This window comes from Nocardia anaemiae NBRC 100462 (assembly GCF_001612725.1).
GTDB lineage: Bacteria > Actinomycetota > Actinomycetes > Mycobacteriales > Mycobacteriaceae > Nocardia > Nocardia anaemiae.
In genome coordinates this window covers 1-57,671 of sequence record NZ_BDAZ01000047.1, presented here as the reverse complement: position 1 = coordinate 57,671, position 57,671 = coordinate 1, and the positions used below count along the sequence as shown (strand labels likewise).

21 protein-coding genes and 3 pseudogenes (1 of these 24 running past the window's edge) are annotated in these 57,671 nt (G+C 67.3%); 7 read left to right on the top strand and 17 right to left on the bottom strand.

Features of this window, described 5'->3' with window-relative positions; genetic code table 11:
* A protein-coding gene (locus tag NA5_RS25970; protein ID WP_371856461.1) for a HAMP domain-containing sensor histidine kinase crosses the window boundary here: on the bottom strand, window positions 1-304 show its 5' portion. The gene continues 629 nt to the left of window position 1, outside the view; only the first 304 of its 933 coding nucleotides appear in the window; the start codon lies at window positions 302-304; its stop codon lies off the left edge, out of view.
* 140 nt (window positions 305-444) lie between these two features.
* Window positions 445-1,146: a response regulator gene (locus NA5_RS25965; protein WP_084484416.1), complete on the bottom strand. Its 702-nt coding sequence runs from the start codon at window positions 1,144-1,146 to the stop codon at window positions 445-447.
* A gap of 165 nt (window positions 1,147-1,311) precedes the next feature.
* Here NA5_RS25965 and NA5_RS25960 point away from each other — a divergent pair, with 165 nt between their 5' ends.
* Window positions 1,312-2,007 carry a S1 family peptidase gene (locus NA5_RS25960; RefSeq protein ID WP_063813579.1) on the top strand — a complete coding sequence of 232 codons (696 nt, stop codon included), beginning with the start codon at window positions 1,312-1,314 and terminating at the stop codon, window positions 2,005-2,007.
* A 143-nt stretch (window positions 2,008-2,150) separates the two neighbouring features.
* Here NA5_RS25960 and NA5_RS25955 read toward each other — a convergent pair whose 3' ends face one another.
* Window positions 2,151-3,032 carry an alpha/beta hydrolase gene (locus tag NA5_RS25955; protein WP_062990538.1) on the bottom strand — a complete coding sequence of 294 codons (882 nt, stop codon included), beginning with the start codon at window positions 3,030-3,032 and terminating at the stop codon, window positions 2,151-2,153.
* A 95-nt stretch (window positions 3,033-3,127) separates the two neighbouring features.
* Here NA5_RS25955 and NA5_RS25950 point away from each other — a divergent pair, with 95 nt between their 5' ends.
* A complete protein-coding gene (locus NA5_RS25950) occupies window positions 3,128-3,517 on the top strand; it encodes a VOC family protein (RefSeq protein ID WP_157110634.1) in 390 nt (129 codons plus the stop codon).
* A gap of 62 nt (window positions 3,518-3,579) precedes the next feature.
* Here the strand turns inward: NA5_RS25950 and NA5_RS25945 are convergent, their stop codons facing one another.
* Window positions 3,580-4,158 (bottom strand): HdeD family acid-resistance protein, encoded by a 579-nt coding sequence (locus NA5_RS25945; RefSeq protein WP_062990535.1) that lies wholly within the window; start codon window positions 4,156-4,158, stop codon window positions 3,580-3,582.
* A 67-nt stretch (window positions 4,159-4,225) separates the two neighbouring features.
* Window positions 4,226-4,636 (bottom strand): VOC family protein, encoded by a 411-nt coding sequence (locus tag NA5_RS25940; RefSeq protein ID WP_062990533.1) that lies wholly within the window; start codon window positions 4,634-4,636, stop codon window positions 4,226-4,228.
* Window positions 4,637-4,839: 203 nt separating this feature from the next.
* On the opposite strand from NA5_RS25940, the gene NA5_RS25935 reads away from it, so the two are divergent.
* A complete protein-coding gene (locus NA5_RS25935) occupies window positions 4,840-5,826 on the top strand; it encodes a glycosyltransferase family 9 protein (RefSeq protein ID WP_062990531.1) in 987 nt (328 codons plus the stop codon).
* A gap of 4 nt (window positions 5,827-5,830) precedes the next feature.
* Here the strand turns inward: NA5_RS25935 and NA5_RS25930 are convergent, their stop codons facing one another.
* Window positions 5,831-6,154, bottom strand: a complete 324-nt coding sequence (locus NA5_RS25930) for an ArsR/SmtB family transcription factor (RefSeq protein ID WP_062990633.1) — start codon at window positions 6,152-6,154, stop codon at window positions 5,831-5,833.
* A gap of 183 nt (window positions 6,155-6,337) precedes the next feature.
* On the opposite strand from NA5_RS25930, the gene NA5_RS43280 reads away from it, so the two are divergent.
* From NA5_RS43280 to NA5_RS25915, 3 genes are all read left to right on the top strand, one after another.
* Window positions 6,338-7,021: a M23 family metallopeptidase gene (locus NA5_RS43280; protein WP_084484423.1), complete on the top strand. Its 684-nt coding sequence runs from the start codon at window positions 6,338-6,340 to the stop codon at window positions 7,019-7,021.
* A 148-nt stretch (window positions 7,022-7,169) separates the two neighbouring features.
* Window positions 7,170-8,255, top strand: a complete 1,086-nt coding sequence (locus NA5_RS25920) for a hypothetical protein (RefSeq protein WP_062990529.1) — start codon at window positions 7,170-7,172, stop codon at window positions 8,253-8,255.
* Between the two features lie 118 nt (window positions 8,256-8,373).
* Window positions 8,374-8,838, top strand: a complete 465-nt coding sequence (locus tag NA5_RS25915; RefSeq protein WP_062990527.1) for a hypothetical protein — start codon at window positions 8,374-8,376, stop codon at window positions 8,836-8,838.
* A gap of 2 nt (window positions 8,839-8,840) precedes the next feature.
* On the opposite strand, the gene NA5_RS25910 is transcribed toward NA5_RS25915, so the two are convergent.
* Window positions 8,841-9,116 (bottom strand): MoaD/ThiS family protein, encoded by a 276-nt coding sequence (locus NA5_RS25910; RefSeq protein ID WP_062990629.1) that lies wholly within the window; start codon window positions 9,114-9,116, stop codon window positions 8,841-8,843.
* A gap of 102 nt (window positions 9,117-9,218) precedes the next feature.
* Here NA5_RS25910 and NA5_RS25905 point away from each other — a divergent pair, with 102 nt between their 5' ends.
* On the top strand, window positions 9,219-10,538 hold the full coding sequence (locus NA5_RS25905; RefSeq protein WP_062990525.1) for an NAD(P)/FAD-dependent oxidoreductase: 1,320 nt from the start codon (window positions 9,219-9,221) through the stop codon (window positions 10,536-10,538).
* Here the strand turns inward: NA5_RS25905 and NA5_RS25900 are convergent.
* The 10 genes and pseudogenes from NA5_RS25900 to NA5_RS25855 form a co-directional block, all read right to left on the bottom strand.
* Complete coding sequence (locus NA5_RS25900; RefSeq protein WP_062990523.1) at window positions 10,500-19,304, bottom strand: type I polyketide synthase; 8,805 nt, start codon at window positions 19,302-19,304, stop codon at window positions 10,500-10,502. The two genes, NA5_RS25905 and NA5_RS25900, sit on opposite strands and share 39 nt — an antisense overlap.
* A complete protein-coding gene (locus tag NA5_RS25895) occupies window positions 19,301-23,290 on the bottom strand; it encodes a type I polyketide synthase (RefSeq protein ID WP_062990521.1) in 3,990 nt (1,329 codons plus the stop codon). Before NA5_RS25895 ends, NA5_RS25900 begins: the two co-directional genes overlap by 4 nt.
* A gap of 72 nt (window positions 23,291-23,362) precedes the next feature.
* Window positions 23,363-24,589 carry a crotonyl-CoA carboxylase/reductase gene (ccrA, locus tag NA5_RS25890; RefSeq protein ID WP_062990519.1) on the bottom strand — a complete coding sequence of 409 codons (1,227 nt, stop codon included), beginning with the start codon at window positions 24,587-24,589 and terminating at the stop codon, window positions 23,363-23,365.
* A gap of 79 nt (window positions 24,590-24,668) precedes the next feature.
* A pseudogene (locus tag NA5_RS25885) lies at window positions 24,669-29,171 on the bottom strand (type I polyketide synthase); the annotation flags it as partial.
* A 154-nt stretch (window positions 29,172-29,325) separates the two neighbouring features.
* Window positions 29,326-34,899 carry a type I polyketide synthase gene (locus tag NA5_RS25880; protein WP_063813581.1) on the bottom strand — a complete coding sequence of 1,858 codons (5,574 nt, stop codon included), beginning with the start codon at window positions 34,897-34,899 and terminating at the stop codon, window positions 29,326-29,328.
* A gap of 5 nt (window positions 34,900-34,904) precedes the next feature.
* Window positions 34,905-40,337 (bottom strand): annotated as a pseudogene (locus tag NA5_RS25875) (type I polyketide synthase); the annotation flags it as partial.
* 30 nt (window positions 40,338-40,367) lie between these two features.
* Window positions 40,368-45,839, bottom strand: coding sequence for a type I polyketide synthase (locus tag NA5_RS25870; protein ID WP_062990511.1), 5,472 nt, complete (start codon window positions 45,837-45,839; stop codon window positions 40,368-40,370).
* Window positions 45,836-51,103, bottom strand: a pseudogene (locus NA5_RS41875) (type I polyketide synthase); the annotation flags it as partial. The gene NA5_RS25870 and the pseudogene NA5_RS41875, both read right to left, overlap by 4 nt.
* 29 nt (window positions 51,104-51,132) lie before the next feature.
* A complete protein-coding gene (locus tag NA5_RS25860) occupies window positions 51,133-56,346 on the bottom strand; it encodes a type I polyketide synthase (RefSeq protein WP_062990507.1) in 5,214 nt (1,737 codons plus the stop codon).
* A gap of 150 nt (window positions 56,347-56,496) precedes the next feature.
* Window positions 56,497-57,671 (bottom strand): type I polyketide synthase (locus NA5_RS25855; protein WP_157110630.1); only part of this gene is annotated, 1,175 nt, incomplete at its 5' end.

The window sequence follows — 57,671 nt, the reverse complement described above, 5'->3', positions numbered from 1 at the left end:
AGACATTGGCGATCAGGTCGCGGCGCTGCTGGTCGGCGGCGGCCAGGTCGGCGGCCATCTGATTGAAGGCCGCCGCCAGTTGCCCGACCTCGTCACGGGAGCTGGCCCGCACCCGGCGGGTGTAATCGCCCTGCGCCATCCGCTTGGCCGCCGCCGTCATCTCGCGCAGCGGCCGCGTGGTGCCGTGCGCGAGGATCTGCGAGGTGATCAGCGCGATCACCGTGGCCGCGATCGTCGTCTTCGGCGGCAGCCACCCGATCCGCAGCCGAAAGAACCCGAATGCCACCCCGGCCGAGCCGAGCATCAGAATCGCGAACTTCAACTTGATCGAGGTGACGGGATCCAACGGCCGCGGCAGCACCTCCGCGACCGCGTCCGATATGCCACGCAGCTTTCGTGAAACCGTCGAGCGCCACCGCGGGTCCACGCTCGCGATCTCCTCGCTCATCGCGCGTCCAGCGCATAGCCGACACCGTGCACCGTTCGGATCACATCCGCGCCGAGCTTGCGGCGCAATGCCTTGATATGACTGTCGACCGCGCGGGTGCCCGCGGCATCGGCCCAGTCCCACACCTCCTCGAGCAAACGTTCCCGGGCCAGCACCACACGGGGACGTCGTGCCAGCCGAGCCAGCAGATCGAATTCGAGCGGGGTGAGTTGGGCCTCGATATCGGCGCGCCATACGCGACGCTGGTCCACGTCGATGCGGAGGTCGCCGACGATGATGGTGGCGCCATCGCGTTCGACTGCGCGGTCCATCCGGCGCAGCAGGGCATGCACTCGGGCGGTGAGGACACGAAGCGAGAACGGTTTGGTCAAGTAGTCGTCCGCGCCGACGCCGAGGCCGATGAGCTGATCGGTTTCGTCGGTGCGCGCGGTGAGCATGAGGACCGGAATCGGGCGCGCGGCCTGTATGCGGCGGCACACCTCGAGACCGTCGAAGCCGGGCAGCATCACATCCAGCACCACCAGATCGGGCACGACCGCCTCGGCCGCCGCGACCGCCCCGGGACCGTCATGCGCCAGATCGACGGTGAACCCCTCGGACCGCAGCCGCGCCGCCACCGATTCCGCGATGGTCACCTCATCGTCGACCACCAGAATTCGTCGCGCCGCCTGCCCATTGCCCGCCGCGTGCTGTTCCATGAACCGAAACCCTAGCCACCCGCTGTGGAGAGAACCCGCACCAATTGTGGAGATTCCGTGTGGGACGGCGGCGGCTCTACGGTCGAGTCGACGACATCGAACCGTGTCCCACCTGCAACGAAAGTGAATACCGAGAAGCGGTGGTCACGGCGGACAGTTAGCGACATGGTTGCCATCGGAAGGATCGGGATACGCGTGCTGGTGGCCGCGGTCATCGTGGTCATCGCTCCCTGTGGTAACGCGACGGCCGCCCAGATGGCGACAATGGGCGGCGGCTCGGGCATTGTGCTCGACGGCCGAGCGGTATGCACCCTCACCACGGTCGGCTACGACAGCGCCGACCGGATGGTCGGACTCACCGCCGGACACTGCGCCGAGCTCGGTATGCCTGTCCAGTCCGAGACACAACAGGCAGGTGTCATCGGCACCGTCGCCGCGGTCGACCACGACAACGACTTCGCCGTCATCGAATTCGACCGCACCAAGGTCACGCCGGTTCGCCAAGTGGCGCAGACCTTTATCAGCGGCATCGGCGTACCGCCGCGACCGGGCGATATCGTCTGCAAGAACGGCCGCACCTCCGGCTTCGACTGCGGCGTGGTGTGGGATACGCACGAGTGGTGGTTCCAGAGCCAGCTCTGCTCCAAGCCAGGCGATTCGGGCGGTCCGGTCACGCTCGGCGACCGCCTGGTCGGGATGAATATCGGGCATATCGGCGTCGTGGTGCTCGGCGTGACCGTCGTCGACGCTGCCTGCGGCACGGCGGTGGTGCACGATCCGGCCGTGGCGATCGAGATCGGCGTAATCCTGGGTTTGCTGGAACGGTCGGGTGGCGTCGGCGCCGGTTTCCGGCCGCTGTGAGATCACGGCTCACATTCGGGGCCGCCCGTTCGTGCACTCGATGCCGAAATGCGCCGACTGTCAAGCGAATACGGCGTCACCCTGCTCGACTCGAACCCATTGCCGCCACCACACCCGCTCGCGTATCGGCAGGCGCTACCCGTTCAGCTCGGCAAGTAAGAAGTCGCGGGCAACACGGATGCTCGTTCGAACTGCTCCTCGTAGACGGCGAAATGGGGGCCCGGAATAAGCGCCAACTGTTTGGGCTCCAGAGCCTCGGCATAGCTCTGCAGCGCGATATCGGTGGGCGTCAGAGTGTCTTGATCGGCGATCACCATCAGCAGTGGTGTCGGAGAAACCCGGCGCAGGAAGGCTTCCGGGGCGTAGGACTGGAATTTGTCGACGCTGGAGAGGGTGACCTCGTTGCGCCATGTGGGGATCCGCGGGCCATTGGCCATCAACCAGTTGTAGACCTCGACACCCGGCATGGCGACGAGTTCGGTGGGATCATCGGAGGCCGCCTTGATCATCTGATGCGGTTTGCCCGAGGCGCGGGCCTGCCGGTCCGCGGCGATGGCCGCGTGGACCGCGGGCAGCATGATCGAGGGGACCAAACTGCGGAAGTTGGCCCAGCCGTTGGTCAGTGGCACCTGCGACACGACCGCGCGCACGCGTCGATCGGTCGCCGCGACGACCAGCACGTGGCCGCCCGCGAAACTGGTTCCCCAGATGCCGATGCGTTCCGGATCGATGCCCTCCAGTGTCTGGGCGAAGGTGATCGCATCGCGGTAGCCCTCGATCTGGGCGACCGGGTCGACTTCGTAGCGGGGTTCACCATCGGAGGTCCCGAACCGGGGGTGGTCGTACACCAGACACGCCAGTCCTGCCTTGCTGAACACTTCGGCAAATGGGGCCACCCATTCCTTGACGCCCGCGAAGCCGTGCGTCATCACCACCAAAGGCACAGGGCCCGACGCCGCTTCCGGCCGGAAGAGCCAGCCACGTAATGTCACTGCGCCACTGGTGAATTCGATATCGACCGGCATTCGATGCCCTCCATTACTTCCGTCCTGTAACGAAGGTACGGCGCGGGTGGCGCGATGTCGAAGGGCGGTGCGGCGGGCTGGCTACCATGACGAGAATGCTGAGCAACGCACACATCGAAGCCCGCATACCCACCAAGGACCTCGCCCGAGCCCGCCGCTGGTACGCCGAGAAACTCGGTCTCGAACCGGTCGAGGAACGCGAGGGCGGCCTGCGTTACGAAGGTGCCTCGGGTGTCTTCTGCCTGTTCGCCTCCGCCGGTGCGTCCGATGGCTCGTTCACCCAGATGGGTTTCTACGTCGACGACATCGAGGCCACCGTCGCGGGTCTACGGTCCCGCGGCGTGGTGTTCGAGGAATACGACGGCACCGTGAACGGGATCATGGACATCGAGGGCAACTATCCGAGTAAGGGACGAGCCGAGCGGGGCGCTTGGTTCCGCGACAGCGAGGGCAACCTGCTCGGCATCGGTCAGGTCATCGCCTGATCGCGCGGCCTGTCTCCCACGAAGTTCCTGGCTGAGCTCATCTCTCTTCGGCCTCGAAGATCTCAGATCTGAGCGAACTTCTTCGCATCCTTGCGGACGCCGAACGAGGTGACGATCTCCATGATGCCCAGGATGATCAGCCACCACCCGGCGACCAACGCCAACGTCGCCACCGACGCGACCGGCCACACGATCAGCACCACACCGCCGATCGCGGTGATGATTCCGAAGAAACCCTCCCAGCCGCGGCCCGGTAGCGAGGGCTCGGAGATCGCCGCCATCAGCAGGGCGACACCACGGAACAGCCAGCCGATACCGATCCACAGGCCTAGCAACAGAATCGAGGCCAACTCGTCACGGAAGCAGAAGACACCGATGATGATCGACAACACACCACTGATGAAGGCGAGCACCCGGATTCCGGTGCTGGTGTGCGTGCCGAATGCGGCCACCAACTGCAGGAAGCCGCTCACCACCAGATAGATGCCGAAGATGATGCCCGCGGCCACCAGGGTCACATCGGGCCAGACCAGGATCATCACACCGAGGATCACCGACAGGATGCCGGTGACCAGAACCGTTTGCCACGCACTACGCGCAAGCGACTGCAGAGGACCCTCTAGCACGCTGTTTGTCGTCATGACGTGATGTTAGGTCGCACGGCAGCCGTTTTCTGGATATTTGCTGAACGAACGCACCGGACGGCCGCTAGGCGGGTGTCGCGATATTGACCATCCACGCGATGCCGAAGCGGTCCAGGCACATGCCGAATTCGTCGCCCCACATCTGCTTCTCCAACGGCACGGTGACCGTGCCACCGGCGCACAGCTTGTCCCAGTAGCCGCGCAGTTCGTCGCCGTCGTCACCGGACAGACTGATCGAAATGCTGCTTCCAGGTTTGTATTCCATACCCGGCGGGGTATCCGATGCCATCAGCGTGAATCCGCTCGGCGTCTCCAGCATGCCGTGCATGATCAGATGCGCGCCGGGCGCGTCCTTATCCCCCATATCCCCGAAAGTCTGCATGGTCAGCGTGCCGTCGAACACATCGCGATAGAACTCCAACGCGGTGCGCGCCGAGTCGGAAAAACTGATGTACGGGTTGAGTCGGGAGGTCATAGGAACGCTCCTTGGTGGTAGTTGGCCGCCATCGCCGAGGCTAGTCCTCCGACTCGGACAGTGGGCTCGATAACGGGGTACTCGCTCACGTTTATCGCCGAGAGGGCTCGGGTAGTCATCCCTAAGTGGCTCTCATCGTGTGCCCCCATGGGGTGAAGCGGGTTGGGTCGGGTTCGCGAGTCTCGGGTGGCTAGGAGAAGAGGGTGGCGGTTGTTCTCGTGCTGCAGGCACGTGGCCTCGGTGATCTACTCACCGCGGTTCCCGCGTTGCGCGCGCTGCGACGGGCGAAACCCCACGATCAGATAATCCTCGCCGCTCCGCACCGCTTGAAGCCGATCGTCGACCTCATCGCCTCCGTCGACTCCATGATCCCGACCGCCGACCTCGGTGACCTGCGCTGGGATGCCCCCGAACCCACGCTGGCGGTGAACCTGCACGGACCGAGCGCGGAGAGCATCGTCGCGCTCACCAAGACCGACCCCGGACGCATCCTCTCCTACCGCAATCCGGCCTTTCCGGAACTCGATGGCCCGGAATGGCAGACGGATATGCATCACGTCGAGCGCTGGTGTCATCTGCTCGAATCCGACGGCATCGTCGCCGATCGCCGCAATCTCGGACTCGTCCCCCCGGTCGCGACCACAAGTCGCCGCGATTGCGTTGCCGTGCACGTCGGCGCGGGCGCACCGGCTCGCCGCTGGCCGCCGGACCGGTTCGCCGCGGTCGTGCGGCATCTGCTTGTGCTCGGCCGCGAAGTGGTCCTCACCGGTGACCCGTCCGAGCGCGATACCGCGCTGAATATCGCCGCGCGCGCGGGCCTACCCGTGGGCCGGGTGCTCGCGGGTGAACAGAACCTCATCGAACTCGCCGCCACTGTCGCCGAGGCCGCGCTCGTCATCTGCGGTGATACCGGCGTCGCGCACCTGGCCACCGCCTTCGGGACCCGCACCGTATTGCTGTTCGGTCCGACACCGCCGCGCTGGGGTGGCCCGCCACCGCACCTGCTCGGCAGGCATGCGGTGCTGTGGGCCGGTCAGCTCGGCGATCCGATGGCCGATACGCCCGATCCCGGCTTGCTGCGGATCGGCGTCACCGAGGTGATCAGCGCGGTCGACAAGCAGCTCGCCAAGCGAGCATGGCCGGGTAACGGAAACAATCGCGGGCGAACGGCGTATCGCCGCGTGGGCTGAGCACTCAGGAGTTGCCCTCGGCGCGGGCACTGCTCAAGGCGGCGGCATAGGCCGCTAGCGCGCTGGGCCAGAACTGCTCCAGATAGTCGCGCGCGTCGCCGAGTCCGCGCGGATCCAAGAAGTACAGGCGCCGATTGCCGTCCGGGCGCATCATCACCAGCCGGGCCTCGCGCAGTACACGCAGATGCTGGGAGGCCGCCGAGCTGGTTACGCCGACGAGCTTCGCGAGATCGCCGACCGACATCGGCGCGGTCGGCAATGCCTCGAAAATGGCCCGGCGGGTCGGATCGGCGAGCGCTTCGATGGCCCGGACTCCATTAGTCGCCACTGAAACAGTGTGGGCGACCGACGTCCCGCGGGTCAATTCGGGCTGATACGACATTTCACCAGGTCTCCACGGCAACCACGCCGTGTCGTTATTCAGTTGTAATCAGTCAACTGGGCTTTCGTCGATCTATGACGGTTGCCACAGGATTGGGGCGCGTACATGGCGGTACCGTACGTTCTAGCCATGCCCGTGACCGTACCGTTACCTAATCGTCTCGGCGCGACCGGTTCCCGCCGCAACCGCGCCGCAGCCCGGGTGGTTGCCACTGCCGCGGTCGTCAGCGCCGCGATCGGCGTACTGGCCGCCGCGGACCCCGACGCATTGCCCGGAATCACCGGAAGGACCGACCAGGGCGGTGACGACGTCGCCTTCACCGCATTCACCCCGCCCGAGGCCCAGATGCCGCAGACCGTTCCCGAGGCCGTCAGCTGGGACCAGAACCGGATGGCCGCCGAAGCGGCGCGGCCGCGCACCGTTCGTCCCATCGCAGGCGTGCTGACCTCGAACTTCGGCATGCGCTGGGGCGCGTTGCACGCGGGCCTCGATTTCGCCGACCCCATCGGGACCCCGATCGCCGCGGTCACCGACGGCACCGTCATCGAGGCGGGTCCGGCCTCCGGCTTCGGCATGTGGGTGCGGGTGCAGCAGGACGACGGCACCATCGGCGTCTACGGCCATGTGAACGACATTCTCGCCACCGTGGGTCAGCAGGTGCGCGCGGGCGAGGTCATCGCCACCGTCGGCAACCGCGGCTTCTCCACCGGCCCGCACCTGCACTACGAAGTCCACTCGGGCGACGGCACTCCGATCGATCCGATGCCATGGCTCGGCGCGCGGGGGATCGCCGTCGGCTTCGCCCCGGAGTAGGCGCTCGGTATCCGATTCGGCCACCGGCGCATTCGCGATTCGATGAGGGGATAGCGAGTGCATCCGGTCGTTCTAGTACCTCGGTATCAGCCGCGAATGGCGCTGCGGCGGGACGTGGCCGTGCGTCGTCGGTTCCTACCGTCGGATCATGCCGACGATCGATACCCATACCGCCCCTGGCGGTTCCGCGCGCCACCGTCGTCCCGCCGTCGTCCCGGACCTGCCGCGCGGTGGACGCCTGCATCGTCCGCTGCTGTGGATGGTCGCCGCGATGGCCGCGCTGGTCCTGTTCTCGGCCGGTGGCATGGTATTCGACGACCGGATGCTGCTCGACGAATCCGTATGGCTCAAGCCGTTCAAGTTCGGGCTCGCGTTCGTGCTCTACGGGATCACCCTGGCATGGCTGCTGTCGTTGCCGCACAAGGGAAGCCGGGTCACCTGGTTGCTGGGTACGGTGTTCGCGATCACCGGATTCGTGGACGTCGGGTTCATCGTGGTGCAGGCCGCACGCGGCACCTACAGCCATTTCAACAGCGAGACCGACGCGGTGAATTCGATCGGTCAGATGGTGTTCGCGTCCGGTGTGCCCGGCTTGTTCTTCGCGAATCTGGTTATCGTGCTGATCCTTTCGTGGCAGCGCTTGGTGGACCGGCCGACCGCGCGCGCCATTCACGCCGGACTCGGCCTCGCCGTCGTCGGGATGGCGCTCGGGTACCTGATGGGGTTCACCGGGAAACAGTTGGTACGCGACGCCGACGGCAATGTGGTCGAGCTGGTGGCCGGACATACCGTGCTGGACAACCCGTCGCTGGTCGCACGTGACGGCGTCGGCGGTATGCCGATCACGCACTGGAGCACCATCGGCGGCGATCTGCGGATCCCGCATTTCCTTGGACTGCATGCCATTCAGGTGTTGCTGCTCGCCGTTGTCGCGCTGGCCTGGCTGGCGCCGCGCCACCCGTGGCTGCGGGCCGAACGCACCCGGGCCGCGCTGGTCGGTGTGCTCGCATCGGGCTATGCCGGGCTGCTCGCGATCGTATTCTGGCAGGCCATGCGGGCCCAGTCGCTGGTACATCCGGACGGTGCGACGCTGTTCGCTGTCGGTGTATTGATCTGGATGGTTGCACTGCTGACCCTCGGCGTCTACTGGCGGGCCCGCGCCGCGGCGGATCACCGCCGCAACGCCCCGGGCGCCGTGCGACTGTTCGCTGCCGGGACGCGCACCCACGGGTAGCAGCGGCGTTCGCTTCCCTGCGAAGAGATGGAGCGAAATCTCCAGTACGGTGGTCGAGCGCGCTGAGCGTGACCAGACCCCGCAACACTCGTTCGGAAGAGCCGAGAAAGGTTGTTCAATGGCCCTGACGAATACCTTCGCCGTCATCCAGACCGTCGTACTGGCCGCATGGTTCGGCGCCATGGTCTATTCGATTGTCGTGGTGCAGCAGTTCCAGCTGCGTGCCGCCGATCCGGATGAGTTCGAGGATGTCGGTCAGCTGATGGCCAGCGGCTCGCGGCGCAGGATTCTACGGCTGGCCGTCCTGATCGCGATCTCCGGAACCGGCCTCGCCATCAGCCGCGCCACCGACACCCCCGGACCGAGCACCGAGTGGATTGTCTTGATGTGTATCAAGCTGGTGCTGTTCGTTATTGCGTGCGGTGGGTTCGCGTACCAGTCATGGTGGGTGTGGCCGAAGCGGATCTTCGCACTCCCGGAAGAGATGCCGGGCGTGCGGCGGACATTTCTGATCACGTCGCTGGTGATGACGGTGGCACTGGGCCTGATACTGGCCATCGACGTGATCGCGGCGACCGCGTAGGGTCAGGCGCCGCCCGCCATCGCGGACAGAATGGTCACCGACGAGCCTTCCCGCACCACAGTTTCCAGTCCCTGCTCGGTCCGCACATCGTTGTCGTCGACGTAGACGTTCACGAACCGGTGCAACTTGCCGTCGGTGACGATGCGGCCCTGCAGGCTGTCGTACCTGGATTCCAGGTCGGCGATGATCGCGCCGACCGTTTCCCCCGACGCCTCGACTCGTTTCTCGCCGCCGGTGTGCCGACGCAGCACCGCTGGAATACTGACCGTAACCGTCATCGGAACGTATCCTTCCTGCACCATTTCGCAGATTCGCCTCGGATAGTACGCGGGCCCGCAATAATTCGGCACGGACTGCACGGTCGACATAGAGTCGAGCAAATGGCGTCGACCGGAGAGGAGCCGCTCGTGATCGACGAGTACGATGTTGTGGTCGTCGGCGGCAGCCTCGCCGGATGCGCGGCCGCAATCAACTTCGGACGCAGGGGCTTTCGCGTCGCCGTACTCGAGGCGCATCGTGACCCCGCCTTCTATAAGCGATTGTGCACGCACCTCATCCAGCCGACCTCGTTGCCCGCGGTTCAGCGCCTTGGCCTCGATGGTCCCATCGAGGCGGCGGGCGGCGTTCGGATGCACACATCGTTCTGGACGCCGGTCGGCTGGGCGCACGAGCACAGTGTCGCCGATCTCGATCGGCACGGTTACATCCTTCGTCGATCGGTGCTCGATCCGCTCATCCGTGAAATGGCTGCCGCGGCACCGGGTGTGGATCTCGTGCTCGGCGCCAAGGTGCGGGAACTACACCGGACAGGCGGCCGAATCGACGGCGTGGTGGCACACATCGATGGTGCTGAGCGGACGGTGCGCGGACGCCTGGTCATCGGTGCCGACGGCGTGAATTCCCGAATCGCCGAGGCCGGGGCATTGCCCGCGCGCTTGTCACCGAACCGGCGGGCGAGCTACTTCGCGTACTTCCGGAACGTGCCGATCCCGGAGGGCAACTTCCGGGTCTGGTTGATGCCCCCGGACGCGCTCGGCCTGATCAACTCCGATGACGGGCTCACGCTGGTGTCGATGCTGGTGGACAAGCAGCGCGTGCCCGACCTGCTCGAGGGCAGGGAGGACTACTTTCGACGCCGCTTCGCCGAACTCCCCGATCCACCGGATCTGTCTCGGGCAGAACGGGTTTCCGACATCATCGGAACGAAGGACCGGCCGAATGTGACACGGCTGCGGATCGTTCGCCCCGGTTTGGCGCTGGTCGGTGATGCCGCACTCGCCGCGGACCCGCTGCGCGGGGTCGGCTGCGGTTGGGCGATCGAGAGCGCCGAGTGGTTGGCCGACGCCACCGCCGATGCATTGGCCACCGGTGATCCGGACCTTCTGGATGCGGCATTGCGGCGGTACCAGCGCAGGCACCGGCGGCAGTTGTGGCCGCAGCAACTGGTGTTCAACCGCAATAGCCGCCAGGCGGCGCCACCACCGCCGGTGCGAAAGCTGCTGGCGACCGCGGCCGCGGATCCCTATGTGGCCGAGCGGTTCTGGCCCGTCATCCAGCGCACCGCGTCCGCCAAGACATTGCTGTCGCGGCGGGTGCTCGCGGCGGTGCGCCGGACCGGGGGCGGCCGACTCGATGGCTGGCGCATCCCCGAGCCCACCGCGTCATCGCGTCCCGAACTCTTCATCGACCAGGTCGAATAGTTCGTCGTCGGTGACGGAGTCCAGTTCCGACCGCGATTCGTCGGTCGTCCGACGTGCGCGCATCCCGCTTTCGAGGCGAGTCAGCGTGCGGCGGACCGACTCTCGTTCGGTCTGGTCCGACAGTGATCCGAGCAGTGCTTCGATCTGCTGGAGCGCGCCGCTGATCTGGGTCATCGGCGACGGCGCCGACGGGGGCACCAGGTTGGCCGAAATGTACTGCGCTACAGCCTTCGGCGTCGGATAGTCGAAGACGAGTGTTGACGGCAGGCGTAGCCCGGTGGCCTGCGCGAGCCGGTTGCGCAGTTCGACGGCGGCAAGCGAGTCCAGTCCGAGTCCGATGAATGTTGCCGCCGGGTCCACCCGGTCGGTATCGGCGACGATCGCAACATGTTCACCGACCATTGCCAGTACGGCGGCCGCGCGCGCATCGTCGTCCAGGCCCGCCACATGCGCTGCGAGTCCCGAACCGACTTGCGGTGCTTGCGGCGTCAGGTTTCGGAGCATGTCGTGGCCGGATCCGGTCCGCAGGACGGCCGGATTGATGCGTGCTGGCACCAGTACTGGTCGCTGCGCGGTCAGTGCGGTGTCGAATAGCGCGAGGGCGGCATCGGTGTCGAGCGGATTGATACCGACGCGCTGCCACCGGGCGAGATCTGCCGGGGACAGGCGAGCAGCCATACCCGCATCGGCCCATGGTCCCCACGCCAGCGACACTGCGGGCAGTCCCGCCGCATGTCGCGCTCGCGCCAACGCATCCAGCTCCGCGTTCGCCGCCGCGTAGTTGGCTTGTCCAAGTGTGCCGAGCGTTCCCGCGATGGAGGAAAACAGCACGAATGCCGACAGGTTCAATCTGCGGGTCAGCTCATCGAGAATCCTGGCACCATCAACTTTCGGTGCCCACACCCGCTCGAACTGTTCAGTCGTCAACGACGTGACCGTCGCGTCATCGAGCACACCAGCGGCGTGGATCACCGCCGTCACCGGCGGCTCGATACCTGCCAAAACAGTCGCCACCGCGTCCCGATCGGTCACATCACACGCCACCACACGAGCGGCCCCATCGATGTCGACAGCACTATGACCACTACGACGCAACAACACCAAATGCCGTACCCCATGCGCCCGGACCAGATGCCGCGCCACCAACACACCCACACCACCGGTACCACCGGTGATCAACACCGTGCCCCCACCCAAATCCGGCATCTCTCGTGGCGCTGCGGGCACACGCTGCAACCGCGGCACCGATGCCGCACCATCACGCCACAACACCTGCGAATACCCGGACGCGACAATCGCATCCCAATCCGTACTCTCGGGATCATCGGTATCGACCAACACGATCCGGCCCGGGAACTCCGCCTGCACCGACCGCACCAAACCCCACACACCCCCGACACCGTTTCGTGTCCACACCACTAAACGCGAATCCGACTCCCCCGCAACGAATTCCCGCACCGCGTCCAACACCGCAATAACATCTGTACCGCCATCCAACCGACGCATCGGCGACGACACCACCCCGGTCGGCAATTCCACACCGACCCAATCCAACTCGAACAGCGCGTCGTTGCGGGTGATGCGGCGGCCGGTCAACTGTGACGCATCGACGGAGCGATAGACGAGTTTGTCGATCGACAGCACCGGGGCACCGAACTCGTCGACCGCTGTGATGGTCCACGCCGACTCGCCGCCGACGGTGGCCCGTACCCGCAGCGCCGTCACTGCGCTCCGGTAGCGGCGGACGCCGTTCCAGCTGAACAACATTCGGCCACTGCCGGTGCCGTCGATCGAGACCATCGCACCGCCGTGCAACACGGCGTCGAAGAGGCCCGGATGCAGTCCGTAAGCGGTGACGTCGCGGTGGACCTCCGGATCCAGGGCGACCTCGACGTAAAGGTCGCCGTCCCGGAGCCACGCCGCTTGCGCACAGCGGACGGTGGGGCCGTAGTCGAACCCGACTTCGGCCAACCGACCGTAGATGTCGGCTACGCCGATCGGTTCCGCGCCATGCGGCGGCCAGGGGGTGAGGGCGTCGAAAGCGGTGAGGTCGCGATCGCGGGCAGGAGCGATCGAACCCGTGGCGTGGCGAGTCCAGTCGGCATCGTCGGTGTCGGGCCGTGAGTACACCGCGACCGGGCGTGCACCGGATTCGTCCGCGGCACCCACGGTCACCTGGATCTGCACTGCCTCATCGGATTCGAAAGTCAGCGGCACGCCGAGGGTGAGCTCGTCGAGGTATTCGCAATCGAGCTGTTCACCAGCGCGCAGAACCATTTCCACGAATGCTGTTCCGGGCACGACGACCACATCCAGCAGCAGGTGATCGGCAATCCACGGATGGGTTTGCACGGACATCCGACCGCCGAATATATGCTCGTCGGCTCCCGCCACCGCCAGCGTGCTGGTGAGAATCGGGTGGTCGAGCGGATTGGTGGCTGCGGCGGGTTGTGGGTCGAGCCAGTAGCGCTGGTGCTCGAACGGATAACCGGGCAGATCGACCCGCCGCGCGCCCTGACCGGCGAAGAACCGCGACCAGTCGACATCGACACCGACGCAATGCGCTTCGGCGACCGCGCGGACGAGAGTTTCGACCTGGCCACGCCCGCGACGCTGAGTCGCGACCACAGCTTCGGCATCGATCAGCCCCGCCAGCACCGCATCCGGACCGACCTCGACAAAACGAGTACCGCCCGCTTGTCGCAGCGCGGCGACACCGTCGGCGAAGCGGACCGGTTCACGCACCTGCCGCACCCAATACCCCGGATCCGCCAACAGGTCCGACTCGAGCTCGCCGGTCACATTCGACGCGATCGGGATACGGGGCCGCTGCCACGCGAGTTCCGCACACAGTGTGGCGAATTCATCGAGCATCGGCTCCATCAACACCGAATGGAACGCATGACTGACCGTCAGTCGGCGGGTGCGGCGGTCTGCCCAACGTGCTTCGAGTTCGGCGATGCCCGCCTCCGGACCTGATACCACGACCGACCCGGGAGCGTTGATCGCCGCGACCGAAACCTGATCAGGAAGGTCACCGATCTCGCCGACCCTCCCGACCTGACCCAGCCGCCCGGCGTCACCGGCATCACCGAACCCACCGGTCTCGTCGACCTCGTCGATCTGGACCGCCAGCATCGCCCCACCCGCAGGGAGCCCCGCCATCAAACGACCACGAGCACCCACCAAACGCACCGCATCATCCAGCGACAACACCCCCGCCACATGCGCGGCGGTGATCTCACCGACCGAATGCCCGATCACCAAATCCGGTATCACACCCCACGACCCGAGCAGACGCGTCAGCGCAACCTCGACCGCGAACACACCCAACTGCGTGTTGTCCGTGCGATCCAAATCGGTGCCGGATGCGAAAAGCCAGGCCGGATCACAAATCTCACGCACCACGTCCGCGAACACCGGAAACGCATCGAACAGCTCACGCCCCATCCCCGCGTACTGCGCACCCTGCCCCGGGAATACGAAAACCGTCTTCCCATCCACCACCCGCCGCACGGCAAGGTCAGTGACGGTATCGGCGGCTGACACCAATAATGTCGCGCGCCAATTCAAATGCGCCCGCGCGGTCGCGAGCTCGAAGCCCACATCGACAGCCGACTCCGCCGCTGTGCGTACGCGCTCGAGCAACGTCCGCACCGCCGCCTCGGATTTGCCCGACACCACCCACGGCACCACCGGCAATGGATTGCCCACGGCATCAGGTGAATCCGGCGCCTCCTCCACGATCAGATGCGCATTCGTCCCACTGATCCCGAACGATGAGACCGCCGCGCGCCGTCGCCCCCTCCGCTCCCACGGGCGCGATCGCGTCAACAGTTCGACTCGGCCCGAAGCCCAATCCACATGTGGGCTCGGCGCGTCCACATGCAGCGTCGAAGGCATCACCCCACGCCGCATCGACTCCACCATCTTGATCACACCGGCCACACCCGCGGCGCCGACCGTATGCCCGATATTCGACTTGATCGACCCCAGCCACACCGGCTCACTCCGACCCTGACCGTAGGTGGCGAGCAATGCCTGTGCCTCGATCGGATCGCCCAACCGGGTACCGGTGCCGTGCCCCTCCACCACATCAACGTCCGACGCCGACAAACCCGCGCTCGCCAGCGCGGCCCGAATCACCCGCTCCTGCGATGGACCATTCGGCGCCGTCAAACCATTCGACGCACCATCCTGATTCACCGCACTCCCACGAACCACACCGAGAATCCGATGACCACGCGAACGAGCATCCGAAAGACGCTCCAGCACAACCAAACCCGCCCCCTCGGCGAACCCGACACCATCGGCCGCCGCGCTGTAGGACTTGCTTCGACCATCCGGTGACAATCCCCGCTGCCGCGCGAAGTCCACAAAAAGATACGGCGATCCCCATACCGACACGCCACCCGCCAGCGCCATGGAGCAGTCGCCCGCGCGCAGGGCTTGGCAGGCCAGGTGCAGGGCCACGAGCGACGATGAGCACGCCGTATCCACCGTGACCGCGGGTCCCTCGAACCCGAAGATGTAGGCGAGCCGTCCGGACAGGACGCTCTGGGTGGTACCGGTGAGCCGGAAGCCCTCGAGGTCGCCGGATACGCGCGCGTGATAGTCGGAGATACTCGATCCGGCGAAAACGCCGACGTCGGTGCCGCGCAGAGCTTTCGGGTCGAGTCCGGCGTCCTGCATCGCGTCCCAGGCGACCTCGAGCAGCACCCGCTGCTGCGGATCCATCGCCGCCGCCTCACCCGAACCGATCCCGAAGAAACCCGCATCGAATCCGGCGACATCGTCGAGGAACGCGCTCTCCCGAATGTAGACGGTGCCCGGCACGTCCGGGTCCGGATCATAGAGCCGCTCGAGGTCCCAGCCGCGATCGGTCGGGAATCCCGACACCGCGTCGACGCCCCGGAATACGATGTCCCACAAGTCGTTCCGCGATCCGACGCCGCCCGGGAAGCGGCATCCGATGCCGACAATCGCGAGCGGCTCGTCGGCGCGGATCTGTTCCACTCGTTCGACGGGCGCGGTGCGGGCCGCGATGTTTCGCACGTTCCCGAGTAGGTACCGGGCCAGGGCCGTCGGCGTCGGGTAGTCGAAGACGAGGGTCGACGGCAGCCGCACGCCGGTCTCCTCGGTGAGCCGGTTGCGCAGTTCGACCGCGCCGAGGGAGTCCAGTCCGAGGTCGGCGAAGCTGCTCGCGGGGTCGATCCTGGTGCGTTTGTTGGTGACCACGCCGACGTGCGCACAGACGAGATCGACCATCGCGGCTTCGCGTTCGGCCTCGTCGAGCCCGGCCAGCCGTGCACGCGAGCCGGAGCCGCGCTCGCTGCGCGGCACCAAGCCGCTGAACACCTCCTGCTGTGCACGGTGCGGGTTGATCTGCGCGGCGATCAGCGCTGGTCTTTGCGTCGTCAGTGCGGCGTCGAATAGTGCGAGGGCCGCGTCGGTGTCCAATGGGGTGATACCGAAACGCTGCCACCGGGCCATGTCTGCCGGGGACAGGCGAGCAGCCATACCCGCATCAGCCCACGGCCCCCACGCCACCGACACCGCGGGCAGACCCGCCGCATGCCGCTCCCGCGCCAACGCATCCAACTCCGCATTCGCCGCCGCGTAGTTGGCTTGTCCAGGTGTGCCGAGGGTTGCGGCCATCGAGGAAAACAGCACGAACGCCGACAGGTTCAACTCACGGGTCAACTCATCGAGAATCCTCGCACCGTCAACCTTCGGCGCCCACACCCGCTTGAATTGCTCAGCCGTCAACGATGTGACAGTCGCGTCATCGAGCACACCGGCAGCGTGGATCACCGCAGTCACCGGCGGCTCGACACCTGCCAAAACACTCGCCACCGCGTCCCGATCGGTCACATCACAGGCCACCACACGAGCGGCCCCATCGACATCAGCGCTACCACCACGACGACTCAACAGCACCAAATGCCGTACCCCGTGCGCCTGTACCAGATGCCGTGCCAACACTGCACCCACACCACCGGTACCACCGGTGATCAACACCGTGCCCCTACCCCAATCCGGCATCTCTCGGGAGGGAACCGGCACCCGTACCAGCTGCGGCACCGACGCACCACCATTACGCCACTGCACCTGTGAATACCCGGACGCGACAATCGCATCCCAATCCGTACTCTCGGGATCATCGGTATCGACCAACACGATCCGGCCCGGGAACTCCGCCTGCACCGACCGCACCAAACCCCACACACCCCCGATTCGGTTTCGTGTCCACACCACTGAACGCGAATCCGACTCCCCCGCAACAAATTCCCGCACCCCATCCAACACCGCACCAACACCCGCACTACCATCCAACCGCCGCACCACGGCCGAGCCGGACCGACTCGGCAATTCCACACCGACCCAACCCAACTCGAACAGCGGAGTGCGCCCGCGGGAGTCGACATCGAAGGTGCGGAACACGATTTCGTCGATCGACAGCACCGGCCGACCCGAATCATCCACCGCGGCGATCGAGAAGCCTGCCGAGCCCGTCGGCGTCGAGCGGACCCGCAGCCGGGTCGCCCCGGTGGCGTAGCACCGGACGCCTGACCAGCTGAACAGCAGTCGGCCCTTGCCCGGCGGCAGATCCTCGGCGAGTGCGTACTGTGCGAATCCCGCGTGCAGCGCGAGGTCGAAAAGGGCCGGATGGATACCGTAACCGCTGGCGTCGCCGTGGAATTCGTCGGCGAGCGCCACTTCCGAGAAGATCTCGCCGTCACGGCGCCAGGCCGTCTCTATGCCGAGGAACGCCGGTCCGTAATCGAGGCCCGAGGCGTCGCTGATCCGTTGGACGATCCATTCCGGCGCGACGGTCTCGGAGTCGGTGGGCGGCCAGTGGGGTTCGCCGATAAGGCGTTGGAGTGAGCGATCAGTATCCGGCCCCGGGGTGGCTCCGGAGTAGGTCCCGCTGGCCGAGCGTATCCATTCATCGTGGTCGGTGAGCCGGAACGCGACCGTGAACGAGCGCCGACCGGTCTCGTCGGGTGCGTCGACCAGCAGTTGGAGTTCGACAGCGCCGGTGTCGGGCGGCAGGATGGGCGCCTCGTGGGTCAGCTCTTCGATTACGCCGCAACCGATCTCGGTCGCGGCGCGGGTGAGGAGTTCGACCGTCGCCGTCCCGGGCAGCACCGGGTTGCCCACGGAGATGTGGTCGCCGACCCATCGGTGCGTCGGCAGTGTGAATCGGCCGGTGAACAGCCATTCGTCGGCTCGAGCGAGCGAAACGGCGGCGGTGAGGATCGGGTGGTCGAACGCGCTGTCGGCGGGGCGTGTGGTCAGCCAGTAGCGTTGGTGCTCGAACGGATAGCCGGGCAGATCGGTCCGTTTCGCACCCTGACCGGCGAAGAACCGCGACCAGTCGACATCGACACCGACGCAATGCGCTTCGGCGACCGCACGAACGAGAGTTTCGACCTGGCCACGTCCGCGACGCTGAGTCGCGACCACCGCCTCCGCATCGATCAGCCCCGCCAGCACCGCATCCGGACCCACCTCGACGAACCGAGTTGCACCCGCCTGACGCAGCGCGGCGACACCGTCGGCGAACCGCACGGGTTCGCGCACCTGCCGCACCCAGTACGCCGGATCCGCCATCAGGTCCGACTCGAGCTCGCCGGTCACATTCGACGCGATCGGAATCTGCGGTGAATGCCACGCCAGTTCCGCACACACCGAGGCGAATTCATCGAGCATCGGCTCCATCAACACCGAATGAAACGCATGACTGACCGACAGCCGCCGACTGCGCCGATCAACCCAGCGTTTTTCGAGTTCGGCGATGCCCACCTCCGGGCCCGACACCACCACCGACCTTGGTGCATTGATCGCGGCCACTGAAACCCCATCCGGCAAGTCACCAACCATGCCGACCTGGTCGACCCCGGCGATTTCGCCGACCTGGCCGATCGCGCCTATCTTCTCGACCGCATCGATCTGGACCGCCAGCATCGCCCCACCCGCAGGGAGCCCCGCCATCAAACGACCACGAGCACCCACCAAACGCACCGCATCATCCAGCGACAACACCCCCGCCACATGCGCGGCGCTGATCTCACCAACCGAATGCCCGATCACCACATCAGGCACCACACCCCACGATCCGAGCAACCTCACCAACGCCACCTCGACCGCGAACACACCCAACTGCGTGTTGTCCGTGCGATCCAAATCAGTGTCGGGCGCGAAAAGCCATGCCGGATCACAGATCTCACGCACAGCATCCGCGAACACCTCGAACCGATCGAACAGCTCACGCCCCATCCCCGCGTACTGCGCACCCTGGCCGGGGAACACGAACACCGTCTTACCCGCTACCGCCTGCCGCGCGACAATGCCATCGACAACGGAGTCGGAACTCAATAGCGCTGCGCGCCAATCCAAATGCGCCCGCGCAGTCGCCAGCTCGAACCCGATGTCGACCGCCGACGCCTCCACCGTGCGGACCCGCTCCGACAAGGTCCGCACCGCCGCCTCGGATTTACCCGACACCACCCACGGCACCACCGGCAACGACGGATTCCCCACCACGTCAGGCGCAGGCGGCGCCTCCTCCACGATCAGGTGCGCGTTGGTCCCACTGATCCCGAACGACGACACCGCAGCCCGGCGCGGCCGACCCACCGACTCCCACGACCTTGCCTCGGTCAACAACCGCACATCCCCCACCGACCAATCCACACGCGAACTCGGCGCATCCACATGCAACGTCGCAGGCATCACCCCACGCCGCATGGCCTCGATCATCTTGACCACCCCGCGACCCCAGCGGCCGCCTGAGTGTGCCCCATATTCGACTTGATCGACCCCAACCACACCGGCTCACTCCGACCCTGACCATAGGTCGCCAACAACGCCTGCGCCTCGATCGGATCACCCAGCGTCGTACCAGTACCGTGGCCTTCCACCACATCAACATCCGACGCCGACAAACCAGCACTCGCCAACGCCGACCGAATCACCCGCTCCTGCGACGGACCATTCGGCGCCGTCAAACCATTCGACGCACCATCCTGATTCACCGCACTCCCACGAACCACACCCAAAACCCGATGACCATTAGCGCGAGCATCCGAAAGACGCTCCAACACAAGAAGACTCGCACCTTCCGACCAACCGACACCGTCGGCAGCCGCACTGAACGATTTGCACCGGCCGTCCGGAGCCAGACCGCGCTGCCGCGCGAACTCGACGAACAGGAACGGCGATGCCATAACCGCCACTCCGCCCGCCAAAGCGACCGAGCATTCCCCCGCGCGAACCGCGGCGCACGCCAGATGCAATGCCACCAGTGACGACGAACACGCCGTATCCACCGTCACCGCGGGACCTTCGAACCCGAAGACGTAGGCGGCTCGACCGGAGATCACACTCTGATGGCGGCCGGTCAGTCGGAGCCCTTCGGTGGCCGCCGAGTTCCCCTGATAGTCCGAATCGCTAGCACCGACGAACACACCGACCTCGGTGCCACGCAAGGCATTCGGGTCGAGTCCGGCGTCCTGCATCGCATCCCAGGCGACTTCCAGCAACACCCGCTGCTGCGGATCCATCGCCGCCGCCTCACCCGGACCGATCCCGAAGAAACCCGCATCGAATCCGGCGACATCGTCCAGGAATCCGCCACCGGAGGAGTACACCGTGCCGGGCTTGTCCATATCGGGGTCCAATAATCGGTCGAGATCCCACCCCCGATCGGTCGGCCATCCCGACACCGCGTCGATGCCACCGGCGACCATGTTCCACAGCGCATCCCGCGACGAAACTCCGCCAGGGAATCGACAGCCGACACCGACGATCGCGACGGGCTCATCGGAGCGGGTGGCGGCCGGTGTGTCGGGCGGGCGCGGCACGACGCCGGTGATGCGGTCCCGCACGAATCCGATGACCGCGGCTGGCGTCGGGTAGTCGTAGACCAAGGTGGCCGGGAGCGCGACCCCAGTTGCCCGGACAAGTCGGCTGTGGAGTTCGATCGCGCCCGCCGAGTCGAGCCCGAGATCCTTGAACGAGCGGCGGTCATCGACCTCGCCGCCCGACGGGTAGCCGAGGACGGCGGCAGTCTGTTCGACGACAATGGCACCGACGTCGGGATCGCGCTCGGTGCGCTCCCGGATCGGTGTGTCCGGCACGGGAGTTGCGGGGTCGGTGCAGACCGTGTCAGCGGTCGTGTCGAGCCAGTGGCGGTGGCGCTGGAATGCATAGGTCGGGAGGTCGGTGCGGTGCGCGCGATGTGGACCCCACCAAGTCTGCCAATCCACCGGCAGCCCGTTGGTATGGGCGGCGGCGAGGGCGGCGGTCAGCCGGTCGGTGCCGCCGTCTCCGCGTCGCAGCGTGTCGAGGATCGCCGCGGGCGTATCCGCGGCGATCTGCCGCATAGCCATGACGAGTCCCGGATTCGGAGACACCTCGACAAGTGTTCCGGCACCCGAATTCAGCACGGCGGCAACGGCTTCCGCGAAGCGGACAGGCTCGCGCAGGCCGCGGTACCAGTAGTCGCCGTCCAGCATCGCGGTGTCGATCGGCGCGCCGGTGATCGTCGATACCATCGCCACCCGACCGGACTGCGGCGCGATGTCCGCGAGGTCGGTGTGTATCCGCTCGCGCAGCCCCGCCACCTGTGGTGAATGTGACGCGTAGTCCACCGGGATGCGGCGGGCCCAGATGCCATCGCGCTCGCACTCGTCGACGAGAGTCCGGACCCGTTCCGGCTCACCCGATACGACAACCGATCCCGGCGCATTCACCGCCGCGACAACGACGCCATCCGGCAGTCGTCGCCGAATCTCATTCTCGCCCAGCGCGATCGCGGCCATCGCACCCCGGCCCGCCAACTGCCGCGCGATGGCTCGGGAGCGGAGCACGATCACGCGCGCCGCGTCGGCGACGGTCAGTCCACCGGCAACCGTTGCCGCGGCGATCTCACCCTGCGAATGCCCGACCACGATATCCGGCGTGACCCCGAACGCACCCCAGGTGGCGGCCAGCGACACCATGACCGCCCACAGCGCGGGCTGCACCACGTCGACACGGGCCAGCAGCGCCTCGTCACCGAGTGCCGCGCGCAACGACCAGTCCACACCTTCCACGGCCGCCAGCGCTGCTGCGCATTCGTTCATGGCGGCACCGAATTCGCCGACCGCATCCCATAATTCGAGTCCCATCCCGACCCATTGGCCACCCTGGCCAGGGAAAACGAAAACGGTCGGACCCGTCACAACCCGTCCGTAGATCGGACCGGGCGAACCGGCGGCCACCGCATCCAGTCCACTCAGCAGGGCGTCGCGATCCGCGCCGAGTACGGCAGCCCGCTCGGGTAGCGCGGCCCGCGTGGTCACCAGGGAGTATCCGATATCGGCGAGACCCACCGCGGGGTTCGCTTCCAGCCATGCCTGTAGGCGGCGCGCTTGTCCGCTCAAACCTGCGGTTCCGACCGCGGACAGCAGGAACGGCATTGTGCCACCGGAGGTTTCGCCGCTCGACTGGACTGCCGAGGGTGGTGCCTCTGCCAGGATCAGGTGGACATTCGAACCACCCATGCCGAACGACGACACACCCGCGCGGCGCATGCGCGGGCCGCGCAGCCACGGTTCGGCCGCATCGACAACGCGGATGCCGCACTCCGCCAATGGAATCCGTGGGTTCGGCGTAGCGTAGTTGAGACTCGGTGCGAGCGTGCCACGATCGAGACACAGCGCGGCTTTCACCAGGCCCGCGATCCCTGCGGCACCCTCGAGATGGCCGATATTGGTTTTGACCGACCCCACCCGCAAGGCATCGGCGCGGTGCTTGCCATACGCGGCGCCGAGGGCCGCGGCCTCGATCGGATCGCCGACGGGTGTGCCGGTCCCGTGCAGTTCGACGTAGTCGATGTCGGCGGGATCGAGTGCGGACCGCGTGAGCGCCCGGCGGATGACATCGGCTTGGGCGTCGCTGCTCGGTGCGGTCAGCCCGTGTTCTCCGCTGCCGGTGTTGATCGCACTGCCCTCGACGACCGCGTAGATCCGCCTGCCGTTGGCGAGTGCGTCGGCCAGGCGCTCGAGGACGACGATCGCGCCGCCCTCGCCACGCACGTGACCGTTGGCGCGGGCGTCGAAGGCGTAGCAGCGGCCATCGGGCGACAGTGCGCCGAATTCGGCCGCCATCGCGTTGCCGAACGGCGAGAGTATGAGGTTGACGCCGCCCGCGAGTGCGAGCTGCGATTCACCGCTGCCCAGGCTTTCACAGGCCAGATGCACGGCGGTGAGCGACGAAGACTGCCCGGTGTCGACGGCGAGACTGGGCGCGCTGAAACCGAGGGTCCGAGATATCCGGTTCGCGATGATCGAACGACCCAGCCCGGCGAACGTATGCCGGGTGACGGCCTCGGGTCCACGCCGAGCGACGAGGTCGGCGTAGTCGCCGCCCATCACGCCGATGAAGACGGCGGTGCGTGCGGGTGCGGTGTCCGGCGCGATCCGGGCGTCTTCCAGTGCCTCCCAACCCAATTCGAGCGCCAGGCGCTGCTGCGGGTCGATCGCGGCCGCTTCCTTCGGCGAGATGCCGAAGAACGCGTGATCGAACTGGTCCGCGCCGTCGACGAAGCCGCCGCGGGGCAGGCCGGCGGGCCGGTCCGCGGGGACCTCGCCGATCGTCTCGCGGCCGTCGCGCAATACCGACCACAACTCGTCCGGGCCGTATGCGCCGGGGAACCGACAGGCAATACCGACGACGGCAATGCCGGTGCGGGACTCGACCATCGAGTTCGACCTCCGTTCCACTCTCTAACCGAGGTCGAGCGCTTGCCGGACCGCTGCCTCAGACAACTTCGTTCAGTCGGATTCGGTGGCGTTGATGCGGACGGCCATATTCCCGCTGGGATGGGCGTTCTCGTGCAGCAGCTGGTGGAAGCGCCCGACATCCTCGATATCGCCGCACGCCGACAGACACGGCTGCAGCAGCCCGGCGTCGATCAACTTGATGACCTCGCGGTACTCGCGAAAGTTCGCGCCATGCGATCCCTGGAGGCGTTTGGACCGCATCCACAGGTGGCGCAGGTCCACGTCTCCGTTGTATCCGGTCGATCCGCCGCAGATCACCACCATGCCGCCGTTGTCGCACACATACATCGAGGTCGGCAGCGTGTCCTGTCCGCTGTGTTCGAGCACGACGCTCGGCAGCTGTTTTGTCCCGAGGATGTCCCAGATCGCCTTGCCGAATTTTCTTGCGCCACGCAGGAAGTGGTCCATCGCGGCGGTATCGGTGGTATCCGGGAGTCGGCCCCAGTGGTCGTATTCCGTCCGGTCGATGACGCCTGCCGCACCGAGCTCGAGGCAGAACTTCGCGCGTTCGTCCGACGATGCGACCGCGATCGGGATGGCGCCGACGATCCGAGACATCTGGATCGCCATCGAGCCGAGTCCGCCCGCGCCACCCCAGATCAAGACGACGTCGCCGGGGCGCACGGCATTGCCCGGCCATCCGAACAGCTGCCGGTAGGCAGTCGGCCCGGTGACCATGAAGCACGCGGCTTCCGCCCAGCTGAGCCGTTTCGGTTTGGGATGACACTGGAAGTCCGAGACCAGGCAGAACTGGGCGAACGACCCGTGGTTCGTCTCATATCCCCACGCGCGCATGCTCTTCGACACCGGATGATCGGTGCCGGTGCGCACGTCCTCGGCGAGTTCGTCCCATTGCCCGCCCGCCAACACGACGTGGTCACCCACCGCGACATTCGTGACGCCGGCGCCGACCGCCCAGACGATGCCCGAGCCCTCGGATCCGCCGACGTGGTAGTCCTCGGTGTGTCCGAGCTTCTGCCGCATCGAGATGACGTCGACCGGATAGCCGAGCGAGGCCCAAACGTTGTTGTAGTTGATGCCCGCGGCCATCACCCAGATCAGCACCTGCCCGGGACCGACAGCGGGTGTCTCGACAACCTCGGTGGCGAAGGCCTGCTCGGGCTCGCCGTACCGTTCCCGCCGAATCACCGACGCGTACATATACTTCGGCACTTGCCCGGCCGGGGGAACCTCACCGATCTCGTACAGATCCTTCACTCACACTCCATTCGGTTGGCGGACAAGGTAATCCACGTCAGGTGCTCGGCTCGGCGATCTGCGCCGCGAGGTGTCCGGCCAGCTCTACCGGCGTCGGGTGCTCCAGGATCATGCGGATCGGCATCTCCAACCCCGTCGCCGCGACGATCCGCTTGCGAATCTGCAGCCCCGAGATCGAGTCCATACCGAGCTCGAGGAACGGTGTCGTCGCCTCGATCTCGTCGACGGATTCGTAGCGCAGCACCGTCGCGATCTCGTTGCGGATCAGCTCGACGAGCAGCCGTTCCTGCTCGTCCCTCGACAGCTCGGACAGTTCCGAGAGCATCGAGCTGTGGTCCGGCACGCTCTGTTCGCGGTGCGAGCGCAAACGGCGGAATTCGGCCAGGTCCGCGAAGATCGCACCGGCCCGGGTACGGGCGAATACGGATTCGGGCTGCTCCCAGTCGATCTCGGCGACCAATGCCTCGGCCGCACCGGATTCCACGGCGTGCCGGATGGCGGTGACCGCGGTGTCGGGATCCATCGGTTTGGTGGCGATCTCGTTGCCGGGCCACGCGTCCCAGCCGATCGCCGTCGCGGCGAGCCCGCGCGACCGACGCCGTTGCGCTACCGCCGCCGCGAACGCGCTGGTGACCGCGGCACCGGCGCCACCCGATTCGCCCCACGCACCCGCGGCGGGCCCGAGCAGTACGAAGGCGTCGAGGTCGCGATCGGTGAGAAGTTCGTCCAGGTCCGCGATCGCGGACGTATCCCCGGGCTCGATATCATCCAGTGGCGCAACCGAATCGGGATGACCGATGTGGACAACGGCGGTGAGCTCGGCACCGAGGTCTTCGATCACCCGGCGCAGGTCGGCTCCGGACGCGGGCACGACACGCTGTGCGCCCGCATCGGTCAGCCAGCGCGCGACGTGGTCGGCGAGTTCGCCGGACGCGCCGGACACCAGTACGGTTCCGGTCGGACGCCAGGGGCGCGGCGGTTCGCCACCGGAGGTCCGGATGCGCTGCACCCGCCGGGCGAACACACCGTCGGACCGCACCGCGACTTGGTCGTCGTCACCGTGACTGATGATGGTGCACAGCGACGCCAGTACCTCGGCATCGAGCAACTCCGGCAGGTCGACCGATCCGCCCCAGCGCTCGGCGAATTCGATCGCCGCGACCCGGCCGATACCCCACAGCCGAGCTTGCCGCGGATCGGTCGCCGCATCGTCCGGGCCGACGGCGACGGCTGCGGTGGTCACACACCAGAGCGGTCGATCGAACCCGACCTCGTCGAGCCCCCGCAGCAGCCGCACCGTCGCGGGTACATCTCCCAGCAGCGACAGCATTCCCGCGGGCCGTTCGGCCGTCAGCGAATCACGCAGGCTCGCGGCGATATCCGTTCCCGATGCGTCGACGGGCAGCTCGATCGGACGGACGTCACCAAGGTGGTCACGCACTGCCGCGACGACAGCGGACACCCGCTCGTTGTCCATGCCAGCTGGCACGGCCACGTACCATGTGCCCCGCTTCGGTACGAGTGGACGCCGGGTGAGTCGCTCGAAGGTGATTCGGTAGCAACACTTTTCGGCTCTCGAGCCGCGATTCGCGCGCTGCCACCAGGATGCCAGTTGCGGCAGCACCGTCGCGAGCGCGTCGGAGTCCGCGCCGCCGAGCAGCGCCGCCAGCTCGTTCGTGTCGCCGCGCTCGACGAGTTTCCAGAACGTGCTCTCGGTCGGCTCGGTGCGCCGCCGCTCGGTACCGAATTCGTCGGGCAACCAATACCGCTGGCGCTGGAAAGGGTAGGTAGGCAGATCGGGGCGGTAGTGCGCGCCACCGGATGCGAACGCGGCGCGCCAGTCGACGGCGACGCCTTCCACATACAGCTCGGCGGCCGAGGTGTAGAACCGTGCCAGGCCGTCCTGTCCGCGCTGCAGCGTTCCGCCGGTCAGCACCTGGACCGACATGTCGCTGGCAACCTGATCGACGGCGGGCAGCAGTACCGGGTGCGGACCCGGTTCGACGAATGTGCGCCACCCGGCCCGGATCGCCGAACGCATCGCCGAATCGAAACGAACGGTGCTGCGCATATTGCGGAACCAGTACTGCGCGTCGAGCGCCGAGGTGTCCAGTTCGTCGCCGACGACCGTCGAATAGAACGGCACTTCGGCCGAGCGCGGGACCATCCCGGCGAACTGCGCGAGCACCTCGTCGCGGAACTTGTCCACAGCGGCGGAATGCCCGGCACCCGTGGCACCACGCACGTAGCGAACCCGGGCCCCGAGTTCGGTGAGTTCCTCGGCAAGTTCGGCCAATGCCGACGGCACCCCCGAAAGCGTCACGGCCTCAGGCGAATTCACGACGGCGACCGCGATGTCGTCGCCGAAGCGGCCGATCCGTTCCTCGAGTTCGGCACCGGTCAGGCCGACAACCGCCATCATCGTGCCGTTGGTCAACGTGGCAAGCAACCTGCTGCGGATCGCCACGATCTTCGCGGCATCCTCGAGCGATAACGCCCCGGCGACATATGCGGCCGCGACTTCGCCCTGTGAATGTCCCACGACCGCCGCGGGCACCACGCCGAACGACTTCCACAGCTCGGTCAGCGATACCATGATCGCGAACAGCGCGGGCTGGACGACATCGACCGTTTCCAGCGCCGGAGCACCCGGCTCCTCGCGCAGTACGGCGCGTACCGACCAGCCCGTCCACGGTTGCAGTGCCGCTTCGCATAAAGCCATCGACCGGGCGAACACCTCAGAGCTCGCCAGCAATTCACGCCCCATGCCGACCCACTGGCCCCCGTGCCCGGGGTAGATGAATACGGCCGGACCTCGATTCCGGGAAACGCCCAGCGCCACCCGCGGATCCGGTGCCCTGGTCCGGATCGCGTCGAGCCCAGCGGACAGATCCTGCGTCGCGCTGCCGATGATTACCGCGCGGTTCTTGAACGATGTCCGCGACGCCAGCGAGTATCCGGTGTCGACCGGGTCGGCCTTCGTCGCCGACAGCCAGTCCTGCAGCCGGACCGCCTGCGTCTCGAGTGCGGTCGCGGTCCTGGCCGACACCACCCACGGGACGACACCGACCGTGCCGCGCGTCGGCTCCGGCATTTCCGCCGGCGGCGGCGAGGAGACGATGACGTGGGCGTTCGTGCCGCTCACACCGAAAGACGACACCGCACCGATGCGCGGCCGATCCTCCTGCCACGCAATAGGTTCGGTCAGCAGCCGCAGCGCGCCCGAGGACCAGTCGATCTGCGACGACGGCTCTTGCGCGTGCAGGGTGGGCGGCAGGACGCCGTGGCGGATCGCCATCACCAGCTTGATCAGCCCCGCGATACCCGCGGCGGGACCGGCGTGGCCGATATTCGACTTGATGGAACCGAGGAACAGTGGCCGGTTCGGTTCGCGGGCCGGACCGTAGGCGGCCAACAGCGCCCCCGCTTCGATCGGATCACCGAGGGCCGTGCCGGTGCCGTGCGCCTCGACGACGTCGACGGCGGCGGGCGACAGCTGTGCGTTGGCCAGCGCGGCACGGATAACCTGTTGTTGGGCAACACCATTGGGTGCTGCCATACCGTTCGATGCGCCATCCTGGTTGATCGCGCTGCCGCGAATCACGGCGGCGATCGGATGGCCGTTGCGCCTGGCATCGGACAAGCGCTCGAGCAGCACGATCCCGATACCCTCACCCCAGCCGGTGCCGTCCGCGGCTTCGGCGAATGCCTTACATCGGCCGTCGGGCGCCGCGGCGAGCCGGGTCATGCCAAGCAGCATCGGCGTGGACATCACCAGGGTCCCGCCCGCGACGGCGAGATTCGATTCCCCGCTCCGAAGCGACTGGCAGGCTTGGTGAATCGCCACCAGTGAGGAGGAGCACGCCGTATCGACGGTGATCGCGGGGCCTTCCATACCGAACGCGTAGGCCAGCCGACCGGATAGCACGCTCGACATGCTGCCGGTCATCATGTGCGTCGCGTCGCTGTCGTCGGGGATGTACCGGATCGCCGCCTGGTCGTCGCCGTGGATGTGGCCGAGATCGTCGGCGGCCTCGTGCTCGTTGTCCGGGCCGGTCAGGATGTCGTTGTCGGTCTGCACGATCGAGGCCAGGTAGTCCAGGCCGGTGGCGCCCATGAAGACACCGGTCCGCGAGCCGCGGATATCGCTCGCGCGGATGCCCGCGCGTTCGAACGCCTCCCAGGTGACCTCGAGCAGCATGCGCTGCTGCGGATCCATCAACAGCGCCTCCCTGGGGGAGATGCCGAAGAAGTTCGAATCGAATCCGGCGATATCGGCGATGAACCCGCCCGACTGCGCGTAACCCTGCTCGAGATCGCTCGACTTGGTCGAGATGACCTCGTGCATCGACTCCCAACCGCGATCGCTCGGGTACGGACCGACCGCGTCGACCCCGGACGAGACCAATTCCCACATGTCATCCGGTGTCTGCACCCCGCCCGGATACCGGCACCCGATGGCGATAACGGCGATCGGCTCATGCGATCGTTCTTCGACTTCGGCGAGACGGCGACGAGACTCCTGCAAGTCCAAAGTGACTTTCCTGAGGTAGTGCCGCAGCCTCTCCTCGCTCGCAGTCATGATTTCCTTTCGCCAGCGGTCGATCGACGGCGAATCATGCAATTCGATTCACCACTTTTGTCATACTGCACGAGCCCGACCTGCGCGTCCAGGCCGAATGCCGCCACTGGTGACGACTACGAAAAGCCGAGCAGCCTTGGTATTCCAGTCGTTTTCAGCCCATGGCGTCGCGCCCTTCGTCGCCGAGTCCGAGGTCGCTATCGATGAATGCGAACAGTTCGTCATCGCTGGACGGAACGGTCGCCGCTCGCGCGCTGTCGAATCGCGCGGTCAACTGTCGTATTCGTCGGATCGCCTCGATATGCTCGCGGCTGTCGCTGTCGAATTCGGTCAGCGCGCTTTCGATTTCGTCGATCCGCGCCGCGAAATCGAACTTCGCGGTTTCCGAAATCGGCAGTGACATTTGGAAATGCCGCGCCACGGAGATCGGTGTCGGGTGGTCGAAGGCGACGGTCGCCGGGAGGGTGATACCGGTTGCCTGGGACAAGCGATTGCGAAGTTCCACCGCGGCAAGGGAATCGAAGCCGAGGTCCTGGAAGCTGAGGTCGGGATCGACCGCATCGGGGCCGGGGTGGCCGAGCACCGCGGCGACGTGGGTGCGCACCAGGTCCGACAGGACCCGCAACCGCTCCTCGTCGGACAGGCCCGCCAACCGCGCCGCCAGCGCGCTTGCCGCTTCGGCTGCCGCCGCGCCGTCCACCGCACCCGATGCGGGTGCGCGCACCAGCGCGCGCAGGATCGGCGGTACGAAACCCATTGCCGCTGCCTGCGCCTGCATGCCCGGCCGGTCCAGGCGAGCCACCGCGACGGCCGCGCGGTCCGCGGCCAGTGCCGCGTCCCATCGGGCGAGTGCCTGCGCCGACGTCATCGCGACGAGCCCACCCCGCCGTAGCCGCGCACGGTCGCTTGTCTCCAGGGCCCCGGCCATCCCACCGGCTAGATCCCAGAGTCCCCACGCCACCGATGTCGCGGGCAGTCCCTGTGCCCGCCGATGGTCGGCGAGCGCGTCCAGGAATACGTTGCCCGCCGCGTAATTCGCCTGTCCCGGCGCGCCGATGAGGCCCGCGACCGACGAGAACACCACGAAACCGGCCAGGGTCATGTCCTGGGTCAGCTCGTGCAGATGCCAGGCGCCTGCCGCCTTGGGTGCCAGCACCGCGTCCAGACGTTCCGGTGTCAGCGAGGTGAGGACGCCGTCGTCGAGCACACCGGCCGCGTGTACGACCGCGGTCAGCGGGTGCTGCGCGGGGACGGCAGCGAGCGCGCTCGCCACCGACGCCCGGTCCGTCACATCGCATGTCACCCACTCCACGCGCGCACCCGCCGCGGTCAATTCGGCGGTCAATTCGGCCGCGCCGTCGACGGCGGAACCACGACGCCCGACCATTACTACGCAACGCATGCCGCGCTCGGCGACCAGGTAGCGCGCCACCGCCGCACCGAGTGCGCCGCCACCGCCGGTGATCAGTACCGAGCCCATGCGATCCCAGGCAGACGCTGTCTCGCTCGGCTCGATGGGAATCAACCGTGGCGCGAGCACTCGTCCGTCCCGGACCGCGAGCTGCGACTCCGCACCTGCGGCCGCGACCGGCCACACTCGCCCGACGTCATCGTTGCCGTCGATGTCCACCAGCACGAACCGGCCCGGAAACTCGAGCTGCGCGCTGCGCACCATGCCCCATACCGGGGCCTCGGCGATACCCGGCACCGTTTCATCGGCACCCGCCGCGATCGCACCCTGGGTCACGACCACCAACGGCACTCTCGGCCCGGCTGACACCCAATCTTGAAGCAGCAGTAGCACTCTCGCCGCCAGCGCACGTGCCCGATCGGGAATCGTTCCCGCATCGGCCGGTCCAGCGCACGACACCACCACCGCCGACGGTGCGCGAGCGCCTTCGGCCAACGCGGTCACCACCGCACGCACATCGTCGAACCACCGCACGCCGACGCCGAGCTCGACCGGACCGCCGATCCCCCAGACCGCCCCGGAAACCCCGACGCCACCGACCACCGGTACCCAGTCGACGCCGTACATCGACTCGCGGCCGCCGATAGTGGCCGCCAACTGCTGCCGGGTCACTCCGACGACTGTGACGGCGTCGATGGTGATGATCGGCCTGCCCGCAGCGTCGGCGACGGCCACCGCCAGCCGATCGTCCACTCGGCGCAGCCGCACCCGCAGCCGGGACGACGTGGCTTCGCCCCACACCGATACGCCTTGGAACGAGAAAGGCAGCCAAACCAGGTCGGCGCCGGACACTTCCGACGACTTCGCCGCTTCCGCTACCGCCCACGCGTGCAGTGCCGCATCGAGCAACGCCGGATGCACGCCGAACCCGGACAGCTCGACACCCGCACCGGGCGGGACCTCGACCTCCGCGTACAGCTCGTCCGCACCGGTGCGCCAAACGCGTTGCACCCCACGGAAAGCCGGACCGTATCCGTAGCCGAGCACGGCCAGCCGCTCGTACCCACCGGCAACATCCGTCGGTTCGGCGCCGACCGGCGGCCACAGGTCCGGCTCCCCCGGCGTCGGAGCGGGTGCCGTCGTCAGCACGCCCGTCGCGTGTCGCACCCATCCCGCGAGCTCGCCATCGTCGGGGCATGAGTACACCGCGACCGACCGCTGCCCCGATTCGGGACCGACAACCACCCGCACCGCTACGGCCTGCTCGACCAGCAATGGCTCTTCGAGCACGATTTCCTGTACCCGTGCGCCGCCCGCCGACCGCGCCGCCGCCGACACCAGCTCGACCAGACCGGCACCGGGCAGCAGTACCGACCCGAATACCGAGTGATCGGTCAGCCACGGTTGCTCGGCTGCGGACAGGCGGCCGGTGAAAACCGTTTCGCCGCTGGGTATCTCGACCGTGGCACGTAGGATCGGATGCGGGATCCGGGCGAGGCCGAAGCTGCGTGCGTCCGCGATCGTAGTGGCGGGTGAGAGCCAATAGCGTTGCCGCTGAAACGGATACGTTGGCAGGTCCACTGCGCGGGCACCGGTTCCGGCGTAGAAGTGTGACCAGTTGACGTCGATACCGGCGCAATGCGCTTCGGCGACCGCACGGACAAGGGTTTCGACCTGGCCACGCCCGCGACGCTGAGTCGCGACCACCGCCTCGGCATCGATAAGCCCCGCCAGCACCGCATCCGGACCGACCTCGAGGAATCGCGACCCACCGGCCGCCCGAGAGGCGGCGATACCGTCGGCGAACCGGACCGGCTCACGCACCTGCCGCACCCAATACCCCGGATCCGCCAACAAGTCCGACTCGAGCTGCCCGGTCACATTCGACGCGATCGGGATCCGCGGCCGCTGGAAGGTCAAAGCCGCAACTATTCGGCGGAATTCGTCGAGCATCGGTTCCATCAACATCGAATGGAATGCGTGACTCACGGTCAGGCGACGGGTGCGCCGATCGGCCCAGCGTTTTTCGAGTTCGGCGATGCTCGCCTCCGGACCTGATACCACCACCGAACCTGGAGCGTTGATCGCCGCGACCGAAACCCCATCCGGCAAGTCGCCGACCTCGCCTGAGTTGCCAACCGCGTCGATTTCGTCGTATTTCTCGACTGCATCGATCTCAACTGCCAGCATCGCCCCACCCGCAGGGAGCCCCACCATCAAACGACCACGAGCACCCACCAAACACACCGCATCATCCAGCGACAACACCCCCGCCACATACGCGGCGGTGATCTCACCGACCGAATGCCCGATCACCAAATCAGGCACCACACCCCACGATTCGAGCAGACGCGTCAGCGCAACCTCGACCGCGAACACACCCAACTGCGTGTTATCCGTGCGATCCAAATCAGTGTCGACCCCGAAAAGCCATGCCGGATCACAGATCTCACGCACCGCCTCCGCGAACACCGGGAACGCGTCGAACAACTCACGCCCCATCCCCGCATACTGCCCACCCTGCCCAGGGAACACAAAAACCGTCTTACCCCCGACCACCCGGCGCGGAGTCACAGCATCCAGTTCGGATCGATCCAACACCGCAGCCCGCCACGGCAAATGCGCCCGCGTCGACGCCAACGAAAACCCCACATCCAACGCCGAGATCTCCCCCAACACCGATAGTCGATCCGCCTGTGCCACAACAGCCTCAGCAGAACGCCCAGAAATCAACCACGGCACCACCGCCGACCCCGCACCAGCCCGCAGCGACGATCCGGTATCCGCTTGTGGCGGCTCCCACGCGGTCCCCACCTTCCGCAACAGCGACTCGGTCCCCGGATTCAGCTGCGGCGACTCGGCCCCTGCCTGCGACGCCCGCCGAATCCCCGCCTGCGACGCCGACCCGACCCCAGCTTCCGACGACGCCCACTCCGCAGGAGCTTCCTCCACGATCATATGCGCATTCGTTCCACTGATCCCGAACGACGACACCGCAGCCCGTCGTGGCCGCCCCACCGACTCCCACGCACGAGCCTCGGTCAGCAATGCCACCCCACCAGAGTCCCAATCCACATGCGGCGACGGCGCATTCACGTGCAGACTGCGCGGCATCACTTCGTGCCGCATCGCTTCCACCATCTTGATCACACCCGCGACCCCCGCTGCCGCCTGCGTATGACCCATATTGGACTTGATCGACCCCAACCACACCGGCTCACTTCGCCCGTGCCCGTACGTGGCCAGCAGCGCCTGTGCCTCGATCGGATCACCCAGTGTCGTACCGGTGCCGTGGCCTTCCACCACGTCCACATCAGCGACCGACAACCGCGCGTTAGCCAACGCCGCCCGAATCACCCGCTCCTGCGACGGACCATTCGGCGCCGTCAGACCATTCGACGCACCATCCTGATTCACCGCACTCCCACGAACCACACCCAAAATACGGCGACCTGCCCGACGAGCGTCCGAAAGACGCTCCAAAACGAGCACCCCCGCACCCTCACCCCACCCGACACCATCAGCCGCCGCAGCGAACGACTTACACCGACCATCCGGCGCCAGACCACGCTGACGCGAAAACTCCACGAACACAGCCGGTGTCGCCAATACGGTCACGCCGCCCGCGAGAGCCATGCCGCAGTCGCGTGCCCGCAACGACTGACACGCCTGATGGATCGCGACCAGCGAGGAGGAGCATGCGGTGTCGACCGAGATCGCCGGGCCGACCAAACCCAGCGAATACGCGACCCGCCCCGAGACGACGCTCGCCATCCCGCCCGAACTCAGGTAACCCTCCAACTCGTCGCGGTGGTCGCTGGTCGCGGCGGCGAACCCGTAGTCGTGGTACATGACGCCCGCGAACACTCCGGTATCGCTGCCCCGCAAGGACATCGGGTCGATTCGCGCGTCCTCGAGCGCCGCCCAGGCCACCTCGAGCAGTACGCGCTGCTGCGGGTCCATCGCCAATGCCTCACGCGGTCCGATACCGAAGAATCCGGCGTCGAAGCTTCCGGGCTCGTCGAGGAATGCGCCGAAGCGGGTGTAGGACCTGCCGCGCGCTTGCGGATCCGGATCGAACAACCGCGCATCCCAGCCGCGATCGATCGGGAACTCGCCGACGACATCGCGGCCTTCGGCCACCAATTCCCACAATGCGTCCCGCGACTCGACGCCACCAGGAAAACGACATCCGACACCGACGATCGCGATCGGTTCGCTCAACTCGGCGGCGAGTTCCCGATTCTCGGCGCGGAGCCGTTCGGCTTCGGTGATCGACTTCCTGAGCGCTTCGACAAGCGGATCCTGTGCGTTCATCACGGTCAGCTTCCGTATCGGGAGGCGAGTTCGATCAACTGAGCGGCGTCCATATCGGCGATCGCGTCGGCTTCGGCCTGCGGCTCGTGGTCGGCGGTCTCGGCGGACGCCGCGGTGTCGGCAGCAAGTTCGGCGATGAGATCAGCGAGCCCGGCCCTGCGGATCCGATCGAGCGGAACCGTCCGCAGCGCCCGCCGGAGCTCGTCATCGCTCACGGTGACATCACCGCTGTTCGGTTCCACGACCAGCTGATCCAGCAGATACGTCGCGATCGCGGCCGGTGTCGGGTAATCGAAGACGACTGTGGCGGACAATGTGATCCCGGTGGCGTGGGCCAGGCTGTTGCGCAGTTCTATACCTGCCAGCGAGTCGAACCCGAGATCCTGGAACGACAATTCCGGATCGACCGCCTCGGGACCGGGATGGCCGAGAGCCGTGGCGGTCCGCGATCGCACCAGGTCGAGGACATACGCGTGCCGCTGCTCGGCGTTGAGCGGCACCAAATCCTTTGTGAGCGAAGACTTTCTCAAAGGATCGTCCGCAGTCGAGGATACGTTGATCAGCCGGTGCAGCATGGAATGCAACCGACCCGCACGCGCGCTCGCGCGCAGTCCGGGGAAATCTAGCTTCACCGGCGCGACCACCGGCTCGCCGGTCGCGATGGCGGCGTCGAACAAAGCCAGCCCCTCGGGAACCGACATGGCGTGCAGTCCCAGCCGATCCCGGATCACCCTGGCGACCCGCGTGAATGTCGCCGCGTCGGCCGCACCGGCCATACCCGCGGTTCGGTCCCACAGCCCCCAAGCGAGCGAAATGCCCGGCAGCCCTTGTGCCCGGCGGCTGCGCGCGAGTTCGTCGAGCACCGCGTTCGCCGCCGCGTAATTACCCTGCCCCGCGCCGCCGAGCAGCGGTGCCGCGGACGAGAACAGAACGAACGCCGACAACGCGCAGTCCCTGGTCGCCTCCTGCAGGTGCAGCGCCGCATCCACTTTGGGCCGCATGACCCGGTCGAGCTGATCGGCGGTGAGCGATTCGATCGTGGCGTCGGCCAGCACACCCGCGGCATGTACGACCGCGGTCAGCCGAGGTATCGATCCGATCAACGCCTGGACGGCCGCTCGGTCGGCAACGTCGGCCGCGACGATATCGACAGTGGCACCGCGGTTTTCGAGTTCGGTCCGCAGGTCGGCCACACCGTCGGCGGCTGGCCCCCGACGCGAAACCAGCACCAAGCTCCGCACGCCGTGCTCGGCGACGAGATGCCGGGCCAGGACCGCACCCAACCCGCCGGTACCGCCGGTGACCAGAACCGCGCCGTCGCCGAACGATATCGGAGCGTCACGCGTCGCGGTCTTGGTCAACCGCTGGGCATAAACCGTCTCGCCGCGCACCGCGAGCCGTGGCTCGACGGTCGCGAGCAGCGCGGGCCACGCGACAGGTTCGGGCCCGGTCAGGTCGACGCTCAGGAACCTGCCCGGATGCTCGGCCTGCGCGCTGCGAAGCAGACCCGACACCGCCGCGCCGACGAGATCGGCCGGTTCCGTATCGTCGACGGCCGCCGCGAAGCGGCTTGTCACGACCAATCGCGAACTCGCCGTGCGGGGTTCGGTCAGCCAGGTCTGTAGAAGTCGCAGCATCGACGCGACGCCCGCGCGCACCGCAGCGGGATCAGTGCCGGTGCCAGCGCGCGGCGCGGAGCAAACCACCACAGGTGGCCATACCGCGCCGCTGTCGACCGCGGCCACGAGCTCGTCGAGATCGGCATACTTGCCCCGCACCTCGACGGTCCCGTCGACAACCGCGTCACCGAGGAGCGCGACCACCGGTGTCGGCCGATCGGTTTCCGCCGGAAGCGATATCGGCTCCCAGGTGGGCGTCAACAGGATGTCGGCGGCACCGGCCGAGCGCAGCGCACCGGCGTCCGCGGGGCGAGAGTCGAGCGCGCCCATCGTCCACACGAGGCGGTTGTGCTCGTCGGTGGCGGTCAGCTCACGCATGCCTTCCGCGCCGACGCGCATGGTCACGCGCGCCGCCGACTGACCGGGGCGGTGCGCTTGGACATTCCGGAATGCGAACGGCAGCAACACCTTTCCCGGCTGAATTCGATCCCCGGCGCTTGCGATCGCGACATGGAAGGCCGCGTCGAACAACGCGGGATGGATGCCGAACCCCGACGCATCGCTCCCTGACGGCAGCGCGACTTCGAGCATGATCTCGTCGTCGCGGTGCCATGCGGCTCGGACGCCCTGGAAGGCGGGACCGTATTCGTATCCGAGGTCGGCCAGCTCGGCGTAGAGATCCGCGATGGGCACCGGTTCCGCATCGGTCGGAGGCCACGGTGCTTCCGGCAGTGGCATTCCCCCGGGATCAGCCGGTGCGATGGAGCCGACGGCGTGCCGGATCCAGGAGGTCGGTTCGCCGTCGATATCGGGCTTCGAATGGACTACGACGGCGCAGTGGCCGCGCTCGTCCGGCGCGGTGATCTCGAGCTGGACGGCTACCGCCACCCCGGTGTCGAAGACCAGCGGCGATTCGAGCACCAACTCCTCGATGCGAGGACAATCCACCAACCGCCCCGCCGCCGACACCAACTCCACCAGACCCGTACCAGGCAGCAGTACCGAACCGAACACGACATGATCAGCCAGCCACGGCTGCGACGTCACCGACAACCGACCGGTCACCACACGTTCGCCGGACCCAGCCAGCGACACCGTTGCCGACAACAGCGGATGATCGACACGTTCCAGCCCGAGCCCCCCGACATTGCCGACGGTAGTCGCCGGTGACAGCCAATAGCGTTGCCGCTGAAAGGCATAGGTCGGCAAGTCGATCTCTCTGGCACCGGTTCCGGCATAGAACTTCGCCCAGTCGACATCGACGCCGTGGCAGTGCGCATCCGCCACAAAGCGCACAAGTGTCGCGACCTGCGCGCGGCCACGCCGCTGGGCGGCCAATCCATCGACAGCGGCTGAGAAAACCGCATCCGGACCTACCTCGAGGAACCGGGTGCCACCGGCCTGCCGGAGCGCGGCGATGCCGTCGGCGAACCGGACCGGTTCGCGGACGTGTCGCACCCAATATCCCGGGTCGGCCATCAGGTCCGACTCGAGCTGGCCGGTCACATTCGACGCGATCGGGATACGGGGCGGCTGCCACCGGAATTCCGCACATACCGCGGCGAACTCGTCGAGCATGGGCTCCATCAATACCGAGTGGAATGCGTGACTCACGGTTAGTCGGCGGGTGCGGCGGTCTGCCCAGCGTGACTCGAGTTCGGCGATGCCCGCCTCCGGGCCTGATACCACCACCGAACCTGGAGCGTTGATCGCCGCCACCGAAACACCATCCGGCAGGTCACCGTCCACGCCGATCTCGCCGACTTCGCTCTCGACCGCATCGATCTCGACTGCCAGCATCGCCCCACCCGCAGGGAGCCCCGCCATCAAACGACCACGAGCAGTCACCAAACGCACCGCATCCTCCAGCGACAACACCCCCGCCACGTGTGCCGCGGTGATCTCACCAATCGAATGCCCGACCACCAAATCAGGTACCACCCCCCACGATTCGAGCAACCTCGTCAACGCAACCTCGATAGCGAAGATGCTCAACTGTGTGTTGTCGGTCCGATCCAGGTCGGTGTCGGATGCGAAAAGCCACCCCGGATCGCAAATCTCACGTACCGCCTCCGCGAACACCGGGAAGGTGTCGAACAACTCGCGCCCCATCCCCGCGTACTGCGCACCCTGCCCTGGGAACACGAACACCGTTTTACCGCCGACTACTCGTCGCGGTGTCACAGCACCCAACTCCGACCGATCCAAGACTGCCGCGCGCCACGGCAAATGTGCCCGCGTCGTCGCCAACGAAAACCCGACATCCAACGCCGAGATCTCGCCCAGCCCCGATAGTCGATTTGCTTGTGCCACAACAGCTTCAGCCGACCGACCAGAAATCAACCACGGCACCACCGCCAATCCGAGCCCAACATTGCGCGACGCCGACTCGGCCCCAGTTTCCGGCGACGGCAATCCGTCTCCAGCTTCCGGCGATGCCGATTCCACCGGAGCTTCCTCCACGATCACATGCGCATTCGTCCCACTGATCCCGAACGACGACACCCCAGCCCGCCGCGGCCGCCCCACCGACTCCCACGCACGAGCCTCGGTCAACAACGCCACACCACCAGAGTCCCAATCCACGTGCGAGCTCGGCGCATCCACGTGCAACGTCGCAGGCATCGTCTCGTGCCGCATGGCCTCGATCATCTTGATCACCCCGGCAACCCCCGCGGCCGCCTGAGTGTGCCCCATATTCGACTTGATCGACCCCAACCACACCGGCTCGCTGCGATCCCGCCCGTACGTGGCCAACAACGCCTGCGCCTCGATCGGATCACCCAACGCGGTACCGGTGCCATGCCCCTCGACGACATCCACATCGCCAGCCGTCAGCCCCGCATTCGCCAGCGCCGACCGAATCACCCGCTCCTGCGACGGACCATTCGGCGCCGTCAAACCATTCGACGCACCATCCTGATTCACCGCACTCCCACGAACCACACCGAGAATCCGATGACCGTTGGCCCGAGCATCGGACAACCGCTCCAGGACCAACATGCCGACGCCTTCACCCCAGGACACGCCATCGGCCGCATCCGCGAACGACTTACATCGACCGTCCGGCGCCAGACCACGCTGACGCGAAAACTCCAGGAACATCGCCGGTGTCGCCAGCACGGTCACGCCACCGGCCAATGCCAGCCCGCATTCCCCCATGCGCAGGGCTGTGCATGCCTGATGCAGGGTCACCAGTGACGACGAACATGCCGTGTCCACCGAGATCGCCGGTCCGACCAAGCCGAGGGAATAGGCGATACGCCCGGACACCACGCTGCCACCGCCACCCGCGCTCAGGTAACCCTCCAGCTCAGCGCTGCGGTCGCTGGTAGCGGCGGCGAATACGTAGTCGTGGTACATGACCCCGGCGAACACCCCGGTATCGCTGCCCCGCAACGAGATCGGATCGATGCGGGCGTCCTCGAGCGCCTCCCAGGCGACCTCCAGCAGCAACCGTTGTTGCGGATCCATCGCCAGCGCCTCACGCGGCCCGATCCCGAAGAACCCGGCATCGAAATCACCGGCGTCGTAGAGGAATCCACCGGCGCGGGTGTAGGACTTGCCGCGCACCTCGGGATCCGGGTCGAACAGTCCGTCGACATCCCAGCCTCGATCGCGCGGGAATTCGCCGATGACGTCGCGACCTTCGGCCACCAGCTCCCACAACGCTGCGCGCGACTCGACGCCGCCGGGAAAGCGGCAGCCCACACCGACGATCGCCACCGGCTCGCGGCCCTGCTCCTCGACCTCTTGGAGTCGACGCCGCAGATTGCGCAACTCCAGCCCGGAGCGCCTCAGGTAGTCGAGGTACTTGTCGTTGTCCATGGCTTCCTTTTCGGGGCGGCGCTAGCCGAGTTCGCCGTCGAGCAGTTCGAAAAGCTCGTCCTCGGACGCGCTTCGGATGTCGTCGTCACGGTCACCGATCGGTTCGGATCCTCCGTCCTCGAGGTCGGCGAGCAACCGGCGCAGGCGTTTCGCGGACCGGCGCCGGTCTTCGGTGGTTATCGGCATGGTGTCGAACCGGCTGGCGAGGGCTTCGAGCGCTTGCTCGAAGGAATGCTCGGTGTGTTCGGTCGACAGCTCCGCTGCGAGGTGCGCCGCGAGGGTCGTCGGGGTCGGGTAATCGAACGCCGCGGTCGCGGGTAGGGTGCGGCCGGACGCATGGGCGAGTCGGTTGCGCAATTCGACCGCGGCCAGTGAGTCGAATCCGAGCTCCTGGAAAGACAATTCGGGATCGACCGCGTCCGGGCCCGGATGGCCGAGCACCGCCGCCACCTGCGTGCACACCAGATCCGACAGCAAGCGCTGCCGCTCATCGCCGGACAGCCCGGAGAGCCGTTCGGCGAGCCGCGCCGCGGCCTGCGCGCTCGGGGCGCCGTCGAGACTCGGCGGTGCGGGCACACGGACGAGCCCGCGCAATATCGGCGGCACCGCCCCCAGCGCCGCTGCCTGGGATTGCATGCCGGGCCGGTCGAATCGTGCCGCCACGATCGCCGCGCGGCCATCGGTCATCGTCGCATCCCAGAGCGACAGTGCCTCCGATGGCGTCATCGCGGCCAGCCCGCCGCGGCGCAGCCGTTCCCGACCGGTCTTGTCGAGGCTGCCAGCCATCCCCTCGGTCAGGTCCCACAGTCCCCAAGCGACCGAACACCCCGGGAGACCGCGCGCCCGTCGGTATTCGGCGAGCGCATCCAAAAACGCGTTCGCCGCGGCGTAATTCGCCTGTCCCGGCGCCCCGATCGTGCCCGCCACCGACGAGAACAGCACAAACCCGGCCAGCTCGAGGTCACGCGTCAGTTCGTGCAGATGCCAGGCGCCATCCACCTTCGGTGCCAGCACCTGCTCGATTCGGTCCGGCGTCAGCGTCGCGAGCACGCCGTCGTCGAGGATGCCCGCCGCGTGCACGACAGCGGTCAATGGATGTGCCGCATCGATATTCGCGATGGTCTGTGCGATCGACGACCGGTCCGTCACGTCGCACGCCACCCATCGGACGTGTGCTCCATATTCGGCCAATTCGGCCGTCACCTGTCCCGCACTCTCGGTCGCATTGCCGCGCCTGCTCGCCAGCACCAGATGCCGCATGCCGTGCTGGCGCACCAGGTGACGTGCCACCGCGAGGCCGAGCGCGCCGCCACCGCCGGTGATCAACACTGTTCCGTCGGGGTCCCACCGCACGCCCGAATCCGGCTCGATATCGGCGGGCAGTAGGCGCGGCGACAGGACTCGTCCGTTCCGTACCGCCAGTTGCCATTCCGTACCCGACATCGCGATCGGCCAGACGTTTTCGGCGCCGGTACCGTCGATGTCGACGATTGCGAACCGACCTGGATATTCCAGCTGCGCGCTTCGCAACAGGCCCCACACCGCTGCCTGAGCGATACCGGGCAGCGTGTCGGCGGCACCGGTCGCGACCGCGCCCTCGGTGACGAGCACCAACGGGATCGACGCCAACTCGGCGTGCCGCACCCATTCCTGCAACACCTGCATCGTCGCCACCGCAATGTCCCGTGCCGCGACCGCGCCGACGCCCTTGCGGCACGGCAGTATGACGGCGAGGGGACCAGATGTATCCGGCATCGCGGCGGCCACGCTCGCGACGTCGGCGAACCATTGCACCGCCACTCCGAGATCCTGGGACGGATCGCCGATGCCCCACACCGATCCCGACAGCGTGGCCACGGCCGTTACCGGATGCCATGCCACAGCGAACAGCGCGTCGCGATTCCCCAAGGCCGCCAACTGTTTTCGCGATACCGCGGCCACACGCACCGATTCGATCGTCGCGAGTGGCTGCCCGACGCCGTCGGTCACAGTCGCGGCCAGATGATCGCCGTCGCGCCGTAGCCGCACCCGCAGCCGTGACGCGCCGGTGCGGGCAACCGATACGCCATGGAAGGCAAACGGCAGCAGCACCTTTCCCGGTTCGAGGAGATCGCCCGCGGCGGCAATCGCAACGTGGAATGCCGCATCCAGCAGCGCCGGGTGAACCCAACCGCCTGTTTCGAGCTCTGCCGATGGCGCCTCGATCTCGACGTAGATCTCGTCGCCGCGCTGCCAGGCGGCCTGGACGTTCCGAAAGGCGGGGCCGTACTCATATCCGAGGTCGGCCAGTGCGGCGTAGAGATCGGCCACCGGCACCGGCACCGCATCGGCCGGAGCCCACTGTGCTTGCGGCAACGCAGGGCGCACGGAACCGGCAGGTGCAACCGAACCGGTGGCGTGGCGGTTCCAGGATGACGGTTCATGGTCGCTATCGGGCCTGGCGTAGACGACCACCGCGCAGTGACCGCGCTCATCCGGTGCGGCGATTTCGAGCTGGATGGCCATCCCCACCCCCGCATCGAAGACCAGCGGCGATTCGAGCACCAACTCCTCGATGCGAGGACAATCCACCAACCGCCCCGCCACCGACACCAACTCCACCAGACCCGTACCGGGCAGCAGTACCGAACCGAACACGACATGATCAGCCAGCCAAGGCTGCGACACCACCGACAACCGACCGGTCACAACACACCCACCGGACCCGACCAACGACACCACCGTCGACAGCAATGGATGATCGACACATTCCTGCCCGAACCCGGCGGCATCAGCCACAGGCGCCGTCGGTGAGAGCCAATAGCGTTGCCGCTGAAACGCATACGTCGGCAAATCCACCCGCCGCGCACCCGTCCCGGCATAGAACTCGACCCAATCGACATCGACACCGGCGCAATGCGCTTCGGCGACCGCGCGGACAAGGGTTTCGACCTGATCACGCCCGCGACGCTGAGTCGCGACCACCGCCTCGGCATCGATAAGCCCTGCGAGTACGGCATCCGGTCCGATTTCGACGAATCGGGTGCCGCCCGCCTGCCGAAGCGTGCTGATGCCGTCGGCGAAGCGGACCGGCTCACGCACTTGGCGCACCCAGTACCTCGGATCCATCAGCAGGTCCGACTCCACCGCACCGGTCAGATTCGATGCGATCGGAATTTGCGGCGATTGGAGTGTCAAATCCGCCATCACACGGCGGAATTCATCGAGCATGGGTTCCATCAACACCGAGTGGAACGCGTGACTGACCGTCAGCCGACGGGTGCGCCGATTGGCCCAGCGTTTTTCGAGTTCGGCGATGCCCGCCTCCGGGCCCGACACCACGACCGACCCTGGAGCGTTGATCGCCGCGACCGAAACCGCATCCGGCAGGTCAACGAGCACGCCACTCTCGCCGACGGGGTCAACTTTATCGATGTTCTCGGATACATCTATCTCGACTGCCAGCATCGCTCCGCCCGCTGGGAGCCCCGCCATCAACCGGCCACGGGCACCCACCAAAAGCACCGCATCCTCGAGCGACAGCACACCCGCCACATATGCGGCGCTGATCTCACCGACCGAATGCCCGATCACCAAATCCGGTACGACGCCCCAGGATTCGAGCAGCCTCGTCAGTGCGACCTCTATGGCGAACACACCCAACTGTGTGTTGTCGGTACGGTCCAGGTCGGTGTCGGAATCGAATAACCAAGCCGGATCACACACCTGGCGAACTGATTCCGCGAACACCGGGAATGCCTCGAACAGTTCACGTCCCATCCCCGCGTACTGCGCACCCTGCCCCGTGAACACGAACACCGTCTTTCCAGCAACTACCCGGCGCGGCACAACAGCACCCAACTCCGACCGATCCAGCACCACCGCGCGCCACGGCAAATGCGCCCGCGTCGTCGCCAACGAAAACCCCACATCCAAAACCGACTCTGCCCCCAACCCGGACAGTCGATCCGCTTGTGCCACAACAGCTTCAGCCGAACGACCAGAGATCAGCCACGGCACCACCGCCGACCCGAGCCCAGCCCGCAGCGGCGATCCAGTATCCACTTGCGGCGGCGCCCCCCAGGTCCCCGCTTGCAGCAGCGACTCCGTCCTCGGTGCCAGCTGCGCCGATTCGGTCCCCGCCTGCGTCGCCCGCCGAGTTCCCGCCTGCGCCGCCGACTCGACCGGAGCTTCCTCCACGATCACATGCGCATTCGTTCCACTGATCCCGAACGACGACACCGCAGCCCGCCGTGGCCGCCCCACCGACTCCCACGCACGAGCCTCGGTCAGCAACGCCACCCCACCAGAGTCCCAATCCACATGCGAACTCGGCGCATCCACATGCAAGGTCGCAGGCATCACCCCACGCCGCATCGCCTCCACCATCTTGATCACACCCGCGACCCCTGCGGCCGCCTGACTATGACCCATGTTCGATTTGATCGACCCCAACCAGACCGGACGATTCCGATCCCGCCCGTATGTGGCCAACAACGCCTGCGCCTCGATCGGATCACCCAGTGTCGTACCGGTCCCGTGCCCCTCGACGACATCCACATCGCCAGCCGTCAGCCCCGCACTCGCCAATGCCGCCCGAATCACCCGCTCCTGCGACGGACCATTCGGCGCCGTCAAACCATTCGACGCACCATCCTGATTCACCGCACTCCCACGAACCACACCGAGAACCCGATGACCATTGGCAAGGGCATCCGAAAGACGCTCCAACACGAGCACCCCCGCCCCCTCACTCCAACCCACACCATCAGCCGACTCCGCATACGACTTACACCGACCATCCGCGGAAAGCGCTCGCTGCCTGGTGAATTCGATGAAGAGCCACGGCGTCGCCATCACCGTCACACCCCCGGCCAGCGCGACCGCGCACTCACCCCGCCGCAGCGCCACACACGCCTGATGGATCGCGACCAATGACGACGAGCACGCCGTATCCACCGATACCGCCGGTCCTTCGAGGCCGAGAACATAGGCGAGGCGGCCCGATACGAGTGATCCGGCGCCACCGACACCGGCGTAGTCATGATGCATGACACCGGTGAACACCCCGGAGTCGCTGCCCCGCAACGACATCGGGTCGATCCCCGCGTCCTCGAGCGCCTCCCAGGCCACCTCGAGCACGATTCGCTGTTGCGGGTCCATCGCCTCGGCCTCGCGCGGCCCGATCCCGAAGAAACCGGCATCGAAATCACCTGCGTCGTAAAGGAATCCGCCCGATCGGGTGAACGACCGACCCGCACCGCCGGTCGGGTCGTGCAGATCCGGACGCCAGCCTCGGTCTCGGGGGAACCCGTCGACGACGTCGCGTTTCGTCGCGACCAGCTCCCAAAGCGCCGCGCGGGAATTCACCTCGCCGGGATAGCGACAGCCCATGCCGACGATGGCGATCGGCTCGGCGTCACGGCGGCGCAGCGCCGCGATCTCCTTCTGCAGGTGCGCGTTCTCCTTGGCGGCGACGCGCAGCGCGTTCAGCAATTCGTCGGTCGAGGTCATGATTGCTCCCGGTCCGGTCGTTGCTGCGAAGTGAGGACGTGGCGGATCAGCTCGTCGGAATCCATATCGTCGATCGAGGGCTCGTCACCGGAATCGGCTTCGGCCGATTCGCTCGGCGTCGTCAGCCGCAGCAATGCGTCGAGGATGCCGCTGCTGCGCAGCGTGGCAATGGGAATCGTCGCGAGCCTGCGGCGGATATCGGCGTCGGTCGAGCGGTCCTCGCGCGGCTCGTCGCCGAATCCCAGGCTCTGCGCCAGCCATCCGGACAGTTTGGTGACCGTCGGGTAGTCGAATACCACCGCGACGCCCGCATTGAGGCCCGTGGCGGCTCTGAGCTTGTTCCTGAGTTCGATGGCGGCCAGTGAGTCGAAACCCAGCTCGCTGAACGCCGTGTCGGGATCGATATCCGACGCTGCGCCGTGCCCGAGTACGTCGGCGACCATTCCACGCATCAGCTCGCTCAAGTAGTCGCGGCGCGCACTGCTCGCCAGCGCGGCAAGTTTCGCGCGCACGTCCGGGGACGCGTGATCGGATTCTGCCCGCCGCCGGGCCGCGGCGGGCGCCAGCCCGCGCAGCAGCGCGGGCAACTCCCCGGTGCTGCGGCGCAGCGCCGACCGGTCGATATGTGCGGGCAGCACCATGGGATCGGATCCGGTGACCGCCGCGTCGAATAGCCGCATCGCGGTCTCGGGCGTCAGCGGCAGGATGCCGCTGCGGCGGATGCGCTGCAATTGTAGGTCGGTGAGCGCCAACCCCATTCGCGCGCCTTCCCATGGGCCCCACGCCATCGACGTCGCGGGCAGTCCGGCGGCCCGCCGATGCGCGGCGAGCGCGTCGAGGAATACGTTGGCCGCCGCGTAGCCGCCCTGTCCGATCGGCAGGATCAGCCCGCCGACCGACGAGAAGAGCACGAACAGCTCGAGATTCGCGTCCTTGGTCAGCTCGTGCAGGTGCCAGGCGCCATCGACCTTCGCCGCGAACACCGTGTCGAGTCGCTCGTCGGTGAGCGAGCCGACGACTCCGTCGTCGAGCACACCCGCCGTATGCACCACACCGACCAGCGGCCGGGTCGCGGGAATGCCGGAAAGCAACGCGCTCACCGCATCTCGATTCGCGATATCGCATGCGACGATATCCGCTTCGGCGCCGAGTGCGCGCAAACGGGCCAGCAGGTCGTCGGCGCCGGGCGCCGCGGCACCGCGACGGCCGACGAGCAGCAGGCGTCGCGCACCGTGCTCGCGCACCAGATGCTCGGCGACCTGTGCGCCGAGTGCGCCGGTGCCGCCAGTGACCAGCACGCTGCCAGCCGCCAGGTCCGGACCCGTTGTTTTCCGACCACCGACTGAGACGAGCCGAGGCATGAGGTATCGCCCTGCGCGGACAGCGATTTCGGGTTCGCCCGTGGCGACCAGCGCGCCGACCGGCACGTCGCTGTCGACGTCGGCGAGCACGATCCGGCCCGGTTGCTCGGCCTGTGCCGAGCGGATCAAGCCCCAAGCAGCCGCAGCCGCGAGATCCGCGACGTCCTCGCCGGGCAATGCCACCGCGCCGTCGGTCAGCACCAACAGGCGGCTGTCAGCGAATCTTTCCTCGCTCAGAAACGCCTGCAGGACAGCGAGCATCCGCCCGACCGTCGCGCGGACCTGCCCCGGCACCGCGCCTGATCCGCCTCCGCAACGAGCGACGACCACCGTGGCGACGTGGTCGGATGTCGCGGCCTCTTCCCACGGCTGCCACACGGTGCCCTCGTCGATTCCCGCATCGACCGGAACCCATTCGATTCGGAACAGCGAATCATGCTCTGGCGCTTCGCTGTTCAGCTGGTCAACCGAGACGGGGCGCGCGAGGATCCGGCTCGCGGACAACACCGGACGCCCGGCCTCGTCGGTGACAAGGACCGAGACACCCTCGCCACCGGTCGGATTGATGCGGACCCGGACCGCGCTCGGCCGGACCGCGTGCAAGGCGACATCTTGCCAGGCGAACGGCAGTGCGGTCACCTCACCGCGCACCGCGAGCAAGCCCGCGTGCAGTACCGCGTCCAGCAGTGCGGGATGGATACCGAACCCTTCGGGATCACCGGCGGCGGAGGGGAGCACGACCTCGGCACAGATCTCGTCGCCGGATCGCCACAGCCGTCGCACCCCGCGGAAGGCAGGACCGTAGCCGTACCCGCGCTCGGCCAGATGGTGGTAACCGGCGGTGACATCGAGAGCCGTCGCCCCCTCCGGCGGCCAAGCCGACGGGCGCGGCACCGACCCCGCCGTCGAATGCACCAGTGTTCCTTCGGCATGCAGCGTCCAGTCCCGCACTCGGTCGGCTCGCGAGTAGACCGCGATCGCGCGATGCCCGTCGGTGTCCGCGCCGTCGACGACGACCTGCAGCGCGACCCCGCCCGTCTCCGGAATCGGCAGCGGTGCCCGAATCGTCATGTCCTGCACCACGGAACAATCGACTTCGTCACCGGCGCGCACCATCAGTTCGACGAATCCGGCACCGGGCAGCAATGCGCGGCCGAAGATGCGGTGCTCGGCCAGCCACGGCTGCGATTGCAGCGAGAGCCGTCCGGTCAGTACGACGCCACCGGAGGCGGGCGATTCCACGACCGCGCCGACCAACGGGTGTCCGGAAGACTCGAGACCGGCGCCCGTCACGTCGCCACCCGTGGGCACCGCCCAGAAGCGTTGCCGCTGGAACGGATACAACGGCAGGTCGACGCGGCGCGCGTCGGTACCCGCGAAATAGCGGGTCCAGTCCACCGCACCACCGATGACGTCGAAGCGGCCGAGCCCGGTTAGCAGCGATTCGATCTCGTCGCCGTCGCCGCGCAGCAGCGGCACCGAGACGGCCTCGATATCCGCGGCGGCGATCATCGCGGTCAATGCGGCCCCCGGGCCCACCTCCACGAACCGTACCGCGCCGTCGGCGGCCGCGGTGGCGACACTGTCCGCGAACAGCACTGGTTGTCGCAACTGCCGTCGCCAGTATCGCGGAGTACCAAAATCCTCGGGCGCGAAATCGCCGGTCATGGTCGATACGACCGGCAACCGTCGTGGACCGACAGCGATGTCCGCGATGACGGCGGTGAACTCGTCGAGAATCGGATCCATGGCTGCCGAGTGGAAGGCATGGGAGACCGCGAGCCTGCTGGTCTTCCAGTCGCGACGGGCGCATTCCGCCGCTGTCGTCGCCAATCGGTCGGCATCGCCGGAGAGCACAACGGCGGCTGGTCCGTTCACCGCGGCGATCTCGACACCGCTCGGCAGCAGCGACAGCACTTCGCTCGCGCTCGCCGCGACGGCGAGCATCGCGCCGCCGGTGGGCAGTGCCCGCATCAGTCTGCCGCGCGCGGCGACGACCCGCGCGGCATCTTCCAGTGACAGCACCCCGGCAACGTGCGCGGCGGCAATCTCGCCGACCGAATGACCGAGGACGAGATCCGGCACCACGCCCCACGATTCGAGCAGCGCGGCCAGCGCGACCTCGATGGCGAACAAGCCGTTCTGCGCGAACATCGTCTGCGTCAGCGCCGGTTCGTCCGCACCCCAGAGCACGGGCCGCAACTCGGCGGACAGGTGCTGTTCGACGGCAGCGACCGCATTGTCGAACACCGTGCGGAATACCGGGAACGCCTCGTGCAGCCCGCGTCCCATGCCCAGCCGCTGTGCGCCCTGGCCCGGGAAAGCGAATGCCGTCTTCCCCGATATCGCTTGTCCCGCTATCGGATCCGCGAGCGCCGTAAGCAATTGCGCGCGGCTGGTGCCCACCGCGACGGCCCGGTGCTCGAGCCGAGCGCGGTCCGCGAGGGACACACCGATATCGGCCGGAGTGAGCTCCGGTGTGGCCACCACCCGGTCGCGAATCCGGTCCGCCTGCGCGGCCAGCGCTGCCGCGGTCCGCCCGGAGATCACCCACGGCACGACCGGCGGTGGCGGCCCCTGGCGGGCCGGGACCGGCTCGGCCGGTGGCTCTTCCAGGATCACATGGGCATTGGTGCCGCTGATGCCGAACGACGACACCGCGGCACGGCGCGGCTCCTCCCCCTTCGGCCACGGCTGCGATTCGGTGAGCAGCCGCACGGTTCCGGCGGACCAGTCGACGTGCGGGCTCGGCGCATCGACGTGCAGTGTCGAAGGCATCGAATGGTGCCGCATGGCCATCGCCATCTTGATCACGCCGGTGACGCCCGCGGCGGCTTGCGTGTGGCCGACGTTCGACTTGATCGAGCCCAGCCAGATCGGCCGATCCCGCTTCCTGCCGTACGTGGCGACGAGCGCGCGCGCTTCGATCGGGTCACCGAGCGTCGTTCCGGTGCCATGGCCCTCGACGAGGTCGATATCGTCGGCGCCCAGCCCGGCATTGGCCAGCGCGGCGCGGATCACCCGTTCCTGCGCTGGTCCGTTCGGTGCGGTCAGCCCGTTGCTGGTGCCGTCCTGATTCACCGCCGACCCGCGCACGAGCGCCAGGATGCGCCTGCCGTTGCGTCGGGCACTCGAAAGCCGTTCGACTACAACCATTGCCGCGCCTTCGGACCAGCCGACCCCGTCGGCCGAGGCGGCGTAGGACTTGCAGCGGCCGTCCGGCGAAAGCCCGCGCTGCCGCGACATTTCGACGAAGACACCTGGCGTCGCCATGACCGACACACCACCGACCAGAGCAAGACCGCACTCACCTGCCCGCAACGCCGCCACCGCCTGGTGCAGTGCCACCAGCGACGAGGAGCAGGCGGTGTCGACGGTGACTGCCGGACCGGTGAGGCCCAGCGCGTAGGCGACTCGGCCCGAGACGATCGAGCCGAGCTGGTTCATCTGCCCGTAGTCGTGGTACATCACACCCGCGAAAACACCGGTGTCGCTGCCTCGCAACGAGGTCGGATCGAGCCGCGCGTCCTCGAGCGCCTCCCATGAAACCTCGAGCAGCAACCGCTGCTGTGGGTCGGCGGCGAGGGCTTCGCGCGGGCTGATGCCGAAAAATCCGGCATCGAAATCGCCCGCGTCATAGAGGAACCCGCCCTCGCGCACATAGGACCGACCTACCGCGTCCGGGTCGGGATCATAGAGGTCGGGGTCCCAGCCGCGGTCGACCGGAAAGGCACCGATCGCGTCGCGGCCGTCGGCGACCAGGTCCCACAGCTGATCGCGCGAGGTCACACCGCCGGGCAGGCGGCAGGCGGCTCCGACAATCGCGATGGGTTCGGCGAGTGCGGCCGTCAACCGCTGATTCGCTGCCCGCAGTTCGTCGTTTTCCAGGACCGAGCGACGTAGCGCCTCGACCAACCGGGTATCCGAGCCGCTCATGCCGGACCGTCCGGATCACCCAGGACCATGCGGATCAGGCTCTCCTCATCCATATCTCGGATCTGCTCGGCCCGCTTGCCGACCACCTCGTCCGGTACGGTCGCGGCACCGGCCAAATCGAGCAACTGGTCGAGCAATCCGGCCGTGCGGAGCCGGTCGAGCGGAATCGCGCCGATCGCCGCACGGATCCGATCGTCGGTGTCCACGACCGGATCATCAGCACGCCCGGCGAATTCGGCGGCGAGGTATTCGCTGATCGCCGCGGGCGTCGGATAGTCGAAAACGACCGTGGCGGCAAGGTCGAGGCCGGTCGCCGCTCGCATCCGGTTGCGGAGCTGCACCGCCGCGAGCGAATCGAACCCCATCTCCTGGAACGGCCGATCCGGTGCGATCGCCGCCGGGCCCGGATGCCCGAGGACCGCCGCGGTGTGTGCGCGGACGAGTCGAAGGATCTCCGCACGGCGTTTCGCGGGTGAGAGACCGGCGAACATGGCCGCCGCGCGTGCGATGGGACGCTGTGTCGGCGCCAGCGCCGCGAAGATCGACGGTAGCTCGGTGCCGGGGTCCGCGGCCGCGAGATCCAGGCCGACGGGCACGACGACCGGCTGCCGCGCGTGCAGCGCCAGGTCGAAGGCGGCCAGCGCGGCCGCGGGGGGCAGATCACGAATACCATTGCGGGCGAGGCGTTTGCGTGCCGCGTCATCGAGTCGCCCGCTCATGCCGCTTTCCCACGGTCCGAATGCCATCGCGACACCGACCGCACCGTCTGCCCGGCGGTATGCCGCGAGCGCGTCGAGATAGGCGTTCGCGGCGGCGTAGTTGCCCTGTCCCGGAGCGCCCAGCACGCCCGCGGCCGACGATATGAGCACGAACATCGACAGGTTCGACCGCGCGGTCGCCTCGTGCAGATGCCATGCGCCCGACACCTTCGGCGCCAGGACCGCGTCGATTCGCTCCGGCGTCAGGGAGGTGATGACGCCGTCGTCCAGGACACCTGCGGCGTGGACCACGCCGATGAGCGGCCGTTCGGCGATGATCCCGGACACCAACCGTTGCACCGCATTCCGATCCGCGACGTCGCAGCGCTCGACCTGCACGAGCGCGCCCGCCGCGCGGAGTTCGTCGGCAACGCTCGTCGCCGCACCGCGACGGCTCGCCAGCACGATGTCGCGAACACCGTGCTTCGCGACGAGATGCCGTGCGACCGCGGTACCGAGATCTCCGGTGCCACCGGTGATCAGCACCGCCCCATCGGTCAGTGGCGCAGGTGACATCGACTCGGTCGGTGCCATCCGCACCAGGCGCGCTACCCGGATCACACCGCCGCGCACTATGATCTGCGGTTCTGCCGAGCCGACCACTCGCGCGACAGATTCGTTGTCGAGTTCTACGTCGATATCGGCGAGCACGAACCGACCCGGATGCTCCGCCTGCGCCGACCGCACCAGCCCCCACACGGCGGCACCGGCAAGGTCGATGACGCCCTCGCCGGGAAGGGCGACCGCACCGGAGGTGACCACGAGGAGCCGAGCACGCGCGTACCGATCGTCACTCGTGTACTCCTGCAATATCTTCAGGGCGGTCAGCGTCGCTGACCGCACATCGGACGGCAGCACTGGCGCGGTACGCCGGAAGTCCGCGACAACGACATCGGGCACCGTGTCGCCGCCCCACGCGCCCCAGGTCACCGGAGCGGCCGAGGGTGCATCGACCGGTCGCCAGTCGACCATATGCAGTGTCCGGTCGAGCCGATCGACCGACGCCCGGCGCAGCGTCGACGACCGCACCGACAGCACGGGGACATCCGCATCGTCGGTGATATCGATCGCCACGCTGCCCGGCCCCACGGGGGTGAGCCGAGCACGCACGGCACCACGGGCGACCGATCGCGCCACGACACCTTCCCAGGTGAACGGCACCATCGGTTCGAATTCGTCCGTGCCGCGTGCCAGCGCCTGTGTGTGCAGTACCGCATCGAGCAAAACCGGATGCATCGCGAATTGCTCGGCCCCGGAGCTGATTTCATCCGCCACTGCCTCGGCGAACCACACCTCGCCGTGCCGCCATACCCGACGCAGCCCGCGAAATGCGGGACCGTACTCGAGTCCCACGGCGGTGAGCCGGTCATAGATCCCGGTCGCGTCGACCTCGACCGCCCCGGCAGGTGGCCAGTCGCCGAATCCCGCGAAGTCCGCATCGGCTTGTTGCCGCGCGAGTACACCTTCCGCGTGGCACGTCCAGGCGCCAGCGGAGTTCGCATAGACCGCGAATGCCCGTTCGCCGGTTCCGTCATCGACACGCACCGATACCTGCACCGTGACCGAACCCGACGCCGGAATCGCCAGCGGCGTCAGCAGCGTCAGATCACGCACCACGGGGCACCCGCACGCCGCGCCCGCCCGCAGTGCCAGCTCCACGAAACCCGTTGCCGGATAAAGCACGTTGCCGAGAACGCGATGATCGGCCAGCCACGGCTGCGCCGCCGAGGACAGCTCTCCGGTGAGGCGCACCCCGCCGGTGTCGGGTTCCTCGAGCACCGCCGTCAGAACCGGATGCGACAGCCCGGCATCCGAGCCACCGTGCGGCGATGGTGTCAGCCAATAGCGCTGCCGATCGAAGGCATACAGCGGCAGGTCCACTCGGCGCGCACCGGTGCCTGCGAAGACGCCTTGCCAATCCACCGCGACACCCGCGGTGAACAACCGAGCGACCCCGGCCATGACCGACCGCACCTCGGACTGCTCGCGCCGCAGCAGCGCGACCGTCACCGCGGCTTCGGCATCGACCGTCCCGGCGACCATCGCCGAGGCCGAACTGCCCGGCCCGACCTCCACGAACCTGGTGCCACCGGCAGCCACCGCCGCCGCGACACCATCGCCGAATCGAACCGGCTCCCGAACCTGCCGCACCCAATAGTCCGGGTCGGTGAACAGCTCGGACTCGAACCGTCCGGTGACGTTGGACGCGATCGGTATCCGCGGCGGCCGAAACGTCAACTTCCGCAGCACAGTGCCGAATTCGGCCAGCATCGGCGCCATCGACTCGGAATGGAACGCATGCGACACGCGCAGTCGCCGCATGCGCCGGTCGGCCCACCGCGACTCGAGTTCGTCGATCGCGGCGGCCGGACCGGACACTACGACCGACCCGGGCGCATTCACCGCCGCCAGCGAAATCCGGCTCGGCAGCGCGCCGACCTCGTCGGTTTCCACGGCCAGCATCGCACCGTCCGCAGGCAGCGCCGCCATGAGCCGACCGCGCGCGGTCACCAATTCCACGGCGTCCTCGAGCGATAAGACCTCGGCGACATGGGCCGCGGTGATCTCACCGATCGAATGCCCGATCAGCAGATCCGGCCTGATGCCCCAGGATTCGAGCAGCCGGAACAAGGCGGTTTCGACCGCGAACAGTGCGAGCTGGGTATGGTCCGTTCGGTCGAGGTCGGTGCCGGGATCGAACAGCCATGCGGGGTCGCAGATCGCGCGAATCGCGTCCGCGAACACCGGAAACGTTTCGAACAGCTCCGCGGCCATCCCGACCCGCTGCGCACCCTGCCCGGGGAAGACGAATACCGTTTCGCCCGAAAGCCCACGCGCCGAGACGATTTCAGACAGCCTCCCGGCCAGTTCCGTCCGATCGGCGCCGACCACGACCGCGCGGTACTCGAGCCGTGCCCGACGGGCCAGGGCCGCGCCGACGTCGAGTGCCGACGCCTCGGGATTATCGGCCAGCCACCCGAGCAGCCGATCGACTTGCGCGGCAACGGCTCCCGTGGTCCGACCGGACAGCGCCCACGGCACCACCGGCAGCGACCGGGTCGATTCGGGTTCGGGCGCGGGCGTCGGCGCTTCCTCCACGATCACGTGCGCGTTGGTACCGCTGATCCCGAACGAGGACACCCCCGCACGCCGCGGCCGACCGTCCACCGACTCCCACGGTCGTGCTTCGGTCAGCAGCCTGATATTGCCTTCGCGCCAATCCACCTGTGACGACGGAGCATCCACATGCAGCGTGCGTGGCAGCACCCGATGCCGCATCGCCTCGACCATCTTGATCACGCCCGCCATACCGGCGGCGGCCTGCGAATGCGCGATATTCGACTTCACCGAGCCCAGCCACATCGGCTGCTCCCGGCCGCGGCCATAGGTGGCCAGCAGCGCCTGCGCCTCGATCGGATCGCCGAGCGTCGTTCCGGTGCCGTGCCCCTCGACAATGTCGACATCCGTCGGCGACAGTCCGGCATTCGCCAGCGCGGCTCGGATCACGCGTTCCTGCGACGGGCCGTTGGGCGCGGTCAGTCCGTTGCTGCCCCCATCCTGGTTGAGCGCACTGCCGCGGATAACGCCGAGCACCCGATGCCCGTTGGCTTCGGCGTCCGAGAGTCGTTCCAGGACAAGCACTCCGGCGCCTTCGCCCCACGACACGCCGTCGGCGGAATCGGCGAACGACTTACATCGGCCGTCGGGTGCGAGCCCCCGCTGTCGGCCGAAGTCGGTGAACATCGTCGGCATCGTCAACACAGTCACCCCACCCACCAGTGCCAGGCCACATTCGGCCGCCCGCAGTGCGGCGCACGCCTGATGGATCGCGACCAGCGACGACGAGCATGCGGTGTCGACGGATACCGCGGGCCCGACCAAGCCCAAGGTGTAGGCCACTCGACCGGACACGATGCTCGGCAGATTTCCGCTGATCCGGTAACCGTCGACCCCGTCGTCGTCATTGCCCAGTCCGTACACGCAGCCGCTGACACCGACGAAGACGCCGGTATCGCTGCCACGCAACGACATCGCGTCGATTCCGGCGTCCTCGAGCGCCTCCCAGACGACCTCGAGCAGGACCCGCTGTTGCGGGTCCATCGCCAGCGCCTCGCGCGGGCTGATCCGGAAGAACTCGGCATCGAATTGCGAAGCGTCATAGAGAAACGCACCGGCCCGGGTGTACGTTTTGCCGTGCGTGTCCGGGTCCGGGTCGTAGAGGTCGCCCCAGCCGCGGTCGGTCGGGAAATCGCCGACGACGTCGCGTTCGTCGGCAACCAGCTGCCACAGCGCCGCCCGCGATCCGACACCGCCCGGGAACCGACAGCCGACGCCGACGATCGCGATCGGGCCGTGCAACTGTTCGAACTGCTTGAGCCGCCTTTTCGTGCTCTGCAATTCGAGGGTCAGCCGCTTGAGGTAGGCAAGTGTCTTCTCGTCGCGATCGGTCACAGCTGTGCCTCGCTAGCGCTCGGCTCCGCTGCGACCGTTGGTGCCGTGCTGATGGTGCCCTCGCTCCGCTCGGTCACAGCTGCGCCTCGCTAGCGCTCGGCTCCGCTGCGACCGTTGGTGCTGTATTGATGGTGCCCTCGCTCCGCTCGGTCACTTCAGCTCCTCATCGATGAGTTCGAACATCTCGTCGAAGCCCGCCTCCTCGATCGCATCCGCGGAGATCGCGTCGCGCTGCACCGCGCCGTCGAGTTCGTTCAGCGCGCGGATGAGTCTGGCCGAGACCGCCTTTCGGGTGTCGTCGTCGAGCGATCGGTCACGCAGCAGAGCCAGGGTGCGATCCAGCGTCGACACGATCTCGCTGGCATCGTCGGCGCTGGTGTTTCCGAGCCGGGTCATCAGATACTCGGTGATGGCGGTCGGCGTCGGCTGATCGAAGACAGTGGTCGCCGGAAGCTGGAGCCCGGTCGCGGCCGCGAGGCGGTTGCGGAGTTCGACCGATGTCAGCGAATCGAAGCCGAGTTCACGGAAGTTCGCGTCGATATCGACCTGCTCGGGACCGCGATGCCCGAGTACGGCCGCGACCTGTGAGCGGACCAGTTCCAGCAACCGCTTGGCCTGCTGCTCGGGCGTCAACCCGGCGAGCCGCAACCCCTGATCCGCGACCGTGCCGGTGGCGGCGCTCGGCCGACCGCCCAGCAACCTGCGCAACATCGGATGCAGCGCGGCCACATCCACCGATCCGGCCGGATCGAACTCGGCCGCCACGACCGACGGTGCGGGCTGTCGGACCGCCGCATCGAACATCGCCAGCCCGGCTTCCACACTCAGCGGTGCCAGACCTTCTCGGCCGATCCGCGCGGTATTCACGGTGTCCAATGTGGCGCCCATCCCGGATTCGGCCGCCCACAGGCCCCAATCGATTGACACCGCCGCCAGCCCCGCCTGCTGTCGGAGAGCCGCCAGCTCGTCCAGAAAGGCATTCGCCGCCGCGTAATTCGCCTGTCCGGGCGAACCGAGCACACCGGCGACCGAGGAGAACAGCACGAACCACGCCAGATCCAGGTCGCGGGTCAGTTCGTGCAGGTGCAGGCCACCGTCGGCCTTGGGCGCCAGCACTTTCCGCAGTCGCGCCGGTGTCAGCGCCGCGACCATGCCGTCGTCGAGCACGCCTGCGGCATGCACCACGCCCGTCAATGGATGGGTGTCTGGAATTGCGGCCAGCATGCGTGCGCATGCGTCACGGTCTGCTACGTCGCATGCCACCACCTGCACGGCCGCGCCCGAAGCGGTCAATTCCGCCTGCAGCTCCATCGCTCCGGTCGCTT

Excerpts from the sequence above, each read along its gene's own strand:
- NA5_RS25965 (WP_084484416.1), bottom strand. The coding sequence starts at position 1,146 with ATGGAACAGCACGCGGCGGGCAATGGGCAGGCGGCGCGACGAATTCTG.
- NA5_RS25960 (WP_063813579.1), top strand. The coding sequence starts at position 1,312 with ATGGTTGCCATCGGAAGGATCGGGATACGCGTGCTGGTGGCCGCGGTC.
- NA5_RS25955 (WP_062990538.1), bottom strand. The coding sequence starts at position 3,032 with ATGCCGGTCGATATCGAATTCACCAGTGGCGCAGTGACATTACGTGGC.
- NA5_RS25950 (WP_157110634.1), top strand. The coding sequence starts at position 3,128 with ATGCTGAGCAACGCACACATCGAAGCCCGCATACCCACCAAGGACCTC.
- NA5_RS25945 (WP_062990535.1), bottom strand. The coding sequence starts at position 4,158 with ATGACGACAAACAGCGTGCTAGAGGGTCCTCTGCAGTCGCTTGCGCGT.
- NA5_RS25940 (WP_062990533.1), bottom strand. The coding sequence starts at position 4,636 with ATGACCTCCCGACTCAACCCGTACATCAGTTTTTCCGACTCGGCGCGC.
- NA5_RS43280 (WP_084484423.1), top strand. The coding sequence starts at position 6,338 with ATGCCCGTGACCGTACCGTTACCTAATCGTCTCGGCGCGACCGGTTCC.
- NA5_RS25920 (WP_062990529.1), top strand. The coding sequence starts at position 7,170 with ATGCCGACGATCGATACCCATACCGCCCCTGGCGGTTCCGCGCGCCAC.
- NA5_RS25915 (WP_062990527.1), top strand. The coding sequence starts at position 8,374 with ATGGCCCTGACGAATACCTTCGCCGTCATCCAGACCGTCGTACTGGCC.
- NA5_RS25910 (WP_062990629.1), bottom strand. The coding sequence starts at position 9,116 with ATGACGGTTACGGTCAGTATTCCAGCGGTGCTGCGTCGGCACACCGGC.
- NA5_RS25905 (WP_062990525.1), top strand. The coding sequence starts at position 9,219 with ATGGCGTCGACCGGAGAGGAGCCGCTCGTGATCGACGAGTACGATGTT.
- NA5_RS25900 (WP_062990523.1), bottom strand. The coding sequence starts at position 19,304 with ATGATCGAGGCCATGCGGCGTGGGGTGATGCCTGCGACGTTGCATGTG.
- NA5_RS25895 (WP_062990521.1), bottom strand. The coding sequence starts at position 23,290 with ATGGTCGAGTCCCGCACCGGCATTGCCGTCGTCGGTATTGCCTGTCGG.
- NA5_RS25880 (WP_063813581.1), bottom strand. The coding sequence starts at position 34,899 with ATGAACGCACAGGATCCGCTTGTCGAAGCGCTCAGGAAGTCGATCACC.
- NA5_RS25870 (WP_062990511.1), bottom strand. The coding sequence starts at position 45,839 with ATGACCTCGACCGACGAATTGCTGAACGCGCTGCGCGTCGCCGCCAAG.